Genomic DNA, 56,036 nt, shown 5'->3' with positions numbered 1-56,036 from the left:
ATCTACGAGTACAACCTTGGCGCGAACTACAAGCGTCCGCGTGGCTACACCACGCCGCGCTACTTCCGCTTCGGTGTGACGTACGACTTCTAAGGCAAGCCAGCCCCTGTCGCCTTGCATCGGCCCAGGGGTTTTTGAAAGCGATCGATGGAGCCGCGTCGGGATTTCCCGGCGCGGCTTTTTTCGTATGAAAGGGGGTTCTTCCGCCATTACGTCGTAGTGGCGTTGTCACTAAGCAAAGGAGAGGAATATGCGACCAGGTTTAAGGACGAAGCGCGTTGTTTTCGCGCTGATCGGCGGAATGCTGATCAGTGGGTACGCGTGGGCGGTGAATCCCGGCAAGGTGAACGTCAAGAACAGCTATTACAGCGACGCTTCGCTGACCACCCGGGTGGGGGAGCGGGACTACAACTGCCAGGGCAATCTGTATTCCTGGGGTTACCAGACCATGTACCAGACGTTCACGGCGCAGGATTGTCCGGACACCAGCGGTGGCATCAATACCGGTGGCGACGGCGGTCCCAGCGGCCCGCCGACGTGCACGCTGACGTATACGCCGTATCCCGAGGCGATCTGCACGGGCGGCTGAAAACAATCGCCGGCGAAAGCCGGCGATTTTGCTTGCCGCGCGGAAACGCTCAGCCCGCCGGCACGCGCAGTGCGGGGGCGGCCTCGTCCTCGCTCGGCTCCTGCGGGGCTTGCTGGGGCGCGATCATGTGGTGGAGATCCAACTGGTCCACCGGGATCGGCTCGTAGCCGGGACCGAACGCCACCTCTCCGAGCTTCCACCCCGCAGGCCGCCGCACCGCCCCCCAGAACCGCTTGAACGCCGCCCAGTGCAGCCCGACCAGGCCGTGCTCGTTGTCGGCGTCGACGGTCGGATCGCCCACGCCGGTCGGGCGCGGCGCCATGCCGTACAGCGAGGTGCCGAACAGCACGTCCCATACCGACAGCACCTGCCCGAAGTTGCAGTTGTGCAGGCCGGGCCGTTCCGGATCGACCAGCATGTGGTGCAGGCGGTGGAATTTCGGATCGACGAACACGCGCCCGAACACCGGCCCGAAGCCGATGCGCACGTTCGCGTGCGAGAAGTTCTGCACCAGCTCGCCGACCAGCACCAGCCAGGCGAACTGGTCCGGCTCCACGCCCATCACGATGCCCACCGTGGCCAGCACCATCGATTGCAGGAAGCCGTCGACCAGGCTGCCGCGGTCGTTGGTCCAGCAGCTCATCTGCCGCTGGCTGTGGTGCATGCTGTGCAGCGCCCACCACCAGGGCAGGGCGTGCTGCAGGCGGTGCATCCAGTAATAGACGAGGTCGTAGACCACGTAATAGCAACCGAACAGCAACCACGGATGCTGCTTCAGCCACGGCACCCAGTGCGTGATCGCCAGCGGCGACGCGCTGGCATCGCCGGGGCCGGTATCGGGGCCGCCGAAGTAATTGGCAACCGGCGTCAGCACCAGGAAGCTGAAGACCGGGAAGATGCCGACCAGCATCATCAGCGTGTACTGGAAATCCACGCGGGTGAGCCGGCGATCGGTCCAGCGCTCGGCCGGCAGCAGGCTTTCCAGCGGGCGGAAGACCAGGCCGATGATGCCCAGCTGCAGCGTGGCGATCAGCAGCGACTCGGCGATGTCCCCGGGATCGCCGGCCAGACCCTGCAGATGCAGGAGCTGCAGCACGGGCAGCACGCCGTGGCCGGCGAACCAATCGACCAGATGGGACCAGAACTCGGCCATCGACAGTACCTGGCAAGGAGAGGCGGTCGATCCTGCAGGTGCGTTGCGGGCTTGCTACAGAACCGGGCAGTACAGAATAACGCCGTGCCGCAGCGCTATCCAACCCGCAGGATGTTGCGCGCCCGACCGGATTCAGCCGCCGCGCAGTTGCGCGTCCAGTTCCGCCAGCTGCGCCGGGTTGCCCAGGTTGCGCCAGAAGCCGTCATAGCGTTCGCCGCTCAACTGGCCGGTGCGCATCGCCTGCTGATAGAGCGGCAGCAGCTTGAAGCGCCCTGGCGCATGGTCGCGCACGAACTCCGGCCGATAGACACCGATGTTGCCGAAGGTAAGCCGCTCGCCGGGGCCTTGCTCCGTCAGCTGTCCCGCGTCCAGCGTGAAGTCGCCCGCGGCGTGCCAATCCGGATTGGGCACCATCACCAGATGGGCGAGGCCAGCGGGTTCCAACGGCAAGCGGGCGTAGTCGTAATCGCTGTAGATGTCGGCACTGAGCGCGATGAAGGGCTCCGGCCCCAACAGCGATAGCGCATTGCGCATGCCGCCGCCGGTTTCCAATGGCGTGGGGCCTTCGTAGGCATAGCGGATGCGCAAGCCCCAGCGCGAACCGTCGCCAAGCGTCTCCGGGAACTGATCCGCCAGATGCGAGGTGTTGATCACCACGTAGTGCACGCCAACCGCCGCGAGCTTTTCCAGATGCCATACGATCAGCGGCCTGCCGCCTGCCATGAGCAGCGGCTTGGGCGTGCGGTCGGTAAGCGGCCGCATGCGCTCGCCCAGGCCCGCGGCAAACACCAGCGCATGCCTCATGCGGCCACCTGCGTGAGGTCGCGGCCGGCGGCGTGGCGTTCCAGCAGCGCGGCGAAATCGGCGAGCTCCGGATAGCTGTGCGCCACTGCGCTGACGTAGCGATAGACGGCAGGCACATCGGCCAGATAAGCCGGCTTGCCGTCGCGATACCACAGCCGATAGAACTGGCCGAGCACGCGCACGTGGCGGTGCAGTCCGGTCAGGTCGAACCAGCGCAGGAAGCGTGCGGCATCGACGTTCGCATCGATCAGGCCGGCGCCGAGCAGGCGCTGGCGATACGACTCCACCCAGGCTTCGACGCGCTCGCGCGGCCACACGATGTAGGCGTCGCGCAGCAGCGAGGCGAGGTCGTAGGTGACCGGGCCGGCCAGCGCGCCCTGGAAATCGATCACGCCGGGGTTGTCGCGCTCGACCACCAGCAGGTTGCGGCTGTGATAGTCGCGATGCACGAAGCAGCGCGGCTGCTCCAAGGCGTTGCGGATGATCAGCTCGAAGGCCGCTTCGAGAACCTCGCATTCTTCGCGGCTGGGCGTGTGGCCCAGGTGGCGCGCGAGGAACCACTCCGGCATCACTTCCAGGCCGCGCACCAGCATGTCGCGATCGAACGGCGGCAGTTCGCTGCAGTCCATGCGCGTCTGCATCAGCAGCAGCGCATCCATCGCATCGCCATAGAGCGCGTCGGCGTTGCGCTCGTTCAATTCGGACAGGTACAGCCGGTTGCCAAGGTCTTCGATCAGCAGGAAGCCCCGGTCCAGATCCTTGGCGCGCACCGCCGGCACATGCAGGCCCGCGGCGGCGAGGCGCTCGCCGATCGCCAGCCACGGGCGCGGGTCTTCGCGGTCGGGCGGCGAGTCCATCACGATCCAGCTCGCGCCGTCATGGCGCGTGCGCCAGTAGCTGCGGAAGCTGGCGTCGGCGGAAGCCGCTTCCAGGGTAAGCGTGGCATCGTCGAGAACGGAGCGGGCCCAGGCGAGGCGGGCGGCGGAGCGATCGGTCATGCGATGAAGCTTAGCGGGGCGCTCGCATATGAAGAAAGTCCGCAACGCGCGTCACCGCTGAGCCCCTCTCCCCTCGGGAGAGGGGTTGGGGTGAGGGTACGGGCGGAGCGCAAGAGTGACGTGCATCGCTCCGGCCGAACCCTCATCCACCTGCCGGCACCTTCCTCGCTCCTCAGAGCCGCGCACATCCATGTGCGCTCCCCGCGTGCTCTCCCACGGGGACTACCTTCGGGTCGCCGGAGGGAGAAGGGTTCCAACTTGCGAACCGAGGCCAGTCGATCCATCACGAGAGGTTGTAAGCCTTCTCCTCATGCAGCGCGATATCCAGGCCCACCATCTCCTGCTCGTCGTCCACGCGCAGGCCCAGTGTCTTGTCGATCAGCTTCAGCAGCACGAAGCTCAGCACGGCGCTCCACGCGATGGTGAAACCCACGCCCTTGGCCTGGATCCACAGCTGTCCCCACAGCGAGGTCACCGTGCCGAAGCCGCCCAGCGCCGGCGACGCCAGCGGCCCGGTCAGCAGGCCGCCGAGGATGCCCGCCACCGCGTGCACGCCGAACACGTCGAGCGAGTCGTCATAGCCGAACTTGTGCTTCAGCCGCGTGGCGCTGAAGAAGCACACCACGCCGGCGACAAAACCCAGCACCAGCGAACCGCCCGGCCCGGCCGTGCCGGCCGCCGGCGTCACCGCGACCAGCCCCGCCACCGCGCCCGACACGATACCCAGCACGCTGGGCCGACCATGCACGACCCACTCGGCCACCAGCCAGCCCAGCGCGGCGGCGGCAGTGGCGATCTGGGTCACCAGCATGGCCATGCCGGCGCTGCCGTTGGCGGCCACCGCCGAACCCGCATTGAAGCCGAACCAGCCCAGCCACAGCAGGCTGGCGCCGATCACGGTGTAGCCGAGGTTGTGCGGCGGCATCGGCACGTGCGGATAGCCGCGGCGCTTGCCGATCACCAGGCAGGCGATCAGTCCGGCGATACCGGCATTGATGTGCACCACGGTGCCGCCGGCGAAATCCAGCACGCCCAGGTCGCCGAGCAGCGAACCCGGGCCGCTCCATACCATGTGCGCCACCGGCAGGTAGACGAAGGTCAGCCACAGCCCGCTGAACCACAGCATCGCGCTGAACTTCATGCGCTCGGCATAGGCGCCCACGATCAGTGCCGGCGTGATGATCGCGAAGGTCAGCTGGAACATCACGAACACCGCCTCGGGCACCGTCTGGTAGCGCGAGTCGGGCTTCAGTCCCGCCAGCATCGCGCGATCCAGCCCGCCGATGATCGAATGCCAACCGGTGCTGCCGGCCTGCATGCCCGTCGTGCTGAAGGCCAGCGAATAGCCGTACACGATCCACAGCACCGTCACCACCGCGGTGATGGCGAAGCACTGCATCAGCACCGACAGCAGGTTCTTCGCGCGCACCATGCCGCCGTAGAACAGCGCCAGGCCCGGCAGGGTCATCAGCAGCACCAGTGCGGTGGCGGTGAGCATCCAGGCGGTGTCGCCGCTGTCGATATGGGTGGGCGCCGCGGCCTGGCTCCAGGCGGGCAGGGCGAGCAGGCCGCCGAGCAGGGCGGTGGCGAGGCGGGCGATCCGGCGTTGCTTAGAGCGCATCGGTGTCCACCTCCATGGTGCGGATGCGGATCGCCTGCTCCAGTTCGCTGACGAAGATCTTGCCGTCGCCGATCTTGCCGGTGCGCGCGGCGCCGCTGATCGCCTCGATGGCCTGTTCCAGCTGTTCGTCCGCCACGGCCACCTCGATCTTCAGCTTGGGCAGGAAATCCACCACGTACTCGGCGCCGCGGTACAGCTCGGTATGGCCGTGCTGGCGGCCGAAGCCCTTGACCTCGGTCACCGTCATGCCGGCGATGCCGGCCTCGGACAGGGCCTGCCGGACGTCGTCCAGCGTGAAGGGTTTGATGATCGCGGTAAGCCACTTCATCCGGCGCTTTCCCCATGGGCGGATTGGTATGTGGCGTTGCAGCACGTTGCGTGCCAGTCGGCGAACTCCTGGCGAGGATCATGGATTCAATGAGTTAGCGTGACGATTCGTCTTACAAAGCGCCGCTTTGGCGCGTCACCGGTCGTCCATGCCCGTGTTTGGTGCAACGCCGCGAGATTGACCCAGGGCTGCTTAATCCGTACCATTTTGGTCCCGATTCCCCTGATGCCGAACCCTTACCTGTCCCCATGCTCCGCGTCAGCCGCCTTACCGACTACGCCACGGTGGTGATGACCTGCATCGCCGCGCATCCGCACGACGTGCTCAGCACCGCGCAGATCGCCGACGAGGCGCGCCTGGAGCTGCCCACGGTCAGCAAGCTGCTGAAGTCGCTGAGCCATGCGGGACTGGTCGAATCGTTCCGCGGCGTCAACGGCGGCTACCGGCTGGCGCGTCCGGCCGAAGCCATCTCGCTGGCGCAAATAGTGGAAGCGATGGAAGGACCGATCGGCATGACCGAGTGCGGCGTCGCCACGGGGCAGTGCGAGCGCGAATCGCAATGCAACGTGCGCGGCAGCTGGCGGCTGGTCAGCCACGTGGTGGACAACGCCCTGCGCGCCGTGAGCCTGGCCGACATGCTCAAGCCGCAGCCCGCGCCCCCGGTGGCGACCGTCGCACTCAGCACCCTGAAGAGCAGGACCACCGCATGACTCACGAACCCAGCAATACGGCCGTCGAGGAAGGTAGCGCCACGGTGCTGCGCGACAACGCCCAGGTGGCGGAGGCGCTAGGCCGCCGCTACGAGGCCGGCTTCGTCACCGACATCGAAACCACCAGTCTGCCGCCGGGCCTGAACGAGGACATCATCCGCCAGCTCTCCGCGATCAAGCAGGAGCCGGCGTGGATGACCGAGTGGCGCCTGAAGGCCTACCGCCACTGGCTGACCATGCCGACGCCGGACTGGGCCAAGTTGAAGCTCACGCCGATCGACTACCAGGCGATCAGCTACTACGCCGCGCCCAAGGCCGGTCCGAAGTCGCTGGACGAAGTCGATCCCAAGCTGCTGGAAACCTACGACAAGCTCGGCGTGCCGCTGCACGAGCGCGCCAAGCTCGCCGGCGTCGCGGTCGATGCGGTGTTCGACTCGGTCTCGGTCGGCACGACTTTCCGCAAGGAGCTGGCCGCCGCCGGCGTGATCTTCTGCTCGATGAGCGAGGCGATCCGCGAGCACGGCGAGCTGGTGCAGCAATACCTGGGCAGCGTGGTGCCTACCGGCGACAACTACTTCGCCGCGCTCAACTCGGCGGTGTTCTCCGACGGCTCCTTCGTGTTCGTGCCGAAGGGCGTGCGCTGCCCGATGGAGCTGTCCACCTACTTCCGCATCAATGCGATGAACACCGGCCAGTTCGAGCGCACCCTGATCGTGTGCGAGGACGACGCCTACGTCTCGTATCTGGAAGGCTGCACCGCGCCGATGCGCGACGAGAACCAGCTGCACGCCGCGGTGGTGGAGCTGGTGGCGCTGGAGCGCGCGCAGATCAAATACTCCACGGTGCAGAACTGGTACCCCGGCGACGAGAACGGCGTCGGCGGCATCTACAACTTCGTGACCAAGCGCGGCGACTGCCGCGGCGCGGATTCCAAGATCTCCTGGACCCAGGTCGAAACCGGCTCGGCGATCACCTGGAAATACCCCAGCTGCGTGCTGCGCGGCGACCGTTCGGTCGGCGAGTTCTATTCGGTGGCGCTGACCCACCATCGTCAGCAGGCCGACACCGGCACCAAGATGATCCACATCGGCAAGCACACCAAGTCGAAGATCGTCTCCAAGGGCATCAGTGCCGGCCGCAGCTCCAATGCCTACCGCGGCCTGGTCAAGGTGGAAAAGGGCGCCGAGGGCGCGCGCAACTACACCCAGTGCGATTCGCTACTGATCGGCAAGCGCTGCGGCGCGCACACCTTCCCATACATGGAAGTGAAGAACCCCAGCGCGATCGTCGAGCACGAGGCGACCACCTCGAAGATCTCCGACGACCAGCTGTTCTATTGCCGCAGCCGCGGCATCAGCGAGGAGGATGCCGTGTCGATGATCGTCGACGGCTTCTGCAAGCAGGTGTTCCGCGAGCTGCCGATGGAATTCGCGGTGGAAGCGAAGAAATTGCTGGAGGTGTCGCTGGAAGGAGCGGTCGGATGAAGCGCGCCGCCCTGTTCCTGCTGTGCGCCGCGCTGCCGTTCGCCGCGCCGGCCCAGCAGCCCGATTGCAACGCGCCGGGCACGCAGCTCGATATCAATGCCTGCGCCGGCGCCGACTTCGCCAAGGCGGACGCCGAGCTCAATGGCGTGTGGAAGAACATCCTGGCCAGGTACAAGGACCAGCCGCTGTTCCTGGACAAGCTCAAGGCTTCGCAGCGCCTGTGGCTGCAGTTCCGCGATGCGGAGCTGGAAGCGCTGTATCCGGTGGCCAAGGGCCAGGACGAGCGCCGCGAATACGGCAGCATGTATCCCACCTGCTACTCCGGCGCGAAGGCCAGGCTCACGCGCCAGCGCACCGAACAACTCAAGGCCTGGCTGGACGGCGCCCAGGAAGGCGATACCTGCTCCGGCTCCATCAAGAACTCCGCGGATTTGAAGTGACATGCTGAAGATCGAGAACCTGCACGCCCGCGTCGAGGGCAAGTCCATCCTCAAGGGCCTTACGCTCACTGTGAACCCCGGCGAGGTGCACGCCATCATGGGCCCGAACGGCGCCGGCAAGTCCACCCTGGGCAACGTGCTCTCGGGCCGCGACGGCTACGAGGTGACCGAAGGCTCGGTGACGTTCGAGGGCCGCGACCTGCTGGCGCTGGAGCCGGAGGAGCGCGCCGCCGCTGGCGTGTTCCTCGCGCTGCAGTACCCGGTGGAAATCCCCGGCGTGAACAACACCTATTTCCTGCGCGCCGCGCTCAACGCGCAGCGCAGGCAGCGCGGCGAGGCGGAGCTGGATTCCATGCAGTTCCTCAAGCTGGTGCGCGAGAAGCTGAAGATCATGCAGATCTCCGACGAGCTGCTGCACCGCGCGGTCAACGAGGGTTTCTCCGGCGGCGAGAAGAAGCGCAACGAGATCTTCCAGATGGCCGTGCTGGAGCCGAAGCTGGCGATCCTGGACGAGACCGACTCGGGCCTGGACATCGACGCGCTCAAGCAGGTGGCGCAGGGCGTCAACGCATTGCGCTCGGCGCAGCGTTCGTTCCTGATGATCACCCACTACCAGCGCCTGCTGCATTACATCGAGCCGGATTTCGTGCACGTGCTGGCCGACGGCCGCATCGTCGAGAGCGGCGACAAGTCGCTGGCGCTGAAGCTGGAGGAGCACGGCTACGCCTGGGTGAACGAGCGCAGCCCCGCCGGAGCGCAGGCATGAGCGAGCCGGCGCGCACGCCGTTCGTCGCGTCGCTGCCCGAGGCGGCGGCGCTGGCGCGCCTGCCCGGCAGCGAGATCGCATGGCTGGAGGCGGCGCGGCGCGAGAATCTCGACGCCGTCGCGGCCGCCGGCCTGCCGGATACGCGCGTTGAAGCCTGGAAGTACACCGCGCTGCGCGCCCTGGCGCAGCGCAGCTTCGCGCACGGCGACGCGCAGGCGGCCACGCGTGCAGTCGATGCGGCGGCGCTGGTGCTGCCGGGCGTGGACGGTCCGCGCCTGGTCTTCGTCAACGGTGCGTTCCGTGCCGACCTGTCTGCGCTGGAGCGGCTTCCCGCTGGCCTGAGCCTGCGCCCGCTTTCGCAGGCGCTGCGCGAGGACGCCGAGGGCCTGCGCTTCGCGCTCTCGCATCGTTACCGCGAAGCCGGCGACGCCTTCGCCCGGCTCAACGCCGCGCTGGCCGGCGACGGCGTCGTGCTGCGCGTCGCCGCGAATACGCAAGTCGCCGCACCGGTCCATCTGCTGTTCCTTGGCGCGCCGGCCGAAGGCGACCTGGCCTGGCATCTGCGCAACATCGTCGAGCTGGAGGAGGGCGCCGAACTCGCCCTGGTCGAACACCATGCCGCCGCCGGTGCGCAGAAGCATCTCGCGACCGTGGTCGGCGACGTGGTGCTGCGCGACGGCGCGAAGCTGGACTACGCCATCGTGCAGGATGCCGCCGAAGACGCGACGCTGATCCGCCGCAGCCAGCTGCGCCTCGGTTCGCGCGCGCAGGCCACCTTGCACGTGCAGGAACTGGGCGGTGCCCTGGTGCGCCACGACCTGCGCGCGGAACTGGCCGGCGACGAGGCGCGCTTCGTCTCCAATGGCGTGTTCGCGCTGCATGGCCGCCAGCACGTCGATACCCAGCTGGCGTTGCGCCACGCGGCGCTCAACACCGCCTCCGAATCCACCTGGCGCGGCGTCGCCGACCAGCGCTCGCGCGGCGTGTTCCGCGGCGCCATCGTGGTGGCCGAAGGCGCCGATGGCAGCGATGCCTCGCTCAGCAGCAAGAACCTGCTGCTGTCCGCGCTGGCCGAGGTCGACACCAAGCCCGAGCTGGAGATCTACGCCGACGAGGTGAAGGCCGCGCACGGCGCCACCGTCGGCCAGCTGGACGAGCGCGCGCTGTTCTACCTGCGCTCGCGCGGCATCCCGCACGCCGAGGCGCGCGCCATGCTCACCGCCGCGTTCTGCCGCGCCGTGCTGCAGGCGATGCCGAACGAAGCGCTGCGCGAGCACGTCGCCCAGCTGCTGCTCGCCCACCTGCCGGCGGAATAACGCCCACGCCACGGAATCCGAAGCCGATGAACGCCCAAGCCCAGCTTCCCACCGCCTTCGACGTGCAGCGCATCCGCGCCGATTTCCCGCTGCTGGCGCGCAGCGTGCACGGCAAGCCGCTGGTGTATTTCGACAACGCCAACACCAGCCAGAAGCCGCAGAGCGTGATCGAGGCGGTGGACCAGCACTACCGCCTGCACAACGCCAATGTCTCGCGCGCCGTGCATCTGCTCGGCGAGGAGGCCACCGCCGCCTACGAGGGCGCGCGCGACAGCCTGGCGCGTTTCATCAATGCCGGCTCGCGCAATGAGATCGTGCTGACCTCCGGCACCACTCAGGCGATCAACCTGGTGGCCTACAGCCATGCGCTGCCGCGATTGCAGCCCGGCGACGCCATCGTCACCACGGTGATGGAGCACCACGCCAATATCGTGCCGTGGCAGATCGTGGCCGCGCGCAGCGGCGCCACGGTGAAGCCGGCGCCGATCGACGCGCGCGGCGAATTGATCGTGGAGGAGTTCCTCAAGCTGCTCACGCCGGAAGTGAAGCTGGCCTGCGTGGGCCATGTTTCCAACGTGCTGGGCACGGTCAACCCGGTGCGCGAGCTGGCGCGCGAATGCCGCAGGCGCGGTATCCCGCTGCTGGTCGACGGCTCGCAGGCGGTGCCGCACCGCCCGGTCGACGTGCAGGCGCTGGGCTGCGACTTCTACGCCTTCACCGGCCACAAGATGCTGGCGCCCACCGGCACCGGCGTGCTGTGGGCGCGCAAGGAACTGCTGCAGGCGATGCCGCCGTTCTTCGGCGGCGGCGAGATGATCCGCGAGGTGCGCTTCGACGGCACCAGCTTCGCCGAGCCGCCGCACCGCTTCGAGGCCGGCACGCCGAACATCGCCGGCTTCGCTGGCGTGTCCGCGGCGATCGATTACTACGCCTCGGTCGGTTTCGAGACGATCCACGCCTGGGAGCAGCAGTTGCTGGCCTACGCCACCGAGCGGCTGCGCGATATTCCCGGCCTGCGCATCTTCGGCGAGGCGAAGGACAAGGAGCCGGTGATTTCCTTCCTGATCGACGGCGCCCAGGCCACCGACCTGGCCACCCTGCTGGACCTGCAGGGCGTGGCCGTGCGTTCCGGTCATCACTGCGCGCATCCGCTGATGCAGTTCTTCGGCGTGCCGGCGACGCTGCGCGCCTCGCTGGCGTTCTACAACACTCGCGAAGAGATCGACGCCTTCATTACCGCATTGCTGAAGGTGCGCAAGCTGCTGCTGTAACCACGGCGTAGGTTGGGGTGAGCGCCAGCGAACCCCAACGTGCCCGAACGGTCGATACTGCGGCAGCCTGACAGGTCCGTTGGGGTTCGCTGGCGCTCACCCCAACCTGCGCCGTTGGCGGGCTTACCAGATCTTCACCTGCTGCTCGCCCGAACGCACCATCTGGTCGCCCGGCTTGCACTGGAACGCCTGCGCGAACGCGGCCATGTTCGACGGAGCGCCGATCGCGCGGAATCTCGCCGGCGCATGCGGATCGGTGTTGAGCAGGGTCAGCTGCGCGGCATCGCGGATATTGCCGCGCCATACGCGCGCCCAGTTGAGGAAGAAGCGCTGGTCCTGGGTGTAGCCGTCGATGCTTTGCTTCGCTTCGGCGGGATTCTTTGCGAGCGCCATCTGCAGCGCGTCGTAGGCGGCGTTGAGGCCGCCGAGGTCGCCGATGTTCTCGCCCATGGTCAGCTGGCCCTTGACGAACTTGCCGGGCAGCGCTTCGTAGCTGTTGAACTGGGCGGCCAGCCTGGCGGTGCGCTCCTCGAAGGCCTTGCGGTCGGCGTCGGTCCACCAGTTGACGTTGTTGCCCTGGGCGTCGAACTTGCTGCCCTGGTCGTCGTAGCCGTGGCCCATCTCGTGGCCGATCACCGCGCCGATGCCGCCGTAGTTGAGCGCGTCATCCGCCTTGGCGTCGAAGAACGGCGGCTGCAGGATCGCGGCCGGGAACACGATCTCGTTCTTCTGCGCGTTGTAGTAGGCGTTCACCGTCTGCGGCGTCATGCCCCATTCGCTGCGGTCCACCGGCTTGCCGATCTTGCCGACCATGTAGTCGTAGTTGAACTTAGCCGCCGCCTGCACGTTGCCGAAGTAGTCGCCCGGCTTCAGCGTGAGGCCGCTCCAGTCGCGCCACTTGTCCGGGTAGCCGATCTTCGGCGTGAAGCTGGCCCACTTCTCCAGCGCCTTCTGCTTGGTGGCGGCGCTCATCCATTCCAGGTTCTCGATGCGCGACTTGTAGGCGGTGCGCAGGTTGTCCACCAGGCCCTGCGCGCGCTGCTTGGATTCGGGCGAGAAATAGCGCGCGACGTAGAGCTGGCCCAGCGCCATGCCCATGCCGTCGTTGACCGCATCGAGCGTACGCTTCCAGCGCGCCTTCATTTCCTTCTGGTCGTTGAGCGTCTTGGCGTTGAAGTCGAAGTCTTCCTGCTGGAACGCCTGCGACAGATAGGGCGCCGCGCTGTCCACCGCATGGAAGCGCAGATAGGCCTGCCAGTCGGACACCGGCGTCTGGGCCAGCATCTTGTCGAACTCGGCGAAGAACTTCGGATGCGACAGCGAGAAGCCGTCTTTCACGTCCGCGCCCTGCGCCTGGAAGAACGCCGCCCATTCGAAGTGCGCAGTGGCTTTGTCCGCATCGGCGATGCTGACGAAGTGATAGCGGTTTTCCGGCTTGCGCAGTTCGGTCGGCACCAGCGAAGCGGAGGCCAGGCGCGTCTCGAACGCCATCACCGCCTTGGCCTGCGCCTGCGCGTCGGCGGCGCTGACGCCGACCAGTTGCAGCGTGCGCGCGACGTGGGCGACATAGGCCTCGCGAATCTTGGCGAAGTCCGACTCGCTGTAGTACTCGGCGGTGGGCAGGCCCAGGCCGCCCTGGCCGACGTAGGCGATCTGGCGGCTGGAGTCCTTGAAGTCCGGGCCGCCGGAGAAGCGGAATGCCACGCCGTCGCCGCGCGCGTAGCTGTCGCGGATGTAGGCGGCGACGTCGGCGCCGTTCTTCAGCGCATCGATGCGCGCGAGCTGCGGCTTGATCGGGTCGTAGCCGGCTTTCTCGATCGCCGCTTCGTCCATGCCGGAGGCGTAGAGGTAGCCGATCTTCTGCTCGATCGAGCCGGCCTGGGCTTGCGCGGGGTGTTTCGCCGCGGCTTCAACGATGGTGCGCTGCGCGCCGAGGCTGTCTTCGCGCAGGGCGTCGAAGGAGCCCCAGCGGGTGCGGTCCGGCGGGATGGGGTGGGCGGCGACCCACTTGGCGTTGACGAAACCGTTGAAGTCGGCGCAGGGGGCGATCTTGCTGTCCAGTTCCTTGATGTCGAAGTGGCCGGAGGGGCCGGCGATGGCGGCGGTGGAGAGGGCCATGCCGATGGCCATGGTCAGCGGTTTCGCTAGGTGTTTCATGGGGTTCCCCTTCGATGACGATTGCCGCGGAAAAGCGCGGGCAGCCGCGCAGGCTAGGCAGCGGCGGCGAGTTGTCGACAGTGTCGAAGGTCACGCCTTGGCTCGTCACGGCGCAGGCCGGAATCCTCTTTGCTCGTCATCCCGGCGTAGGCCGGGATCCAGTAACGATCACGCCTGGTTGTCGCGTTGTGCGCAGCTTGTCTCGCCGTAGGCGAGTGTTTCGAGCCGCTGCCGCGGCCCGAGTTACTTTCTCTTGCTTGCCCAAGAGAAAGTAACCAAAGAGAAGGGCACCCTGCACGGCGCCCTCCGGTGGCGTAGCCACCGGAGGGTACGTGAGGGCTGGCCGGGCTTTTTGACGGGACATCCATGTCCCGTCAAAAAGGCGAGGACTCCTGTCCTCGCCCCCTTCGGGGCCTGATCGTCCAGCCCTCACCACCGCGCCAAGGGGGTTGAAGATCAAGAGCAAGATCAAAAGCGCACAAGCGGAACGCCGCGGGCTGCGCCGCGTGCTCTCAGTTCGATTGTCGCGACGCCCTCCATCCCCCTCTCCCCGCCGGGGAGAGGATTGGGGTGAGGGGCCGGGCGGAGCGCGGCGTGGACATTCGCGCCAAGCGCAATGCCGTCACTGCATCCAGCGTCGATGATTCAATCCATCAAGCTGACCGGCGTCTTCACCAGCTTCCTCGGGCTGATGCGATACACGCACCGCCGCGCTCCCGCCAGCAGGTGCTGCTCCCGCTTCACGCTCGCCTCTTCCCCCAGCACTTCCTGGAACAACTCCAGCTCCGCGCGACAGAAACCCTGGCAGGCACGCGCGGCGGCGCAGATCGGGCAGTGGTCTTCGATCAGCAGCCAGTCGCGGCCATCCTTCTCGGCACGCGCCATATAGCCCTCGCGCTCGCGGATCGCGGCGAGGCGGCGCACGCGTTCGGCGAGCGTGCGTGCGCCCGTGGTGGTCTGCAGGTATTGGCGGCGGTTTTCGTCGCGGCGCGCATCGACCAGCTTGTCCACGCCGGCCTCGCCGAACAACGTGCGCACGGAGGCGATCAGGTCGACCGCCAATTGTGCGTGCGCATCGGGAAAGCGTGCATGGCCGGCAGCAGTGAGCGACCACAGCTGGCGCGGCCGGCCGGCGCCGGCGGAGCGCTCCTGCTCGCCGACGATCAGCTGTTCGTCGAGGAGTTTCTGCACCTGCTGGCGAATCGCCTCCGTGCTTACCCCCAGGGCCTCGGCCAGCGCGGTGCTGCCTTGCGGTCCCTGGCTCTTCAGCTGGCGCAGGATGCGTTCGCTGGTGGGGTCGATAGGAGTGGAATCCATATTATCCAAGCTAATACTTGTTTAATTAACGTGCTCGGGTCTAATATCCCAAGCTGTAACTTGGATATTGGCGCACCCGGCGCGCCTTGTCGAGGCGCATGGGCACGCCATGCGGCGCGCGGCGCCGGCTCGCTCCTGCTCTATCTCCCCCAACGAAGCACCACAAGGAACGCTACGCATGGCCATCGAACTGCTGCCTCTGCCTTACGACCTCAACGGCCTGGCGCCGCATATTTCCGCGGAAACGCTGGAATATCACTACGGCAAGCATCACCGCACCTATGTCACCAACCTCAACACGCTGATCGCCGGCAGCGAGTTCGAGCATCTGGAGCTGGAAGACATCGTGCGCCGCTCGACCGGCGCGATCTTCAACAACGCCGCGCAGGCGTGGAACCACAGCTTCTACTGGAACTCGATGAGTCCGCGCGGTGGCGGTGCGCCGCAGGGTCTGCTGGCTGACCTGATCGTGCGCGACTTCGGCTCGCTCGATGCGTTCAAGGAAGCCTTCGCGGCATCCGGCACCAAGCAGTTCGGCTCGGGCTGGACCTGGCTGGTGCAGCAGCCGGACGGCAAGCTGGCCATCGTCAACACCGCCAATGCCGACACGCCGCTCACCGGCGCCGACCGTCCGCTGCTGGTGGCCGACGTGTGGGAACACGCGTACTACATCGACTACCGCAATGCCCGCCCGGCCTATCTGCAGGCGTTCTGGCAGCTGGTGCACTGGGAGTTCGCCGCGGACAACCTGGCCTGATGCGCTAGGAAAACCATAAGGTGCGGTCGCTACGCTGCGGCTTTCGACCGCCACCTTCCAGGGGTATCCGCGCATGAAAACGCCACCCATCCGCCTGTTGCCGCTGCTGCTGGCCGCCGCGGTGCTGCCCGCGCTGGCCGCGGCGCCAGCCGCGCCGTATGCCGTCACCGCCCGCCATCCGCTCGGCGGACCGGGCGGATGGGATTACCTCAGTCTCGATGCGAGCGCGCATCGCCTGTACGTCGCCCGCGACGATCGCGTGATGGTGATGGACACCGCCAGCGGCAAGCTGGCCGGCGAAGTGGCCGGCATGCAGCACGCGCATGGCGTGGCGCTGTCGCCGTCCACGCACGAGGGCTTCGTCAGCAGCGGCCGTGGCGACGAAGTGACGGTGTTCGATACGCAGACGCTCAAGCTCACCCGGCATATCCCGGTGAGCGGCAAGAACCCGGACGCGATCTTGTTCGACAGCGCCTCGGGTCATCTGCTGACCATGAACGGCCGCAGCAACAATCTCAGTGTGATCGACGCGAAGGCCGGCAAGGAGTTGTCGACCGTCGCGCTGCCCGGCCGCCCGGAATTCGCGGTGGCCGATGGGCACGGCACGCTGTATCTCAATCTGGAAGACAAGAACTCGCTGGCCCGCGTGGATCTGGCCGCAGGCAAGGTCACCGCGGTGTGGCCGATGGCGCCGTGCGACGGGCCGACCGGCCTCGTGCTGGATGCGCAGCATGGGCGTCTGTTCTCGGTCTGCGACAACGGCTGGATGATCGTCACCGACGCACATGACGGCCACCAGGTGGCCAAGGTCGCGATGGGCAAGGGCCCCGACGCGGTGATCTACGACGACGCGCGCCATGTCGTGCTCGGCTCGGCCGGCGCGGACGGCGTGCTCAGCGTGATCGCGCAGGATGATGCGGACCATTACCGCCTGCTGGCCAACGTGCCGACGCAGAAGAGCGCCCGCACCATGGCACTGGACCCCGGCACGCACGAGGTCTATCTCGCCGGCGCGAGCGGAGGCGGCAAAGGCAAGCCTGTCGAAGGCTTCGAGGTGCTGGTCGCCGCGCCGCGCTGAGCGTGCCGGCCTCGCCGGCAATGGCCGGCGAGGGCAGGGCGGCATTATCATGCCGCGCATGCCCACGACCTCTCTCCCTACTTTCCGCCCGGCCCTCGCGGCCGACGTCCCCGCCATCGTCGCCCTGGTCGAATCCGCGTATCGCGGTGACTCGGGCCGGCTGGGCTGGACCACCGAATCCGATCTGCTCGACGGCCGCCGCACCAATGTCGACGGCGTGGCCGAGCTGCTGCAGCAGGCCGACAGCATCGTGCTGCTGGCCGAGCGCGACGGCGAACTGCTGGCCTGCTGCCATGTGGAGCGCCAGGGCGAGGCCGGCTACTTCGGCATGTTCGCAGTCAATCCGCTGCTGCAGAACGGCGGCATCGGCAAGGCCCTGCTGGCCGAAGCCGAGCGCCATGCGCGCGAACACTGGCAGTGCCTGGCCATGCGCATGACGGTGATCGAGCAGCGTGCCGAACTGATCGCCTGGTACGAGCGTCGCGGCTACCAGCGCACCGGCGAATTTCGCCCGTTCCCCTACGGCGACGAGCGCTTCGGCATTCCGCGCCGCGACGACCTGCGCTTCGAGTGGCTGGTGAAGACCCTGGCCGGGGGCGCGGCGTGAGCGAGGACATCAGCGGCTGGACCTACGTCGGCACGCGTGCGGAACTGCTGCCCGGCGAGTTCAAGGTCGTCTACGACGAAGTGACGCAGGAGCCGATCGCCATCTACAACATCGATGGCGATCTGTATGCAGTGCAGGACCTTTGCACGCACGACGGCGGCGATCTCGCCGGCGGCGAGGTGCACGGTTTCGAGGTGGAGTGCCCGCGCCATGGCGCGCGCTTCGACCTGCGCACGGGCGAGGCGATGTGCCCGCCGGCCTACGAACCGATCGCGAAGTTCCCGGTGCGCGAAGCGCACGGCGGCATCTGGACGCGCGACGACCGCGAGTGACGTGTACGCTTCGAAGCTGGCGTAGGTTGGGGTGAGCGCAGCGAACCCCAACACCGTGCAGGCACGCGTTGCGCAATGTTGGGGTTCGCTGCGCTCACCCCAACCTACGGCGCGAAGCGGTAGACCAGGGCCATCGAGCCGGTGAACTGGTCGGCGGTGCCAAAGCCGCGCACCAGCGGGCTGTCTTCCGCATTGCCGAGCAGACGCGCGTAGGACAGCGAGAACACCGTGGCGAGATGACGGCCGAGCGGAATCAGGCCGTCGTATTCGAGGCCCACCTGCTGGCCGCCCGCACCGGGTTGCCACGGGGCGACGCCGAGCGCCGCGGCCTCGACCGCGGAGAGGCCGAAGAAGCGGCGCATCGCCGGGCCGTTCATCCACTGCCACTGCAATTGCAGGCCGTGCTGGTAGTGGCCGAGCGGCGGCAGCGCGCTGAAGGCGTAGGCGTTGACGTAGGCACCGGCGCCCAGCGTGTCGTGGGCGGCGTTGATGCCGACGTTCTGCGCTTCGTTGAAGTCGTACTCCACATAGCCGCCGGCATTGAGTCGCGGCGACAGCGAAGTGACCTTGCCGCCGAGCCGGCCGAGATCCTCGTGGCTGCGGCCCCACTGGTAGTTGCCGTAGAGGCCGCCGTGCAGGTGCTGGCCCATGATCAGGTCGAGCGTGGCGCCATCGTCGGTGGACAGGGTGATGCGGTCGCCGAGTTTGGCCTGCACGTACGGCGCGAACTGGTCGCGATGCGCGCGCGAACCCTGCCAGGCGGGCAGGCGGATAAAGCCGGCGCCGAGCAGATTGTCGTCGGCGGATGCGGCGGCCGCGTCGTCCGCATGGCACGGCGCGGCGACACCCAGCAGGGCGGCGCAGGCAGACGCCGTTAACCAGCGCGCGAACGCACTCACGGCTGCTTCGACCCCGCCTCGCCCGCGGCGAAACGCACCAGCACGCGCTGGCCGATGCGCGCGGAAGCCGGCGGCGGCTGGTCGAAGGCGAGCACGCATTCCACCGTGCGCGTGTTGGCGCGCACCAGCGGATCGTCTTCCAGCGCGCTGGCACCGAACACGGTACCGATGCGCAGCACGTGCGCGGTGAGGTTGGGCATGCCGCTGCCGCTGTCGTCGACCACCTCGGCGCGCATGCCCGGACTGACCGCGCGCACGAAGGATTCGTTGAGCTCGGCGCGCACCAGGCGCGGCTGCTCCGGCAGCAGCACGAAGGCCGGTCCACCCTGCGGCGACGCTGTCGCGCCGGGCTGGATCAGGCGCTGCACGATCTCGCCGTCGACCGGTGCCAGCAAGCTGCGCTGGGCCAGCTCGTAGCGCGCACCAGCCAGTTTCTGCGCGGCCAGCGCAGCGTTCGCGCGGGCGTTGGTCAGTTCGCCCTGCAGCTGGCGCGAGGCTTCGCGTGCGTCGTCGGCGCTCTGCGCATCGCCGGCGCCGGCCTTGGCGGCAGCGTCCAGGCGCTCGGCGCGTTGGTCGGCAGCTTTCATGCGCGCTTCGAGCAGGTCGGCCTGGGCCTGCGCCTGCTTCTGTTCCGCCTCGGCGGAAGTCACCGCCAGCTTGGACGGCTCGGTGTCGAGCATGGCCAGCAGCTGGCCTTTCTTCACGCGGTCGCCTTCGTGCACCTTGATCTCGGCGACCACGCCGTCGCGCGGCATGCTGAGCTTGAGCAGGCCGCCTTCGATATCGATCTTGCCGCGCGCCACCGCCGCGTAGGGCGAGGCGGCCGGCGCCTGCCTGGCGTCGTCGGCGGCATCGTCATGCGAGCAGCCCGCCAGCGCGAGCGCGGCGACGAGGGCAAGCGGGGAGAGGAGACGCGAACTCATGAGGCGGATTCCTTGAGGCCCGGAACGGCGTCCGGCAGCGAAGGCTGGCTGCGATCGCTGAGGATACGGCCGTCCTCCATGGCGAGGACGCGGTCGGCGTGGCCGACCAGGCGCGGATCGTGGCTGACGCACAGTACCGTGGTGCCGTGCGCACGCGCGATGCGATGCAGGATGTCGATGATGGTCTGGCCGTTGGCGGCGTCGAGCGCACTGGTGGGCTCGTCGGCGAACAGCAGCTCCGGTTCCTTGGCCAGCGCGCGGGCGATCGCCACGCGCTGCTTCTCGCCGCCGGAGAGTTCGGACGGGCGCAGGCGCATGCGCGGGCCCAGGCCGACTTCTTCCAGCGAAGCGACCGCGCGGCGGCGCGCCTCGCGTGGCGCCAGGCCTAGATAGCTCAGCGGCAGTTCCACCTGTTCCACCGCATTCAATGCCGGAAACAGGTTGAAGCCCTGGAACACGAAGCCGGTATGCAGCAGGCGGAAGCGTTCCAGCGCACGGATGTCGAGCTGGCCCAGGTCCTGGCCCAGCGCCGTGACCTGGCCGCTGTCCGGGCGCTGCAGGCCGCTGAGGATGGCCAGCAAGGTGCTCTTGCCGCAGCCGGACGGGCCGGAGATCAGGGTCAGTTCGCCGGAGCGCATGTCCAGCGTGAGGTCGTGCAGCACGGTGCTGCGCACGCGGCCGGACTCGAACGACTTGGCCACGCCGCGCGCCTGCAGCGAGATGGTGGCGGATGCGGGTGTCGCGCTGGCCATGCTCACCTCAGCAGGCTCGCCGGATCGGCGCGGCGCAGGCTGCGCATCGCGGCCAGGCCCGAGACGATCGCCAGGCCCATGCCCAGCAACAGGCAGGCAGCGGTGGTGAGCGGATCCAGCGCCACCGGCACGCTGCGGCTGCGCGCGAAGGCGAAGAAGATCCCGCCCAGCACCGCGCTGCCGACCAGTCCGATCGCACCCACCCAGAACGCCTGCTCCATCACCACCTTGCGCAGCGCGCCGACACCGACGCCGAGCGCGTTGAGCGTGGCGTATTCGCGCACCGAGCCGATCACCGCCGCGACCAGGGTCTGGCTGGTGATCACCGCGCCGACCAGGAACACGATGCCGGCCAGGAACAGCACGCCGGCGCCGGCGCCGGTATCGAACATCCAGTACAGCTGCGAGCGGCGCGCGAAGTCGCGCGCGGTCCACACGTCGTAGCTGCCGAATGCCGTGGTGCCGCGCAGGCGCGCGGCCACCGCCTCGGCCTGGGCGGGGTTGCGCAGCTTGGCCACGAAATAGGTCATGCGGTTGACGTTGGCCGGATCGGTGTCGAGCTCCGCCGCGGTGGCCAGCGAGGCCACCACGTTGACGCCGCCGAGTGCGCGCAGGCCGCTGCTCACGCCGACCACGCGCACGCGGTGGCCGTTGATCACCGCCTTGTCGCCCACCTTCACGCCGAGACTGCCGAGGTCGGCGCGATCGACGATCACCGCATCGGGCTCGTTGAGGCGCGCGCGCAGCCCGACCGGCAGCGCATGCGCGAACAGCATGCCTTCCGCGCGCGTGTCGATGCCGGAGACGAATACCGAGACGCCGCCGGTGTCGTTCGGGCCGCGCCAGTCGGCATCGACCCAGTGGAAGGGTTCGACCTGGCTGACCGCCGGATCCATGCGCAGGCGCATTTCCACGCCCGCATCGATCGGTCGTCCCAGGTTCACGCTCTGCGTGCCCGGATAGCCGGCCCACAGATCGGCGGAGGAACCGGTGATGTAGACGCTGGCGCTGCCGAAGATGCCCAGCACCAGCGCAGCCTGCAGCAGCTGCAGCAGGCCGGCGAAGCCGACCGCGAGGATGGCCGGCAGGAAACGGCGCCATTCGTAGACCAGGGTCTTGCGGGCCAGCGCCACCATCAGCGGGCGCTCCGCGGCGGCGGGGGCACCGGCATCGGCGCGCCGCCCAGGGCTTTGTAGAGAGAGACGTAGGCGAGGTCGCGCGCGGCGATCGCGCTGGCCAGTTCCAGTTCGGCGCGATGGCCGTCGATGGCGCTGTCCTGCACGTCCAGCCCGCTGCCCAGGCCGAGCTCCGCCCGCTTGCGCGTGGCGGCGAGGCCGCCCTGCGAAGCATCCGAGGCCTGCGTCAGCGCCTGCTCGCGGCCGCGCAGTTGTTCCAGGTCGCCCAGCGCCACTTCGGTCTCGGCCACGCCCTGCAGCACCGCCTGCCGATAGGCCAGCAGGGCGGCGTTGAGTTCGTGGTCCTTGGCGTGGGCGGCGGCGACGCGCTGGCCCCAGTCGAACAGCGGGATGTCGATCACCGGGCCGGCCGAGAAGATGCCTTCGTGATTGCGCGCGCGATGGTTGGTGGCGATGTTGACCGACCACTGGATCGACGAGCCGAAGCCGATGTGCGGATAGATGTCCTTGCGCGCCAGGCCGAGCTCGCCGGCGGCGCGGATCACTTCGGCCTCGGCGCCGGCGATCTCCGGCCGCGCGCGCAGCATGTCGGCCGGCGCGGCGGTGAGCTGCCAGGCGCCCAGGCGCGGCTGCGTGCCAGGCTCCAGCCAGGCCTGGTCGGGTTCGTTCTGGCCCAGCAGCACGGCCAGCTGCTGCGCGCTGGCGTTGATCGCCTGGCGCGGTTCGGCCAGGGCCGCCTCGGCGCGGGCCAGTTCGGCCTGCGCACGGGCCGCTTCGATCGGCGGGGCGAGCTTGAGATCCACCCGGGTCTGCAGCAGGCGCTGCTTTTCCTGCTGGGCGTCGCGGATGGCCAGCAGCAGGGCCTCCTGCCGCTGCGCCGAGCGCAGTTCCACCCAGCGCCGGGTCACTTCCGCGACCAGCGAGACCTGGGCGCCGCGCAGCGCGGCCTGGGCGCCATCGGTCTGGCCGGTGGCGACGCGCTTGGTGCTCTGCCAGGCGCCGAACAGCGGGAATTCCCAGCTCGAATCGAAGCCGACCATGAAATAGGAGGCGCTGGTGTCCGGATTCACCACGTCATTGGTGCGCGCGTGCAGGTTCGGCAGGTAACCATCGCGCGCATGGCCGCCGACCTGGCGCGCGGCCTGCAGGCGCTCGGCCGCCTGGGCCACGTCGAGGTTGTTGCGCAGCGCGCGGTCGATCAGCCCGTCCAGCGCCGGGTCGCCCAGCGCCTGCCACCAGCCGCGCAGGTCGGCCGCGGGCGGCGCCGCGTTGGCGGGAGCGTTGCGCCAGGCCTCGGGCACGGGTGCCTTCAGGTCCGGCAGGGGCGCCACCGCGCAACCGGCGAGCAGGGTGCCGAGCAGCGCGCACAGCAGCACGGGCGCGAGGCGTCCGATGCGCGCGTTCGACGGTGAAGTTGCGGTTGAGAACACGTCTTTCCCGGTCATCGGCGGAGGATGGCTGCCTGGTCGCGGCCGCCTTGAGACCCGCGCCCGGTCGCGCCGGGCGAGGCCGGCGAGCCAAGCCGTGCAGGGTATCGGCCTATGGTGACAGACAGCAATGGCATGGGCGGCGAGCATAACGTCAGGCGTCTTATCTTGAGCTTCAGAGGCATGACTTGCGGCGGGACAGATCCGGAAAGGAGGCCGAAAGGGGTGCACACCTATCGTTCAGGCATTCTGCGACCCGGAGTGCCCGCGTGACGGCTTGGAACATCCTCTGCGATTTCGACGGCACCATTTCCGTCGAGGACGTGATCGACTCGCTGCTGGACCGTTTCGGCCGTCCCGGCTGGGAAGCGCTGGAGCAGGACTGGCGCGCTGGCCGCATCGGTTCGCGCGAGTGCATGAGCGGCCAGGTCGACCTGCTCGACATGAGCCGCAGCCAGCTGGACAAGCACCTGGAAGGCCTGTGGATCGACCACGCCTTTCCGGCCTTCGTGGCCAGGACCCGCGAGCTGGGCGCGCCGATCCGCGTGGTCAGCGACGGCCTCGACTATGCCATCCATAAGATCCTCGGCCGCTACGGCCTGGACGATCTGCCGCTGGCCGCCAACCACCTGGCACCGGCCGAGCCGCCGCGCCAGTGGCAGCTGACCTCGCCGTTCCAGGCCGAGGGCTGCCGCAGCGGCACCTGCAAGTGCGCCTGCGTGGCGCAGGCCCGCAGCGGCGGCGCCAAGACCCTGCTGATCGGCGACGGCGCCTCGGACTTCTGCGCGGCCGACCGCGTCGACTTCGTGTTCGCCAAGCATCGCCTGATCGAGCATTGCCGCGCCGCCGGCATCCCCTACGTGCCGATCACCGGTTTCGAAGACGCGCTGGAGTTGCTGCCGCGCCTGCTCGACGGCAGCCTGCTGGCCGAGCATGCCCGTCCGGTGCCGGCCGCCGCCGCGGGCTGATCCCCGCGGCTTCGCCTTTCATCCGTAACACCCCGCCTTTCCCCATCCGGATTTCTCGATGAACGCTTACGACCCCAACGCCGCCACCGGTGTGATTCCCGACGCGCAGCTGCTGGCCGACGAGGCGCAGTACAGCTCCTTCGGCGACACCGTGCATTACGTCGATCCGCCGAAGATCTTCCGCCACGGCCAGGGCAGCTGGATGTACGACACCGCCGGCGTGCCGTTCCTGGACCTGCAGATGTGGTACTCCGCGGTCAACTTCGGCTACGGCAACAAGCGCCTCAACGACACCTTGAAGGCGCAGATCGACACGCTGCCGCAGGTGGCCAGCCAGTACCTGCACCAGACCCGCATCGAGCTGGCCAAGACGATCGCCGTCGACGCGCAGCAGAAGTTCGGCCTGAAAGGCCGCGTGCACTTCAATGTGGGCGGCGCGCAGGCGGTCGAGGATTCGCTCAAGCTGGTGCGCAACTACAAGAACGGCAAGAGCCTGATGTTCGCCTTCGAGGGCGGCTACCACGGCCGTACGCTGGGCGCCTCGTCGATCACCTCGAGCTACCGCTACCGCCGCCGCTTCGGCCATTTCGGCGAGCGTGCGATGTTCATCCCGTTCCCGTATCCGTTCCGCCGTCCGAAGGGCATGACGCCGGAGGAATACTCCGACGCCTGCGTGCGCCAGTTCGAGCGCCTGTTCGAGACCGAGTACAACGGCGTGTGGGACCCCAAGGTCAACCAGGCCGAATACGCCGCTTTCTACGTGGAGCCGATCCAGGGCACCGGCGGCTATGTCATTCCGCCGAAGAACTTCTTCAAGGACCTGAAGAAGGTGCTGGACAAGTACGGCATCCTGATGGTGGTCGACGAAATCCAGATGGGTTTCTGGCGCACCGGCAAGCTGTGGTCGATCGAGCACTTCGGCGTGACGCCGGACATCATCGTGTTCGGCAAGGCGCTGACCAACGGCCTGAACCCGCTGTCCGGCCTGTGGGCGCGCGAGGAGATGATCAATCCGGAAATCTTCCCGCCGGGCTCCACGCACTCCACCTTCAACTCCAACCCGCTCGGCACCTCGCTCGGCCTCGAAGTGATCAAGATGGGCTACGAGCTCGACTACGAGACCAACGTGGCGAAGAAGGGCGCGCACTTCCTGGATGCGCTGAAGGACCTGCAGAAGCGCCACAAGGAAATCGGCGACGTCGACGGCCTGGGCCTGGCGCTGCGCGCCGAGATCTGCACCGACGACGGCTTCACCCCGAACAAGGCGCTGCTGGACAGGATGGTCGACATCGGCCTGGCCGGCGACCTGGAGCACAACGGCAAGAAGATCGGCCTCGTGCTGGACGTGGGCGGCTGGTACAAGAACGTGATCACCTTCGCGCCGTCGCTGGACATCACGCACGAAGAGATCGACCTGGCCATCGCGCTGCTCGACCAGCTGCTGACCAAGGCCAAGAAGGCGATGTAAGCCGGCCGCCGCGGACGCACGCTGGTGCGTCCGCGGCGGCTATGGAAAGTTTTTGTCGATATTTCCCATGCAGGGGAAGCTGGCAAGCAAGGCGACGCTTCGGTGTCGCCTTTTTTTGTGCGTGTGTTTTGGGGTGTGTGGATAGCCGTGAGGATTTATCCGTTTAAATGCATGGTGCGGGTAATGTATTCAAATTATTCGATCGGCATTTAAAATATTTTGCAATAACGCTTTTGGAATGCATATCGGATTTGGCATTTCTATTAGCGCCCATCTTATATGGATGGATTTGCGCTGCATTCGGCATTATTGAATAAAACATATCCACTTCTGCTTGGTAGGGGTATGTCATTGCCTGGTGCTGCGTTATTTTTGTTTCGGCATCCATCCTTTCTCGTGCGCCGGGTCCGGCGTAGCCTGTTGAATTCCGCAAGTGCTGCTGTGCCCGCCTCCGAAAGGCTGGATGCGATTTTATGCGCGCTCAATGACGGGAGTTTTCAGATGAGTAAGATTAATCGCATATCCCCCGCGGCCATGAATAGTCGGCGGGTGGTCATATCCGGAGCGGCCGGGCTTCGGCGCAAAAGGCGCGACGTCCGTCGGCGGCGTTTGTCCACGGCGGGAGCTGGCATATTCGCTATTGGCACGGCGCTGTTGTTTCAGGCGCCCATGGCCGGTGCGCAAGTGAGGCTGTACCTCAATGACAGCAGCGATGACGGCTGCGGCTTCTTGAACGAGACCATCACCGGTACCGTGAACAGCCCCATCTGCAATGTCCGCAGCGTTGCCGAGCTGCGCACGCAAGGCGTCCAGGCCGGGACCATGGTCATCAACGGCAACGGCAGCTTCATCAACGGCGGGCTCTCGATCGGCGGTGCGTTCGACCTGGGCGCGAACCAGATCCATGCCCTGAAGGCGGGCACGGCGAGCACCGATGCCGTCAACGTCGGCCAGCTTTCGTCCATCCTGCGCGCGCTTGGCGGCGATGTGCGGCTCGATGCCGTCACCGGCGCAGTGAGCGATCCCCGCTTCGATCTGGCCAACGGCGGTGCGCAGATCACGGTCGGCGGCGCGCTGGGCAGCCTGGACGGTGCCATCACCAACAACCGCAGCAGCATCGCGTCGCTGGAAAGCCTGATCAGCCAGGATCCGCTGAGCCGCACGATCAGCATAGGAGGGATGGTCGACGGAGACACCGTCGACCTGGCCAGCAAGGACAACGGCCGCACGTATACGCGCCGGCTGACCGGCCTATCAGAGGGCGCGCTGTCGAGCACCAGCACGGATGCCGTGAACGGCGCGCAGCTGCATGCCACCAACCAGCAAGTGGCCATCAACACCGGCAGCATCAGCCTGCTGCAGAGCCAGATCGGCAACGGCACGGTGGGGTTGGTTCTGCAGGACGCGCTCACGCAGGACATCAGCGTGGGCAGCGTCAGCGGCGGTGGCCGGGTCAGCTTTACCGGCGCCGATGGCGACCGTGTGCTGAGCGGGCTGCGCAGCGGCACGGCCGACAGCGATGCGGTGACCGTCGCACAGCTGAAGGCGTCGGGCCTGGTCGATCCGAACGGCGTGCCCCTGGCGGCGCTGGTCTATGACGATCTCACGCTCGGCAGCGCCACCCTCGGAGGTGCCGGCGGCACCGTGATCCGCAACCTCGCCGACGGTGCGGTGGCGGCAGGCAGCATGGAAGCGGTCAATGGCGGCCAGCTGTACCAGCTGCGGTTCGACCTGGTCAGCCAGATCGATGCGCTCAACGGCCGGATCGATGCGCTCCAGCCGCAGACGATCGATCGCCCGGTGGCCGCCAAGGATCCTGCGGGCCATGGCGGCGACACGCTCGGCACGGGTGCGATCGCGAGCGGCACCGACAGCACGGCGCTGGGTTCCCACAGCGTGGCGAGCGGTAACGATGCGGTCGCCGTGGGCGCGAACTCCATCGCCGCGCGCGATCACACGGTGTCGGTCGGTTCGGCGGGCAACGAGCGGCAGATCACTCATGTGGCGGCCGGCATCGAGCGCACCGACGCGGCCAACTGGGGCCAGGTGCAGGATGCTGTGCAGGAGGTGCGGCACTGGGTGCGCGACCGCTTCCGGCAGGCCGGCCGCCTGGCGAACGCCGGCACCGCGGCCGCGATGGCGATGACCAACGTGCCGCAGGCCTATGCCGCCGACCAGAGCGCGCTTGGCGCCGGCATCGGCAGCTTCAAGGGACAGTCGGCGCTGGCGCTGGGCCTGTCCACGATCACGCCGGGCGGCCGCTGGGTGGTCAAGGGCAGCCTCACCGGCAATACGCAGGGCGACGTGGGCGTGGGGATGGGCGCGGCGCTGATCTGGTAAGGCCGATCGGGTAAGGCCGGAGCTGCGCATGGCAGGGACGGCGGCGCTTCAGGCGTCGCTGTCTTTCCGCGCGGTGCGCGCATGCGGGAAACGCACTTCCACGCGCAGGCCGCCTTCGCTGCCGGCGATGTAGCGTACCTGCGCGCGATGCCGTTCGGCGATGCGCTGCACGATCGCCAGCCCCAGGCCGGTGCCTTCCTCGTTGCTGCCGGGCACGCGGAAGAAACGCTCGCCCAGTCGTGCGAGAAAGGCGGGCGGCACGCCGGGGCCGTTGTCTTCCACGCTCAGGCAGGCGCTGTCCTCGTCGTCGGTCACGCCCACCGTCACCATGCTGTTGCGGCCGGCGTAGCGCAGGGCGTTGTCGAGCAGGTTGTCGAGCAGCTCCTGCAGGGTGATGCGGTCGCCGTCGACCCACGCCGGTGTCGGCGGACCTTCGTAGCCGAGGTCCACGCCGACGGCGAGCGCCTCGTGCACGCGCAGCGCCAGCAGGTCCGGCACCATCCGGGCAAGGTCGAGCAGGCCGTGTGGATCGCCGGCGTGGTCGGGCGACTGCGCACGGGTCAGCGCCAGCAACTGGCCCGAGGTGCGCGTGGCGCGCTGGGTCAGGCGCAGGATGTGGTCCAGCGCGTCGTTGACCGTTTCCCGCGAAGGATCGGCCTGCGCACGCTCCACATGCACGCGCAGGCCCGCCAGCGGCGTGCGCAGCTGGTGCGCCGCATCGGCGATGAATCTCTCCTGCAGCGCCAGCATCGCGCGCAGGCGCGCGAACAGCCCGTCGATGGTGCGGGTCAGCGGCAGGATCTCCACCGGCACGTCGGCATCGCCGATCGGCGCCAGGTCGTGCTCGCGCGCGGCCAGTCGCGCGGTGAGCGGGTCGAGCTGGCGCAGGCCGATGCGCACGCCGAACCACACCAGCACGAAGACCGAGGCGATCAGCAGCGCCTGCGCCGGAATGCTCAGCAGCAGGATTTCCCGCGCGTTCTGGCGGCGGTCGCGCAGCGTCTCGGCCAGGGTGACGGTAAGCGTGTCGCCGGCCTCGTGCGTGCTGTCGATCACCACGCTGGCGGCGCGCAGCTTGCGCCGCTCCACCATGGCGTCGAACAGCTTCGGTTCGCCGTTGACCGCCAGCGACAACCGCGACGGCGGCACCAGCGTCGGCGTGCCGGCGATCAGCCCGTGGTGCTCGCTGACGATGCTGAAGTAATTGATGTTGTTGTGGCCTTCGGGGTCGTACTGCAGCAGGAACTTGGCCTGTTCCGAGATCGGGCCGTCCATGCCCAGCTGCAGCATGCGCGCCACGGTTTCCGCGCCGCCGGCCAGGTCGCGATCGTGCACGTGATTGGAATAGACCAGGGCGCCGGTGTAGGTGATCAGGCTTTCCAGCAGCAGCATCAGCATCAGCGGCACCAGCAGGAAGGCGAGCAGGCGCCGGCGCAGGCTCTGCCGGCCGTCCGGTTCGAGCAGGCGGTACAGCCAGGGCTGCGCGTCGCCGGTGTCGCTCACTCGACGCCTTCCTTCGATTCCTCCAGCAGATAGCCCAGGCCGCGGATGGTGCGCACCTGGGTGCCGGAGCCGGACAGCTTGCGGCGCAGGCGGTAGATGGCGATGTCCAGACCGTTGTCGGTCAGCTCCTCGTCCCAGTTGCACAGCGCCTCGACCAATTGCGCGCGGCTGGTGACGCGGTCCGGGCGCGCGGCCAGCGCTTCGAGCAGGCCGAATTCGCGCGCGGTCAACTCCAACGGTGCGTCGTCGACCCAGGCGCGGTGGCCGGGCAGGTCCAGGCGCAGCCGGCCGATGCTCATCTCCGGCGCGCCCTGCGCGGTATAGCGGCGCAGCAGCGCGCGCACGCGCGCTTCGAACTCGGCCAGCGCGAACGGCTTCACCAGGTAATCGTCGGCACCCAGGTCGAGCACGCGCACGCGTTCGCGCAGGCCTTCGCGCGCGGTGATCACCAGCACCGGCAGGCCGGCGCCGCGCTTGCGCAGGCGCTGCAGCACTTCGCTGCCGTCCAGGTTGGGCAGCCCCAGGTCCAGGATCAGCAGGTCGTAGGGCGTATCGCGCAGGGCGCTGTCGGCGCGCGCGCCGTCGTTGACATGGTCGACCGCGTGGCCGCTCTGGCGCAGCGAGGCGCATACGCCGGCCGCGATGGCGGGGTCGTCTTCGGCGATCAGGATGCGCATGCGGGGTTCCTGGCGGAGGGCGCCGGCAGGCGGCGCGGGTCCCTGGGTGAATTGCGAGTCATTCTCATCTGTGACAGTATCCGTGCCCGGCCGCGCCAGGCGGCCCGATCGGCCGGCAGCTTAGCGCCACGGCCGATCGCTGGGACAGATCGCACGCGGCGCCGTTCATCGCCGGCCAGCGATACCCGCACTTCATCACGGGCACACGCATGGGCAGGCAGGCGGCAACGATGGGACAGGACGGACGAGCGCGGGACGGCCGGGACCGGGCCGGGCGCGCGTTCTGGCTGAAGCAGCTGCATCGCTGGCACTGGATCAGCTCCGCCATGTGCCTGGTCGGCATGCTGCTGTTCGCTGCCACCGGCATCACGCTCAACCATGCTGCCCGCATCGAGGCCAAACCCCGGACCGAACATCGCGAGGCGTCGCTGCCCGCGCCGCTGCTGCGCGCGCTGGCCGGCGAGGACGAACGCAAGGGCGTCGCGCTGCCTGCCGTCGTCGCCGACTGGATCCGCGGCAGCATCGATGTCGACGTCGCCGGGCGCCCCGCCGACTGGTCGGCGGACGAGATCTATCTCTCGATGCCGCGCCCCGGCGGCGACGCCTGGCTGAGCATCGACCGCACCAATGGCAAGCTCGAAGCCGAACGCATCTCGCGCGGCTGGATCTCCTATCTCAACGACCTGCACAAGGGCCGCAACGCGGGGCCGGTGTGGGGCTGGTTCATCGATCTGTTCGCGCTGGCCTGCGTGGTGTTCTCCGCCACCGGCCTGCTGCTGCTGAAAATGCATGCCGCCCAGCGCGGTGCCACCTGGCCGCTGGTCGCGTTCGGGCTGGTGCTGCCGCTGGTGCTGGCGCTGATCTTCATCCACTGACATCTCCAAGGAGCGCCCCGATGCGTCGCCTGCTGTTCACCATGCCCGTCCTGCTGCTCGCCGCCCCCGTCGCGGCGGCCGATCTCGATGTCACCGTGCAGATCCCGCAGCTGGATGTCGCCGAGTACCACCGTCCCTACACCGCGGTGTGGATCGAGCGCGAGGACCACAGCGTCGCCGCCCAGCTGGCCGTGTGGTACGCGCAGAAGGACAGCAAGGAAGGCGCCGGCACCAAGTGGCTGCCGGAGCTTCGCCAGTGGTGGCGACGCGGCGGCCGCGAACTGCAGATGCCGGTGGATGGCGTTTCCGGCGCCACCCGTCCGGCCGGCATGCAGCAGCTGAAGTTCCAGCAGGGCAAGGCGCCGCTGGGCCAGCTCGCCGCGGGCAAGTACGAGCTCGTCGTCGAAGCCGCGCGCGAAGTCGGCGGCCGCGAAGTGGTGCGCGTGCCGTTCACCTGGCCGGCCGCCGCGCCGCAGCACCTCGATGCCAAGGGCAGTGCCGAACTGGGCGCCGTCAAGCTCGACCTCGCGCCCTGAGCGCGGCGCTTCCTTTTCATTGCAAGGAGTCACTCATGTCGCTTCGCTCGCTCTCGCTGTCCGCGCTCGCTTGCGCGCTCTGCCTCCCGTTCGCCGCGCAGGCGCACAAGATGTGGATGGTCCCCTCGGCCACCAATGTCTCCGGCGCCGATCCGTGGGTGACGGTGGATGCCGCCGTCTCCAATGACCTGTTCTTCCCCGACCACGTGCCGGGCGACCTGTCGCGCCTGGCGATCACCGCGCCGGACGGCCAACCCGCGAAGGCCGAGAACAGCGTCACCGGCAAGTACCGCAGCGTGTTCGATCTCCATCTCACCCAGCAGGGCACCTACAAGCTGGCGCTGGTCAATGCCGGCGTGTTCGCCAGCTACGAGCTGGGCGGCGAGAAGAAGCGCTGGCGCGGCGACGCGGCGAACTTCGCCAAGGATCTTCCCGCCGGCGCGAAGAACGTCGAAGTGAACGAGTCGGTCAACCGCGTGGAAACCTTCGTCACCAACGGCAAGCCCAGCGACGCCGCACTCAAGCCCGTCGGCAAGGGCCTGGAGCTGGTGCCGGTCACCCATGTCACCGACTTGGTCGCGGGCGAGGGCGCCACCTTCCAGCTGCTGCTGGACGGCAAGCCCGCCGGCGACGTGAAGGTCACCGCCATCGCCGGCGCCACGCGCTATCGCAATGCGCAGGATGAGTTCGACGCCACCACCGGCAAGGACGGCAAGTTCACCCTGACCTGGCCCAAGGCCGGCATGTACTGGATCAACGCCAGCACGCAGGACGACAAGACCAGCGTGAAGCAGGCGAAGCAGCGCCGCCTCTCGTACACGGCGACGCTGGAAGTGCTGCCGCAGTAAACCGATGGCGATCGCGACGGAAGCCGTGCACCAGCTGCACGGCGTAACCATGGGCACCACCTGGTCGGCGCGCATCGTCGCGCCGCCCGGGATGCCCGTGCGCGCGTGGCAGGACGGCGTGCAGCGCTGCCTCGACGAGGTCGATGCGCAGATGAGCACCTACAAGCCCGATTCCGCGCTGTCGCGTTTCAACACTGCGCCGGCCGGCACCTGGCAGAGCGTGCCGGACGAATGCTTCGCGGTGATCGCCCAGGCGCTGCGTCTTGCGCAGGAAACCGGCGGCGCCTACGACCCCACGGTGGGACCGCTGGTGAACCTGTGGGGCTTCGGCCCCGACGCAGCACCGGCGCGCACGCCGTCGGATGAAGCGCTCGCCGCGGCGCGCGAACGCGTCGGCTGGTGGAAGCCGCGGTTGAACGAAGCGGCGCGGCAGCTGTTCCAGCCGGGCGGCGTGTATATCGACCTGTCGTCGATCGCCAAGGGTCATGGCGTGGATCGCGCCGGCGAGTGGCTGGACCGGGCCGGCGCGCAGGCCTGGCTGGTCGAAGTCGGCGGCGAAATGAAAGCGCACGGGGCGAAGCCCGACGGTTCGCCCTGGCGCGTCGGCATCGAACGGCCGGACGGCTCCGGTGCCTACGATCAGGTGATCGCGCTCGGCGGCCGCGCCATCGCCACCTCGGGCGATTATCGGCGGCGTTACGCGCAGGACGGCGTGGTGCGTTCGCATCACATCGATCCGCGCAGCGGCGTTCCCGTCGCGCATGCGGTGGCATCGGTAAGCATCCTGGCGGCGCGGGCCATCGATGCCGATCCGCTGGGCACGGCGATGACCCTGCTCGGTCCCGACGAAGGCCTGGCGTTCGCGCGCGAACGCGACCTGGCCGTGCTGTTCTCGCTGCGCGGCGAACACGGCTGGGAGACGCGCATGTCGCCCGCCTTCGCCGCAGCATTGCGCGCATGAATCCGGCGGTCACCGGCGGCGGGCGCGAAGCGCTCGGCCATGCACTGGCGCTGCTGCCGCTGGCCGCGCTGGCGGCGTGGCTGTTCTCGCTGCAGGCCGGCGCGATGCACTGGCGCGATCCCGGCGCGGAGCGCTGGCTCGAAGCCTCGGCCAGCGTGGCCGCCTGGCTGGCGCTGCTCGGCTGGCTGCGCTGGCGCCGCCGCGCGCCGGCGGACGCCGCGCCGTTGGCCGATGCGCTGCTGGTCGCTTATGCCAGCCAGACCGGCTTCGCCGCACAACTCGCGCAGCAGACGGTCGACAGCCTGTGCGCCGCGGGCACGCCCGCGCGCCTGGCCGGGTTGGACACGCTGGAGGAAGCCGTGCTGCGCAAGGCGGGGCGCGTGCTGTTCGTGGTCAGCACCACCGGCGAAGGCGATGCGCCGGACGAAGCGGCGGGCTTCGAGCGGCGCTGCCTCGCGCGCGTCGGCGACCTGGCCGGTCTGCGTTATGGCCTGCTCGCACTCGGCGACAGCGACTACGCCGACTACTGCGGCTTCGGCCGCCGCCTGCGCCACTGGCTGGCACAATCCGGTGCGCAGCCGTTGTTCGATCCGGTAGAGGTGGACAATGGCGACGCCGGCGCGCTGCGCCACTGGCAGCATCACCTGGGCATGCTCAGCGGCGCCACCGGGATGCCCGACTGGCAGCGTGCGCCCTATGCGAGCTGGCGGCTGGCGGAACGCCGGCTGCTCAATCCCGGCAGCCTCGGCGGGCCATGCTTCCATCTCGCGCTGCGGCCGGAGGACGGCGTGCTGGCGTGGGAGGCGGGCGACATCGCGGAGATCGAGCCGCGCCACGCGGCGGAGACAGTGACGCGCTGGCTGGCGGCGACCGGCTTCGACGGCGCGGCAAGGGTCGGCGGCGACACGCTGTTCGAGCGGCTCGCCCGCAGCCATCTTCCCGCGCCGGCGGATGTCGCCGGCCTCGATGCGGCAAGGCTCGCCGCGCGGCTGCAAGCCTTGCCGCATCGCGAATACTCGATCGCCTCCGTTCCCGCCGATGGCGAGCTGCACCTGCTGGTACGGCGGATGCATCACGAGGACGGCCGCCCGGGCCTCGGTTCCGGCTGGCTTACGCAAGACGCGGAAGAGGGGGCGCCGATCGCGCTGCGCATCCGCGCCAATCCTTCGTTCCGTCCGCCCGCCGCGGACCTGCCGTTGATCCTGATCGGCAACGGCACCGGCCTGGCCGGTCTGCGCGCACTGCTCAAGGCGCGTATCGCCGCCGGCGCGCGGCGGCACTGGTTGCTGTTCGGCGAGCGCCAGCCGGATCGCGATTTCTTTCATCGCGACGAACTCGAATGCTGGCTGCGCGAAGGCTGGCTCGAACGGTTGGACCTGGCCTGGTCGCGCGAACCGGCGGCGCCCGCTTATGTGCAGCAGCGGCTGCGCGAAGCTGCTGCGTTGTTGTGGGCGTGGGTGGACGCGGGCGCGGCGATCCGTGTCTGCGGGAGCTTGGCCGGGATGGCGCCAGGAGTGGAAGAAGCCTTGCGCGACGCGCTCGGTGCCGACCGGCTCGAACAAATGCGCGTGGATGGGCGTTATCGGCGCGATGTCTATTGAATAGCCCCTCTCCCGTTGGGAGAGGGGGTGGGGCGAAGGTGCAGGTGGAGCGCAAGAGTGATGCGTACCGCTCCGCCCGCACCCTCATCCGGCTGCCGCCACCTTCTCCCGGAGGGAGAAGGGTCCACTTTGAAGGTTGAGGAACAACCGTAGCGTCCGTGCGTAGCGCGGCGTAAAGCCCCTCTCCCGTTGGGAGAGGGGTTGGGGCGAAGGTGCAGGTGGAGCGCAAGAGTGATGCGTACCGCTCCGCCCGCACCCTCATCCGGCTGCCGCCACCTTCTCCCGGAGGGAGAAGGGTCCACTTTGAAGGTTGAGGAACAACCGTAGCGTCCGTGCGTAGCGCGGCGTAAAGCCCCTCTCCCTCCGGGAGAGGGGTTGGGGTGAGGGTGCGGGCGGAGCGCAAGAGTGATGTGCACCGCTCCGCCCGCACCCTCATCCGGCTGCCGCCACCTTCCTCGCTCCTCCACGCGAAGAGGGCACAGGGATGTGCTCGGCTTTGATGAGCGAGGAAAGCCGGGCACATCCCTGTGCCCTCCCCGTGGGAGAGAGGGGTTGGGGTGAGGGTACGGGCAGAGCGCAAGGGTGATGTGCATCGCTCCGGCCGTACCCTCATCCGGCTGCCGCCACCTTCTCCCGGAGGGAGAAGGGTTCTCATTTGGAACGGTGAGGTGATCCCCTCTCCCCTCCGGGAAAGGGGTAGGGGCGAAGGTACGGGCGGAGCGCAAGCGTGATGTGCACCGCTCCACTACCCATCGACGCTCCTGGAATGCAGCGGGAAATTGCGACTCGATTCCCGTGACCTTTGGCCTTGCCTCACCCCACCCCCATAGCGCACGCTGCCGTATCACCTGGGGGAGAGACAAAGATGGTGGGACGAGGGGGCAGGACGATAGGTCTGGTGCTGGCGCTTGGCTTCGCGTGGGCGGTGCTCGCGCAGGACGCACCGGCGCCGGCGGGCAGCGCGGCGGCGAAGCAGGCGATGCCTGCGGCGGACCAGGCAGCGGCGCCGGCCGCGACTGAAGTGGCGGAGATCCCGCTCGCTGGCGCGGCTGCCGCGGGCGTGCACGAAGCCAGCGCGCCCAATGCCTGGGGCGGCGAACGCCAGGGCAACGAAGCGACGCTGTCCGACCGCGTGGTCGGCTACCGCATCGATGCGGAACTGGACGCGGCCAAGCACGCCGTCACCGGCAGCGAACAGATGACCTGGCGCAACCGCAGCGACCGTCCGGTGCGCAGCGTCTACCTGCATCTGTACCTCAACGCCTTCAAGAACGAAGGCAGCACCTTCTTCACCGAGCGCCACGTGCTCACCGCGCATGGCCATTCGCGCGGCGCGGCGACGCTGAAGAAAGGGCAGTGGGGCTATATCGACCTCAAGCGCGTGCAGCAGGGCGGCGCAGCGCTGAAGTGGAGCTTCGTGCAGCCCGACGGCGGCCCGAAGACCGACCAGACCGTGGTGCGCGTGGACCTGGCGCAGCCGGTGGGCGCGGGCGAGACGCTCACACTCGACATCGACTTCCTGAGCCAGCTGCCGCGCGTGGTCGAACGCACCGGCTGGTGGGGCGATTTCAACCTGGTCGCGCAGTGGTTCCCGAAGATCGCGGTGCTGGAGCTGCCGGGCGAGCGCGGCGCCACGCAGGTGCGCTGGAACGCCCACGAGTTCCATTTCAACAGCGAGTTCTATGCCGACTTCGGCAGCTATGACGTGCGCCTGACCGTGCCGTCCGACTACACCGTGGGTGCGGTCGGCGAGCAGCAGGCTGCGCCGACGCAGGCCAACGGCAAGAGCACCTATCACTTCGTGCAGGGCGACGTGCACGACTTCGCCTGGGTCGCGGCCAAGGGCTACCAGACGCTGGACGGAAGCTTCACCGGTCCGGGCGTGCCGAAGGTCGCGGTGCGCGTGATCTATCCGCCGGAATACAAAGCCAGCGCGCAGCCGGTGCTGAAGGCGACCACCGATTCGCTGGAGTATTTCTCGCGCACGCTGGGCGCGTACCCGTACCGCACCGTCACCGCGGTGGTGCCGCCGTACAACGGGGCCGAAGCCGGCGGCATGGAATACCCGACCTTCTTCACGGCGGAGGGTTATTCGAAGATCGATCCGAACACCTCCGACCAGTGGGAAATCGACTTCGTCACCATCCACGAATTCGGCCACGGTTATTTCTATGGCCTGCTCGCCTCGAACGAGTTCGAGGAACCGATGCTGGACGAAGGCCTCAACGAGTACTGGGACCAGCGCATGCTGCGCGAGCGCAACCAGCGCATCCTGGTGCCGAGCTCGTTCGCCGCGCGGCTGGGCGTGCGTCCGTCGATGGATGTGTTCGTGCAGGAGCGCCTCGGTGCCGGCCTGAAGTCGCCGTACGATCCGCTCTCGGAGAACGCGTGGAACCGCTTCTCCAGCAGCAGCTACGGCACGGTCTATTCGCGCACCGCCACGGCCATGCACGACCTGGAAGAGCGCCTGGGCAAGCCGGTGATGGAGAAGGCCTTCCGCGAGTACTACAAGCGCTGGCATTTCCGCCATCCCTCGGCGGCGGACCTGCGCGCCGCGCTGGTCGATGTCTCCGGCGACGCCAAGACCGTCAATGAGATCTTCGATCAGTACGTTTACGGCACCGCCTTCATCGACGACCGCATCGCCTCGATCGACAACGACGAAGTGGTGCCGCAGGCCGGCGTGTTCGACAAGGACGGCAAGCGCAGCGAAGTCGAGGCGGAGGTGCTGGAGAAGCAGCTCGACAAGCAGCGCGAGGATTGGCAGAAGGCGCACAAGGATGCGAAGTCCTGGGAGGGCCCGTTCCCCTGGCGCGGCACGGTGACGGTGGTGCGCGATGGCGCGCCGGCACCGCAGCTGCTGCGCGTGACCTTCGCCGACGGCAGCCATGAGGACGTGCACTGGAACGACAACCGGCGCTGGGCGCGCTTCGTGTTCGACAAGCCGTCGAAGGTGGTTTCGGCCGAACTCGATCCCGAGCAGAAGATCCTGCTCGACGCCGACAAGTTGAACGACAGCCGCACCACCAAGACCAACGCCATGGCATCGCGCCGCTGGACCGCCGACATGGCCGCGCTGCTGCAGGCTTTCTATTCCTTGCTGGGGACGCTGTGATGGCCTTCAAGAATTCCCGTCGGGTTTCCCTGGGCGCCCTGTTCGGCGCTCCCGTGGCCGCGCTGCAGTGGCGGCTGCTCCTGCTGTGGACGCTGCTGCTGCTGTTGCCCACCTTCGTCGCCGCGATGCCGCTGCTGCACACGCTGGGCCAGCTGCTGGACCACTCGGTGCACGCCGAGGCGTGGGCGCGCCAGTTCGACGCGCTGATGTTCGGCGACACCGTACGCGGCGTCATGAACAGCGGCGGTGCCGTGCGCGGCGGTTTCATCGCCGGCCTGCTGCTGACCGCGCTGCTCACGCCGCTGCTCAACGGCATGGTGGTGGGCGCCGGTCGCGCTGGCCGGCCGCTGGGCTTTGGCCATCTGCTGCAGAGCGGGGTGGTCGAGTACGGCCGGATGTTCCGCGTGATGCTGTGGACGTCCGTGCCCTATGCCGCGGCGATCTGGGCGGTGAAGACCAGCATGGATGTGCTGGACGACAAGACCGAGCTGGCGGTGCTGGAATCGCAGGCGCAGTCGACGACGCATTGGCTGCTGGCGCTGGCGGTGCTGTGCGTGGTGCTGGCGCAGGTGATCGCGGAGTCGGGACGCGCGGCGTTCATTGCCGACGTGGGCCTGCGTTCGGCGGCCAAGGCGATCTGGCGCGGCTTCGTGCAGCTGGTGCGCCGGCCGTTCAGCAGCCTGTTCGCCTACGTGTTCGTCTCGGCGATCGGCTTCGGCGTGGCGTTTGCGCTGGGTGTGGCGCGGGCGCATGTCACGGCCGTGGGGCTGGGCCTGGTGCTGGGTTTCCTGCTGACGCAGGTTGCGGTGGCGGCGATCGCCTGGACGCGCGTGGCGCGCCTGTTCGCGCTGGCCGAGGTGGCGCGTTCGCTGGGTGGCAGTGGACGGCGCGCCGCGTTCTGAGCGTGCCGGATCGAAGGGTGGGGTTCGCCTCACTCTTCGATCCCGGGCGATGAAATCTCAGCGGACGCTGTTCGAGTCCAGCGTTCGGACGATCAGCAAGGCCAGCAGCGGTATCGCGATCGCATAGATGTACTGCGTCAGCGTGACGCCGATGCCGAACGGGAACCAGATTTCCGCTACGCCGATCGCGCGCAGCTCGCCGGTGAAGTGCGCGATCAGGATCAAGGCCATCGTGGCGGTCGCCAGGATGCGCAGCGGGCCTTCGCGGACCACCCGCAGCAAGATCAGCACAAGCAGCGCGAGCAGGCCGAGCCGATAGGGGCGGGTCAGCGCCACCAGATGCGTCGCACCGGCTGCCATGCCCACCGCGGCCAGCACCAGCGCGGCGCCGTCGACGGTGCGCCAGGGGCGCTGGCACCAGCGGTTCCAGGCCAGCGTCCAGGCCGCGAGGCTGAGCGGCGTCCACAGCACTTTCGACAACCAGGCGTAGGTGGGCAGGCTCTGCAGGTCGGTCCACGAGACGATCGCGTTGTCGAGCCGGTTCATCGCCGAGAACACCAGCGCGATACAGGCCAGGCCGATAAAGCGCGGATGGCTGCTGCGCGAGCGCAGCACCAGCGCCATGCCGATCAGCGCGAACATGGCGAGCGGCTCGACCAGCTCGACGATATAGCCGGCGATCGTGCGCCACCACTGCACGTGATAAAGCTCGCGGCTCTGCGGCCGTGGCGCCAGCGCCGGCGCCACGTGGATGCCGCCGCCGTTGGCGGCGAAGTCGGGGCTCGGCTGCATGAAGACGCGGATGGCGAGCACGCCGGTGGTGCCGCCCGAATCGGCCGGCAGCGCGAAAATCAGCGGCCGCGTGCCGACCATGCGTGGGGATGCGCCAAGCCGGCCCGAGCCGCCCAGCAGCTGCCCGTTCCAATACAGCTCGTAGCCGTCGTCGACGGCGGTCGGCCCGAGGATGTCCCATCCTTGGGTGCCAGGCGGCACCATGACCGTGCGCCGATACCACGCGTAGCCTTGATAGCCGGGATGGCCGTGCGCCATCCATCCCCCAAGGTAGTTCGGCAGGCCCACATCGCCATCGATGCTGCTTGCCGGTGCGCTCAGGTCCATGGTTTCCCAGTGGCTGTCGTTCACGCTGGCATCGGCCCAGCTCGGGTCGTCGCCGGTGTGGAAGCGCCATGGGCCATCGAGCTGCGGAGCGGCCGCACGCAACGCGGCGGGATCGGGGCGGCCGCCGATCGCCAGGGTCACGATGACGGCGCCGAGGCCGATCAGGCTGAGCAGCACGATCCAGGTCGCGAGCGTTCGCGGCGATGCATGGCGCGCCGGTCCCGCGGGGGCGGCGGCAGGTCTTGTTGAGCTGGTCATTGGCGCCCTCTGGAGCGGTCCCGAAGACTGCTACTATCTAAGTGGGTTTAGACGGTAGCGCAAGTGCTCGAAGCCAGGCCCGCCGATCTGCAGAAACCAGTGACCCGCTTGTTATCCATGAACCGACATCGCCCCGCTCGACCGATCGCCGCGATCCGCCTGGATGGCGGGCGCCTGTGCCTGGATTTCGTCAACTCGATCCACGATCGCTACGCGGAGGATGCGGAGGACTACATCGGCGAGCCGGAGCGTTTTATCGAATGGTGTCTGCGCGCCGGTGCGCTAGGCCCGCGCGAACGCATCGCCGTGCCTGAAGGAGCGGGCCAGCGCGCTGCATGGATGCGGCAGGTGCGCACTCTGCGCGATCACCTGCATGCCTTGCTCGCATCGCGCATCGATGGCATGCAGGCACCGGCGGATGCCGTGCAGGGCGTGGATCAATGGCTGCATCGCGCCTGGTCCAGCCAGGCGCTGGGTGCCGACGGGCGCATGCATTGGCGCGACGATGCACGCAACGTGCTGCTGCCGCTCAAGCGCATCGCACTCGATGCGCTGGACTTGCTCGGCGCATCGTCCGCGCCGCCGTTGCGCCGCTGCTGCAATACCAGTTCGTGCGGCTGGCTGTTCCTGGATACCAGCAAGAACCAGCGCCGCCGCTGGTGCGCGATGGAAACCTGCGGCACGGCGGACAAGATGAAGCGGTATCGGCGCGGCCAATGATGAGCCTGGAGTGGGCGAGGCTTCGGTAATACCGGTTGTCCGCGGCGCTCATTGCGCGTATGCGCCGCCCGTATCCGCGCAGAGCTCAGTCTTCGATGCGCGCCAGCACCACTTCGCCGCCGCCTTCGATGCGCAGCGTGCCGGCCGCTTCGATCCACACCGGGTCGTCCTGCACCACTTGCAGGCTTTCGCCGCCGCTGCGCAGCTCGGCCTGGCCGGCCAGCATGTACAGGAACCAGTGCGCGCCGGCCGACGGCGGCAATACCATCGCGCCGTTCAAGGGGCGCGCGATCAGCTCGCCTTCCGCGCCGTCGCGCAGCATCAGGTTGAACGCGCGGGTCGGTCCGTCGGTCAGGCGTGCCTGCGGCGCGTCGGCGCCGTCGAAGCGGATGACGGCAAGGCGCAGCGCCTGTCGTTCGTTTCCGGCGAAAGCCAGCACGATCGACGCATCGAGCGCGGCGAACTGGCGCTGCACGCCGGGCAGGGCGGAGAACGCGGCATCCTGTTCGATGCGGGCGATGCTCAGGCGCCAGCGCCAGGCCTTGGGGTCCGGGCCGCTGGCCAGCACCATCGTGGTGCCGGCGCCATTGGCCCAGGGCTCCGCGTGCAGGGTTTCAGCCGGTACGCGGTGGAAGGCGCTCATGCCGCGATCAGGCGTAGGCGGCGCGGCGGGCTTCGCGGTACGGCGGGTAGTACGCGAAGACGTGGTTGTAGCTGCCGCAGAAATCCATGTCTTCGATGTGCTCGCCGCCGAGGCGCTCGGCCAGGCGGTCGGAGGCTTCGTTGCCGACGCGGACCAGGCTGATCACGCGCGGCACGCGCAGCTGGCTCCAGGCGTGCTCGAGGATGGCCAGGCTCGCTTCGGTGGCGTAGCCGTGGTGGCGGTATTCGGACTTGAGCATCCAGCCCAGTTCGATATCGGGCCAGCCTTCCGGATTCATCAGGCCGGCGCGGCCGACGAAGGCGCCGCTGTCCTTCAGTTCCAGCGCCCACATGCCGTAGCCGCGCAATTGCCAATGGCCGAGCAGCATCGCCAGCGAACGCCAGGCGTGGCCGCGATCGAGCGGCTCGCCGTCGCCGACCCAGCGCGTGCTGGTGGGGTCGGCGAGCATCGCGGCGTAGTCGTCGAAATGGCGGGCGGTGAGGGAGGTCAGGCGCAGGCGCGCGGTTTCGATGGTGGGTATGTCGAACATCGCGATATCAGATGGCAGGCGTGCCGGCCAGCAGGCTGGCGAGGGCGCGGGTACTCGTGGCGAGACTCTCGGCCCAGCTCAGGCCGACGATTTTCTCGCCGGTGGCCGTGTCGATGAAGTCCTCTTCCTGTCCCGGCGGGAGCAGGTGGCGGTAGTCCACCGTGATTTCGCTGCCGGCGGGCAGGGCCCGCGCGGCGAACACGAAACCGAGATGCCACAGCCCGGTGGGCTCGAAGCTGTGGTTGATGTAGCACTCGTCGGGCCAGTCGGGGGACAGCGTGTAGCGGTCCTCGAACCAGCGCGCAGCCGCGTACAACTGCGTGCGCAGCTCCGGCGTGGCCATGATGTCGGTAAGGCTCCAGGTGCGGTCGATCGCGTCCGGCGCGGTGACGATGCTGCCGGCGGCGACGTCTTCATCCAGGAACAGCCCCTTGCCGGCGCCTCCGATACCCGAGGCGGCGATGCGGTAACGCGGCAGGATCATGGCGTGGGAAGCAAATGGTTGTGCTGCTGAATCAGGTACATGGCCCCTGTGACAGCTCCGGCCCGGGTGGTGAAGGCGTTGGTCCGGAGGTCGTGAACGCGGAGTGTAGGCGCAACCGGCGCGGCTCGCCAGAGCCGCGCCGGGCCATCCGGCACCCAGGGCGCCCAGGCGGACTGGAGCTTATGTCTCGGTTTTCGCGGGCTTTTTCGTCGTGGCCGGCGCCGCGCCGCCGTTGCCGCCTTCCTCGGTGATCAGGATCGCGGCGCGGTTGCGTTCCAGCGTGCTGGCGCCGACGCCCTTGACCTGGCCCACCTCGTCCACGCTCTTGAACGGGCCGTGTTCCTGGCGCCAGGCCACGATGGCCGCGGCCTTGGCCGGACCGATGCCGTCCAGCGCCTTGGCGATGGTGGCGGCGTCGGCGGTGTTGACGTTGACCGGCGTGGCGGCGTGCAGGGGCAGCAACAGCAGCAGGCCGAGCAGGCCGATGGCGAACTTGCGAAGCATGGGGATTCTCCTCGTCAGTGGGAAAGCGCGGCGCCTGTGCGCCGCCCAGCCACGATGCCGCCGTTGCCGCTGCGCCACAGCCGGCGCGCGGAGCGCCGTGCGGTGCGCGTGTATCGCCGCGCGGCGTGGGCATGCGCCTACCGCGTGTCGGCGGGCGTCTGCTGGGCGCTGATACAATCGGAGCTTTCCCCATCGCAGGAGCTTCCCCATGGATACCGCCCGTCTCTCGCACTTCGTCAGCGGCCTGTGGGATGAAGAGATCGTGCCCCAGCTGATGGAGTACATCCGCATTCCGAACAAGTCGCCGATGTTCGACCCGAAGTGGGCGGAGCACGGCTACATGGACGCCGCGGTGAAGCTGATGGAGACCTGGGCGCGCAGCAAGCTGCCGGCGCTGCCGGGCGCGACGCTCGAGGTGGTGCGCCTGGAAGGCCGCACGCCGCTGATCTACATCGAGGTGCCCGGCCAGAGCGACGACACCGTGATGCTCTACGGCCATCTCGACAAGCAGCCGGAGATGACCGGCTGGGCCGAGGGCCTGGGCCCGTGGACGCCGGTGATCAAGGGCGACAAGCTCTACGGCCGCGGCGGCGCGGACGATGGCTACGCCATCTTCGGTTCGCTCGCCGCGCTGCTGGCGCTGCGCGAGCAAGGTATTGCGCATGCGCGCTGCGTGGTGCTGATCGAAGCCTGCGAGGAATCGGGCAGCTACGACCTGCCGTACTACGTGGACCATCTGGCCGCGCGCATCGGCAATCCGTCGCTGGTGGTGTGCCTGGACTCCGGCTGCGGCAACTACGACCAGCTGTGGCTGACCACCTCGCTACGCGGCATGACCGGCGGCGAGCTGAGCGTGCAGGTGCTCGAGGAAGGCGTGCATTCCGGCGACGCCTCCGGCGTGGTGCCGTCGAGCTTCCGCATCCTGCGCGAGCTGCTGTCGCGCCTGGAAGATCCGCAAACCGGCACGGTCAAGCCGAAGGAGCTGTACGCCGAGATTCCGGCGCAGCGCGTGGAGCAGGCGAAGCAGGCGTCCACGGTGCTGGGCACCGCTATCTACGAGAAGTTTCCCTTCGTGGAAGGCATGCATCCGGTCACCGAGGATCTCACCGAGCTGGTGCTCAACCGCACCTGGCGCCCGCAGCTGGCGGTGACCGGCGCGGAGGGCCTGCCGCCGCTGGAGAGCGCCGGCAACGTGCTGCGCCCCAAGACCGCGGTGAAGCTCAGCCTGCGCCTGCCGCCGACGCTCAACGGCAGCCAGGCCGGCCAGTTCGTCAAGCAGCTGCTGGAAAAGGATCCGCCGTACGGCGCCAAGGTCAGCTTCAAGCTGGAGAAGGACGGTGGCGGCTGGCACGCGCCGCAGCTGTCGCCGTGGCTGGAGCAGACGGTGGCGCAGGCGTCGCAGAACTATTTCGGCGCGCCGGCGGCCTACATGGGCGAGGGCGGCAGCATTCCCTTCATGGGCATGCTCGGCGAGAAATTCCCCAAGGCGCAGTTCCTGATCACCGGCGTGCTCGGTCCGCATTCCAATGCGCACGGCCCCAACGAATTCCTGCACATCCCCACCGGCAAGAAGGTGAGCATGGTGGTGGCCGAGGTGGTGGCGCGCCATTTCGAGCAGGGCGGCAAGGCTTGAACCACGACTACGGCTACCTCGCGGCCAACTGGGCCGCGGTACGCCAGCGGGTCGATGCGGCCTGCCGCGAGGCGGGCCGCGATCCCGCGGAAGTCGATGTGCTGCCGGTGAGCAAGACCTTCGGGGCGGACGCCATCCGCGCCGCGACGGCGCTGGGGCTGCACCGCTTCGGCGAGAACAAGGTGCAGGAAATCCGCGAGAAGGCCGGCCCGCTCGCCGACTGCGGCATCGCCTGGGTGGTGATCGGCCACCTGCAGACCAACAAGGCCAAGGACGTGGCCAGGCTCGCCAGCGAGGTGCAATCGCTGGACCGCTGGGAGCTGGCCGAGGCGCTGGACCGCCGCCTGCAGGCGGAAGGCCGCGCGATCGACGTGCTGGTGCAGGTGAAGACCTCGCCGGAACAGAGCAAGCAAGGCCTCGACCCGGCGCAGCTGCCCGATTTCCTGGCCCGCCTGCGCGGCCTCGACACGCTGCGCGTGCGCGGCCTGATGACCATGGCGGTGGTGGCGGACGAGTCCGCCCCGGTGCGCGCCTGCTTCCGCCTGCTGCGCGAGCTGCGCGACCGCATGGCCGGCGAGGGCCACCAGCTGCCGCGGCTGTCGATGGGCATGAGCGGGGATTTCCCGCTGGCCGTGGCCGAGGGCGCCACCGAATTGCGCATCGGCACGGCGATCTTCGGACGCCGGGCGTAACACTGGGGCCAGGGTCTTTGCAGACCTGTTACGGACCTCCGTCACAACTTCGCGACGATGATTAATCTAGGAAAATTTCCTAGACGGGGCCTCGACTTGCAGTGATTCCGTTCGGCTTTCAGAGGGATACCGCACGTTGCTGAGCCCTTCAGCTTTTCGAAACTGCGGGGTTTAGTTAACCCGGATCGAACATAAGGCCTATATCGCTTTGCTAAGTTCACGACTTCGTCACGGTCGTCGACACATCCGACGGCCAATCTCATGAACAGCAAAGGGATTTGTCCCGCATGCCAATCAAGCGATTGACCGTCTTCTCCGTGCTGGCCGCCGCCGCGCTCGTTTCCGGTCCCGTCTTCGCCAGCCCCAGCGGACAATCGCAGGCCAGCCCTGCTGTCGCCACCATCACCCCGCCGTTGATGAGCCAGTTCGCCGCGCTCGCCCCGGCCCAGATGCTGTCCCAGTCCGCGCTGCCCGCCGCGCCGGCGATCGAGGAACAGGCCAGCAACGCCGACGACCTGCGCAAGACCCTGATCGACCTGGCCATGCAGCTGCGCGATATCCGTTATGTGCGCGGCGGCCACGATCCTTCCACCGGTTTCGACTGCAGCGGTTTCGTCCGCTATGTGTTCTCGCATGCCGTCGGGCTGGAGTTGCCGACCAACTCGGCCGGGCAGTTCCTGGCGGGGCTGAAGGTCAATCGCACCGAGATGCAGCCGGGCGACCTGGTGTTTTTCCGCACGGCGGGTGGTCGTCGTGGCGGCGGTCGCATTTCGCATGTGGGTATCTATATCGCCAATGGGCAGTTCATTCATTCGCCGTCGCGCGGCAAGACGGTGCGCGTGGACAGTCTGGACGAGTCCTATTGGGCGAAGCGTTTTGCCGGCGCCAAGCGCCCTGAGGGCATGGCGCAGAACGGCTGATCGTTCCGCTTTTTCCGCAGTCCGAGGCCGCCCTCCGGGGCGGCCTTTTTTATGGGGCTCCGCCGTCATTCCGGCGCAGGCCGGAATCCAGTTTCCGTGTCGCCTGATTGTCGCGATCCCGCAACCGGGCCGCTTACGCAGCGGGCGTTCCGTGCGCCTGCCGGCGCCCGGGTCACTTTTTCTTTGCTGGCCCAAAGCAAAAGTAACCAAAAAGAAATGGCCTAAGAGCTAGGACTGAGGCGAGCTTTGGCGCTGCGCTGTTCTTGCCACACCCCATCACCCCTCTCCCCTGCGGGGAGAGGGCAGGGTGAGGGGCCGGGCGGAGCGGAACATTGATCGCTTGCCGAATCTACCTGGCACCCAGCCGCCTCAACTCATCCGATTCAACAACCCGCACACCTTCGCCCTTTTCCCGCGCCAACCGCCACAACGCCCTGGCGACCGTCTCCACGTGGATGCCGCGCCAGCGCCCGGGCAGCAGGCGGGACAGTGGGGCGGCGATCGTTTCGCCGAGACGGAATTCGGCGCGGGGGCCGAGCAGCAGCGAAGGGCGCACGATGGTCAGTTGCGGCCAGTCCTGTGCGATCAGCGCCTGCTCCAGCTCACCCTTCACCCGCGTGTAGAACGTGCGCGACGAAGCGTCCGCACCCAGCGAACTCATCACCAGGCAATGCCGTGCGCCGAGTTTGCGGGCGCGTCGCGCCACCGCCAGGGGCAGGTCGAAGTCGGCCATGCGGAAGGCTTCGCGGGAGCCGGCGCGGGCGATGGTGGTGCCCAGGCAGCAGATCGCGATATCGACCGGAGGCTGCAGCTGCGGCAGCACGCGTTGCAGGACGCCGACGGGGTTCTCCAGGCGCGGCGCGGGCGGCAGCGGGTGGCGGGTCGGCGCCAGCACGCGCGCGACATCGGGAGCGGCCAGCAGCTCGCGCAGCACGCCGCCGCCGGTGAGGCCGGTGGCGCCGGCGAGGAGGACATGGAGGGGTGAAGCGGTCATGGCGCGCGGCGAGTGATCCGACGCGTCCAGCTTGCCACGGCCTGTCTTTGTTGCGCGTAATGACTTGCGCCGGAAACGCTAGCGCGCGACCACCGTCACAGGCCGATGGAAACTGGCCATCGGCTTCCACTGCGGATAGGCCGTCTCCATCGACAGCTTGCCGCCGACCATGAAGAGCGCGCGCAGGTCGTCGACCAGTCCGCGCAGGTCCCAGGTCGGGGCGGCGTCGGCCGGCGGCACCACGTCGCTGGCGGCAAGGTAGTCGTCGTAGCGTTTGCGCCCGGCGGCGTCGCCGCCGTCGCGCAGGTCCAGTCCGGAGCGGGCGTACAGCACCGGCACGCCGCGCGTGGCGAAGCTCAGCGCGTCGGAGCGGAACAGCTGCATGCCGGCCAGTTCGTCGCCGGAGCCCATGTTGCGGTGCTGGCTGTGCAGTGCCTCGGCCAGATAGTCGTCCAGCTGCGACTGGCCGTAGCCGAGCACGTCGAGGTCGCGGCTGGGTCCGATCCAGGGCAGCGCATCGAGCTGGATTTCCGCCACCGTGTGCTCCATCGACACCGCCGGATGATCGACGTACCAGCGCGAACCGAGCTGTCCTGATTCTTCCATGGTCAGCGCGACGAACAGCAGCGAGCGGTGCGGCTTGGGCGCGCGATGCGCGAAGGCCTCGGCCAGTTCGAGCAGGCCGGCCAGGCCGGCGGCGCTTTCGGCCACGCCGTGCAGCGACTGGCTGTCGCGCGCGTCCGGATGATTCCAGTGCGCGGCATACACCACCGCTTCGTCCGCATGCTTGCTGCCGGGCAGGCGGGCGATCACGTTGGGGGAGACGCCGCGGCTCACCGTGCTGTCGAAGGCGAGGCTGGCGTTCGCCGCGAGCGGCACCGCATGGAAACCACGGCGATGCGCGGCGGCGCGCAGCGCCTGGAAATCCTGGCCGACGCTGGCGAACAGTTTTCTCGCCGCGCCGTCGCTCAGCCAGCCGGCGATCGGCGTCGCCGTGGCCGCGTCGCCCGGCAAGCCGTACCAGGGGCCGCCCCAGCGCTGGCGCACGGTGTTCCACGCAAAGCCGGAGGCGGCCTCGTCGTGCACCACGAACAGCGCCGCCGCACCGTGGCGCGCGGCCTGCTCCAGCTTGTAGCGCCAGGAGCCGAACAAGGTGGGCGTGCGGCCCTGGAACAGCGAAGCATCCTGGCTGCCCCAGCCCGGATCGTTGGCCAGCACCACCACGGTCTTGCCCTTGACGTCGATGCCGGCGTAGTCGTCCCAGTCCTGCGCCGGATCGTCGATGCCGTAGCCGGCGAACACCATCGCCGCATGCTCGATCGCCGCGTGCGCCTGGTTGGCGGGCGAGTTGGCGACCATGTCGATGCCGTAGGCCAGCGACAGCGGCTGCGCGCCGCCGTCGATCTGCAGGGTCATGCGTTCCGGATGCACCACCGCGCTGCGCACATAGGGCACGTCCTGCGTCCACTGGTCGTCGAGGCCTGGCTGCAGACCCATGCGCTGGAACTGCGCGATCAGATAGTCGACGGTATGCCGCTCGCCGGCGCTGCCGGGGGAGCGGTCGCGCAGCTCGGGCGCGGACAGCGCATGGAAATGGACGGCCAGATCCTCCGGCATGATGCCGGGTGAAAAGTGCGCCGAGACTTCGTTGTCGCGCGACGACGAATGATGCTGGCACGCAGCCAGCATCACACTCATCACCACGGCAGACACAAGACGGCGCATTCCCCTCGGCTCCTGCGCGAGACAGGCGGGAATGTAACCGCAGCGGAGCCTGCTGAAAACGCGCAAGTTTTCGCGTTCAGCGGCGGGCGCGGCAGCTTTCTGCGATTGGCTTGCGCCGATCGACTTGGGTCGCTTCGATGCGTCCGCTTTTGTCCTCATTGAGCGGGCGTGGCACCGATGTCGCGATAGGTTCCGCTTGGGCTCGCAGCGGATGCTTCCGGAAAGAAAATGCGATGCCCGCCCATGGGCGTTGGCGTGGTCTTCCGGTCCAGGTCGCGCAGCGAGATGCCGGTGGGCGAGCTGCCAGTGCCCGTTCGCCGATGTCTCTGGCGGAGATCGGTCACGCTGCATCGTTGATCGGACGTATAGACGTCTATTTGTGCGGCGCGGCATGGTGGTGCCGGCCGGCGACCAGTGCGCGCATTGACGTCAGTGTCGCAGAAGGCCGCCACGACGATGCCGGGCAGCGCCCGCAAAGGCTCCCGGCCCGGGCATGGCTGGTCGTCGCAGCCCTTGATGGCGATACCGCCCGGCAGCCGCTACCCTTGGCCGCTGGCCTCGGAATCGACCATGTTCCCCAATCTCGCCCCGGTTACCCGCAACCTGCTGATCGCCAACGTGGCGGTCTTCCTGCTGCAGATGCTGATGCCTGCCGCGATGGTGCCCCTGGCGCTGTGGCCGCTGGGCAGCGGCTATTTCCAGCCCTGGCAGATCGTCACCAATGCCTTCATGCATGGCGGCTGGCCGCACCTGCTGTTCAACATGTACGCCTTGTTCATGTTCGGCAGCCAGGTCGAGCGGGCGCTGGAGGCGCGCAACTACACCATCTATTACTTCGTCTGCCTGATCACCGCCTCGATCCTGCAGCTGCTGTGGCTGCGCTATGTCGAGGGGGATTTCCAGAGCCCGACGGTCGGCGCGTCCGGCGCCATCTTCGGCCTGCTGCTGGCGTTCGGTCTGCTGTGGCCGCGCGAGCGGATGATCGTCTTCCCGATCCCGGCCGCGATCCCGGCCTTGCCGCTTGTTCTCGGCTACGCCGCGCTGGAGCTGGTCGCCGGGGTGCTCGGCTGGATGCCCGGCATCGCGCACTTCGCCCACCTGGGCGGCATGCTGGGCGGCTACGTGATGCTGCAGTACCTGCGCGGCCGGCTGCCGATCAAACCCAAGCGGCGCCTGTTGCGCTGACCCTTTCCACTTCGCGGTTGTTTTCTCGATGACTCAGCACCTGCAGCGCCGGCTCACCCCGCGCCATATCACCTTCATGGCCCTGGGGATGGCGATCGGCGCCGGCCTGTTCCTGGGCTCCGCCAACGCGATCAACCTGGCCGGCCCCTCGGTGCTGTTCGCCTATCTGTTCGGCGGCGCGATGATCTTCATCATCATGCGCGCGCTGGGCGAGATGGCCGTGCACGATCCGGTGGCAGGCTCGTTCAGCACCTACGCGCATCGCTACCTGGGGCCGTTCGCCGGTTATCTCACCGGGTGGAACTACTGGATCCTGATGGTCGGCGTGGGCATGGCCGAGAGCACCGCGGTGGGCATCTACATGCGCCAGTGGTTCCCCGAGCTGCCGCAATGGATCTGGGTGTTCGGCAGCGTGGCGATGATCGGCGGCCTGAACCTGATGGCGGTGAAGGTCTACGGCGAGATGGAATTCTGGTTCACCCTGATCAAGGTGGTCACGGTGGTGCTGATGATCCTCGGCGGCGCCGGCATGATCTGGCTGGGCTGGGGCAACGGCGGCCAGCCGGTGGGCCTGGCCAACCTGTGGTCGCACGGCGGCTGGTTCCCGCATGGCTTCACCGGCATGGTGCTGGCCTTGCCGGTGGTGGTGTTCGCCTTCGGCGGCATCGAGACCATCGGCATGGCGGCGGGCGAGGCCGCGCAGCCGGAGCGCACCATTCCGCGCGCGGTGAACTCGGTGCTGTGGCGCATCCTGATTTTCTACGTGGGCGCGCTGTTCGTGATCATGGCGATCTACCCGTGGGACCAGCTCGGCACACAGGGCAGCCCGTTTGTCACCACCTTCGGCAAGCTGGGCATTCCGCAGGCCGCCGGCCTGATTAATTTCGTGGTGATCACCGCCGCGCTGTCGGGCTTCAACAGCACCACCTTCAGCGGCAGCCGCATGCTGTACAGCCTGTCGACCAAGGCGCAGGCGCCGGCCTTCCTGGGCCAGGTGAGCGAACATGGCGTGCCGGTGCGCGCGGTGCTGGTGACGCTGGCCTGCCTGGTGTTCGGCGTGGTGCTGAACTACCTGCTGCCGGAACGCATCTTCGCGATGATGATGTCGATCCTGGCCTTCAATACGGTGTGGACCTGGATGATGGTGCTGATCGCCCACTACAGCTTCCGCCGCCGTCACGGCGCCACCGCGTTCCCGCTGCGCGCGTGGCCGCTGACCAGCGTGGTGTGCCTGCTGTTCCTGGCCTTCGTGCTGTTCATGCTCGGCTACAGCGCCGATACGCGCGTGGCGCTGTACGTGGGCGCGGGCTGGGTGGTGCTGCTGTCGCTGGCGTATCGCCTGCTGGGCATCGGCGCGCGGATGCGCGCGCTCGAGCCGCGGGCGATCTGACCATGATGGAGCCCCGCATGCGCACGGTTGGCCTGATCGGCGGCATGAGTTGGGAATCGACGGTTGCCTACTACCAGATGATCAACCGCGGCGTGCGCCAGCGGCTGGGGCCGCTGCGCTCCGCGCGCCTGTTGCTGGACAGCCTGGATTTCGGCGAGATCGAGGCCCTGCAGCGGCAGGGCGACTGGCATCACGCCGGCAAGCTGCTGGCCGCGTCGGCGCGGCGCCTGGAGGCGGGCGGGGCGCAGGCGATCGTGCTGGCGACCAATACGATGCACAAGGTGGCGGATGCGGTGGTGGCGGCGACGCCGCTGCCGTTTCTGCATATCGTCGATCCGACGGGCTTGGCCTTGCGCGAGGCCGGGTTTCATCAGGTGGCCTTGCTTGGCACGGCGTTTACGATGGAGCAGGAGTTCTACCGCGAACGCCTGCGCAGTCGCTACGGCATTCGCTGCCTGGTACCGGATGACGGGCAACGGCGCGAGGTGCATCGCGTCATCTACGAGGAATTGTGCGCCGGCATCGCGATCGAGTCGTCGCGGCAGCGCTATCGCGAGATCATGGTGGACTGCGCGGCGCGCGGGGCGCAGGCGATTATCCTCGGGTGTACCGAGATTGGCTTGCTGGTCGGGCGTGAGGATAGCCCGGTGCCGTTGTTTGACACGGCGGCGTTGCATGCGGCGGCGGCGGTGGATTTTATGCTGGGCTAAATGTGCGTCATGCCGGCGTAGGTCGAAATCTCCATGACGTCAAACACGCCTGTTACGATCCATCCAGGACTCTAAACCCGCCTGCTCCTGATGGCGGGGCGGCAGACATGGAGATGGTCGTGAAGCTAGCCAAGTTCTACTTTTCCCTGAGTTACGTCGTTGTCCCCAGCGTGTTTGCCGGTGGCTACGTCTACTACGTGAACTCAAAAAGCATCGAGCAGGACGCGGCTCCTGCGACTTCGGCAAAAGCACCGACGACGCTCAACAGTAGCGATATCAATGAAGCAACTCGGAGCAGTCGCTCGGCGCGCGCCCTGACTGCTGAGGAAGTTGAGCTCATTTACGGAACAAATAGCGGCACCGAGCCACCCACCGGAGGTGGCTGCGATGCGTCCGGGTGCCATACCACGGCTTGGGTGCCACCACCGGCGCCGCCGCCGCCTCCCTTGACCGGCGGAGGCGGAAGCTCCGGGAACGGAGGGAGTGGAGGGTCGAGTGGGGGAAGTGGCAGCAGCGGTGATGCCGGCGACTCCGCGATCTCGCAGGAGTACAAAGACGCCGCGGAGAAGTGCGCGACGTATTACGGACACCTTACGCCGGTCTATACGACCAACTTCACCGATAAGGTGGGCTGGACGGCGGTGGATTCGGCAGGTGCGCCGATAAAACATATTGTGACGGACAGCATCGAGGATCCGACTGAGCCGCTCCCATCCGGTGCGGTGAAGTGGCTAATGACCGATGCCAGTACATTTTTCGATGATAACCCGCCCCATACGGATATTTATGGGACGGCTTATTGGGCATTCGGCAACGTCATAAAGGTGCTCACCCACGAGTGGTACCATCAGCAGCACGATGTGCCCGGTGAAAGTCTTGCGCAACGGAATCAGAATGAGCTGGACGCAAGGGCAGCGGGGCAGGCTGCCGAGGACGCATTCAATAAGACGCCTATTCCAAGGCCGGATTGCTCAAAGTAAGTGCGCATTACTTATTGAACCAATGAAAAGCAAGGGCATTTTATGATTATTCTGCATAAATTCGTCGCGGGCGCGGTACTGGCGTGTACTGTCGTGGCGGGCGCGTCTTTCGCTCCGAGCCTGGCCTTGGCTGTTGAGTCGACGGCTCAAGCCGATTCCGGAATGGCGAAACAGCTTAAATTTGATGATTTCAGAAACGCCAAGCATTGCCTGGAGGCGATTACGAGTCTCGGGCGGGTGCAGCAAGAGATGTACATCTGCAATTCCAGGGTGAATGGAGCGGGTCTGGCGTCCAAGAATAATTGCCAGGCCAAAGTTGCTGAGCTCTCCGGAAAGGCGAAGTCAATCAATGAGGACTCCACTGTCTCGGCCTGCAGTCGGGATCCCGACGTTCTATCCGATAAGTTCAACATGGCGGTAAAGGCAGCAGCTGAGGCCGGTAGCACCGATGCCCAGATGTGCTACATCCAGGGGGCCGGCGGTCAAGGGGGATCGCCTGTCGATGTGCCTGGATATAAGGCCCTGGCCCACGAGTATTTGGGCAAAGCTCTCGATCGCGGTGATTGGCGTGCGGTTGAGTTGCTGTCGACTGCGCCGACCAACCTTGCGCACGGCGGGGGCGGGCTGCTCGTCAATTTGCCTGAGGTGGGAAACTGGGAGACCGTATATGGTGCGACGAAACTGCTGAGTCTCGGTGCGACTGGTGACTATGCCAAGTCTCTAAACAACCGCTTGGCCGAGGCGGCGCATTGGCTCAGCAATGAGCGGATACATGCCGCCGAGCGATGGGCTCAGGACATGTACCGGAAGAGTTTTCACAGTAGCCCCAAGCTGACCGCGGATCCCGTGCCCTGCCTGGGTTCTTATCGGTAACTTTTCGAGATCATGGATTGCGAATCAGGGCTTGGCGTGCATGAGTAAGCTAATGCCGCATGTCATGGAGAGACTCTACAGCGCCGAAATGGATTTCGGCTGCTACGACGGCGAGCAGCGTTTGACTTACATGCTGGCCACCATCCCGAGGTCGGGTAGTACCTACTGCGCTATCCGACTCTGGCAGACGGGCCTGCTTGGGGCTCCGATGGAGTATCTGAATTTCAGGTTTGTCGGAGATATTCTCCGGCGGCTTGACTATGTTCCCCATCTGGCCGGCGAGATATCGGAGGCCGGAATCGCCAAATATTGGGGGGACATCAAGCGATTGCGGACTTCGCCAAACGGAGTCTTCGGGTACAAGATGTTCGGCGTCAATTATCTGGAGATATCGCGGCGCGTGCCCGGATTTCTGAGGCAGATTGTCCCGGACTACGTGATATACCTGACCCGGCGGGATCTGATCGGCCAAGCCATGTCATATTCGCGCGCTCAGCGCAGCAGGCGATGGTTCGCGGGCATGTCGGACACGCCTGAGGTTCGCTATGACTTCGAGCATATTAAGCAATGCATTTCCAGTATCGAAGACCAGAAGTCTTCGTGGGAAAGAATGTTTGCCATCACCGGGGTAAGGCCGATCCACATCTGTTATGAAGATCTTCTGGCCGATTCCGCCGGCGTTATCCGTGCATTGCTTCTTGATATGGGCATACCTCCAGAGCCTGCCGATGAATTGGCCATCCCTCTGATCGAGCGCCAGACCGACGGCGTCAGCCGGGAGTGGCGTGATCGTTTCGCGGAAGACAGTGCGCGAGAATTGGCTATTTCCGCTGTCACGGACGAGTGAATGCCGCCATGCGCCAGATGAAGCTCATGGAGCTTCCGTCAAGCGGCGGTGAGGTGGATAGCTATCGGACAGTGGGGGAGAGCATCCGTCGCAGCTTTTCCCATGCGTCACCCGAAGCCATGCAAAAGGTCATGGCGTGGCTGCATGGCCAGCCGATCCGTCTTCAGTATCTAGGCTGCTTCGAACAGTCCGAGTTGGAGCACGATCTTTCGGACTACATGTCTCCACATGCGACCGAGGTTTTCGAAGACGGCCGTACTGTTTTCGAATATGACACGCTTCTTGGCCTGCCTGATGTTCAGTCGATGACGAGGCTGAGCTTTGCGGACTTCTGCAAATTTTTGCTCGATCTGCAGGCCATGATGGTCGGTGGGGAAGGCGGATTTCGAAGCGGCGACATCGCGACGGCCGCCGACCGAACGGGCGCCAGCGTCCGCTATCCGGAACCCCGCGCCATCGGTGCCGGTCTCCGGTCCATTCATGAGTTCTGGAATAGTCATGTCCATTCGGAGCCCGCTTTGGCCGGCGTGATGGCGATGGCTGCCTTGTTGAATCTTCATCCTTTCATGGACGGCAATGGCAGGGTCGCCAGGGTCATTTTCAATTGGACGCTCAATGGCGGACGGCAGGACCGGGTGTACTTGCCGCTGCACGAAATTGCCGCGCTTTCGCGTTGCGGTTATCTGATTCGGTTGCGCCAGGCGCAGTATCACGCGAACTGGGCGCCGCTTCTGAATTTCATATCGATGTGCGGGCGAAGGTTGTTCGAGGAGTAAGACTTACTCCTTGAGCCGATTTCCCTGCATCGTCTTCGTTCCTCAAAACCGCGCACTTCCCTGTGCGCGCGCTGTTTGTTCCTCGGCAAGGAGTGGGGCGGTTGCGGAGAATCGAGAGATTTAGGTCGCGTCATCTCCCATGAGTTCAGTGACTTCATCGAGGCGATAGCTGAGCGATTCCGCGTAGCGGCTCAAGTAATGCACAGCGGTGAACACACCTTCCACGCAGGTGGGTGGCAGCGGCCATTCACCCGCTTGTGCAGCCACGTTGCATGCCTGCAGGTCGCGGAAGGTGTCGCTGTTGGCAAGGATGCCGGTAAGGACGTTGATGGCCATGCTGATGCTGGCCAGGTCGTTGTGGGTGCGGAGCTGGA

At 67.4% G+C, this 56,036-nt stretch carries 55 protein-coding genes (1 of these 55 running past the window's edge); 33 read left to right on the top strand and 22 right to left on the bottom strand.

Going from position 1 to position 56,036, the window contains the following annotated elements; translation table 11 throughout:
* Together BM172_RS16695 and BM172_RS16690 are read left to right on the top strand one after the other, a co-directional pair.
* On the top strand, positions 1–93 hold the end of the coding sequence (locus tag BM172_RS16695) for a TonB-dependent receptor (RefSeq protein WP_026635133.1). 2,916 nt of this gene lie to the left of the window's left edge; 93 of the gene's 3,009 nt are visible here — the last part of the coding sequence; its start codon lies beyond the left edge, outside the window; its stop codon occupies positions 91–93.
* 208 nt (positions 94–301) lie between these two features.
* The gene (locus tag BM172_RS16690) at positions 302–589 is read left to right on the top strand and encodes a DUF6289 family protein (protein ID WP_051548631.1); all 288 of its coding nucleotides are present in this window, start codon (positions 302–304) and stop codon (positions 587–589) included.
* Between the two features lie 49 nt (positions 590–638).
* Here the strand turns inward: BM172_RS16690 and BM172_RS16685 are convergent, their stop codons facing one another.
* The 5 genes from BM172_RS16685 to BM172_RS16665 all read right to left on the bottom strand — a co-directional run bounded on the left by BM172_RS16685 (position 639) and on the right by BM172_RS16665 (position 5,493).
* On the bottom strand, positions 639–1,742 hold the full coding sequence (locus BM172_RS16685; RefSeq protein ID WP_035323302.1) for a sterol desaturase family protein: 1,104 nt from the start codon (positions 1,740–1,742) through the stop codon (positions 639–641).
* 132 nt (positions 1,743–1,874) lie between these two features.
* Positions 1,875–2,546 (bottom strand): N-acetylmuramate alpha-1-phosphate uridylyltransferase MurU, encoded by a 672-nt coding sequence (gene murU, locus BM172_RS16680; protein ID WP_026635135.1) that lies wholly within the window; start codon positions 2,544–2,546, stop codon positions 1,875–1,877.
* Positions 2,543–3,544 carry an aminoglycoside phosphotransferase family protein gene (locus BM172_RS16675; protein WP_026635136.1) on the bottom strand — a complete coding sequence of 334 codons (1,002 nt, stop codon included), beginning with the start codon at positions 3,542–3,544 and terminating at the stop codon, positions 2,543–2,545. The genes murU and BM172_RS16675 overlap by 4 nt, the downstream gene beginning before the upstream one ends.
* Positions 3,545–3,827: 283 nt before the next feature.
* The gene (locus tag BM172_RS16670) at positions 3,828–5,165 is read right to left on the bottom strand and encodes an ammonium transporter (protein ID WP_035323303.1); all 1,338 of its coding nucleotides are present in this window, start codon (positions 5,163–5,165) and stop codon (positions 3,828–3,830) included.
* On the bottom strand, positions 5,155–5,493 hold the full coding sequence (locus tag BM172_RS16665) for a P-II family nitrogen regulator (RefSeq protein ID WP_026635138.1): 339 nt from the start codon (positions 5,491–5,493) through the stop codon (positions 5,155–5,157). The genes BM172_RS16670 and BM172_RS16665 overlap by 11 nt, the downstream gene beginning before the upstream one ends.
* A 248-nt stretch (positions 5,494–5,741) precedes the next feature.
* Between BM172_RS16665 and BM172_RS16660 the strand changes: the two genes are divergently transcribed.
* The 6 genes from BM172_RS16660 to BM172_RS16635 are packed head-to-tail and all read left to right on the top strand — an operon-like array spanning position 5,742 to position 11,480.
* Complete coding sequence (locus tag BM172_RS16660) at positions 5,742–6,203, top strand: SUF system Fe-S cluster assembly regulator (RefSeq protein ID WP_026635139.1); 462 nt, start codon at positions 5,742–5,744, stop codon at positions 6,201–6,203.
* Positions 6,200–7,687, top strand: coding sequence for a Fe-S cluster assembly protein SufB (gene sufB, locus BM172_RS16655; protein ID WP_051548634.1), 1,488 nt, complete (start codon positions 6,200–6,202; stop codon positions 7,685–7,687). The genes BM172_RS16660 and sufB overlap by 4 nt, the downstream gene beginning before the upstream one ends.
* Positions 7,684–8,127, top strand: coding sequence for a lysozyme inhibitor LprI family protein (locus BM172_RS16650; RefSeq protein WP_035323304.1), 444 nt, complete (start codon positions 7,684–7,686; stop codon positions 8,125–8,127). The genes sufB and BM172_RS16650 overlap by 4 nt, the downstream gene beginning before the upstream one ends.
* Before the next feature lies 1 nt (position 8,128).
* Complete coding sequence (gene sufC, locus BM172_RS16645; protein WP_026635142.1) at positions 8,129–8,893, top strand: Fe-S cluster assembly ATPase SufC; 765 nt, start codon at positions 8,129–8,131, stop codon at positions 8,891–8,893.
* Positions 8,890–10,209, top strand: a complete 1,320-nt coding sequence (gene sufD, locus BM172_RS16640) for a Fe-S cluster assembly protein SufD (protein WP_026635143.1) — start codon at positions 8,890–8,892, stop codon at positions 10,207–10,209. The genes sufC and sufD overlap by 4 nt, the downstream gene beginning before the upstream one ends.
* Positions 10,210–10,235: 26 nt before the next feature.
* Complete coding sequence (locus BM172_RS16635; protein ID WP_026635144.1) at positions 10,236–11,480, top strand: aminotransferase class V-fold PLP-dependent enzyme; 1,245 nt, start codon at positions 10,236–10,238, stop codon at positions 11,478–11,480.
* A gap of 123 nt (positions 11,481–11,603) precedes the next feature.
* On the opposite strand, the gene BM172_RS16630 is transcribed toward BM172_RS16635, so the two are convergent.
* Both BM172_RS16630 and BM172_RS16625 read right to left on the bottom strand, forming a co-directional pair.
* Positions 11,604–13,637 carry a M13 family metallopeptidase gene (locus BM172_RS16630; protein ID WP_026635145.1) on the bottom strand — a complete coding sequence of 678 codons (2,034 nt, stop codon included), beginning with the start codon at positions 13,635–13,637 and terminating at the stop codon, positions 11,604–11,606.
* Between the two features lie 645 nt (positions 13,638–14,282).
* Positions 14,283–14,954: a helix-turn-helix transcriptional regulator gene (locus BM172_RS16625; protein ID WP_026635146.1), complete on the bottom strand. Its 672-nt coding sequence runs from the start codon at positions 14,952–14,954 to the stop codon at positions 14,283–14,285.
* 178 nt (positions 14,955–15,132) lie between these two features.
* Here BM172_RS16625 and BM172_RS16620 point away from each other — a divergent pair, with 178 nt between their 5' ends.
* The 4 genes from BM172_RS16620 (at position 15,133) to BM172_RS16605 (ending at position 17,728) form a co-directional block, all read left to right on the top strand.
* Positions 15,133–15,711: a superoxide dismutase gene (locus tag BM172_RS16620; protein ID WP_026635147.1), complete on the top strand. Its 579-nt coding sequence runs from the start codon at positions 15,133–15,135 to the stop codon at positions 15,709–15,711.
* A 73-nt stretch (positions 15,712–15,784) separates the two neighbouring features.
* Complete coding sequence (locus BM172_RS16615; protein ID WP_026635148.1) at positions 15,785–16,789, top strand: YncE family protein; 1,005 nt, start codon at positions 15,785–15,787, stop codon at positions 16,787–16,789.
* Positions 16,790–16,847: 58 nt separating this feature from the next.
* Complete coding sequence (locus BM172_RS16610; RefSeq protein WP_026635149.1) at positions 16,848–17,396, top strand: GNAT family N-acetyltransferase; 549 nt, start codon at positions 16,848–16,850, stop codon at positions 17,394–17,396.
* 8 nt (positions 17,397–17,404) lie between these two features.
* Entirely contained in the window at positions 17,405–17,728 is a 324-nt protein-coding gene (locus tag BM172_RS16605) for a non-heme iron oxygenase ferredoxin subunit (RefSeq protein ID WP_026635150.1), read from the top strand.
* A gap of 104 nt (positions 17,729–17,832) precedes the next feature.
* Here BM172_RS16605 and BM172_RS16600 read toward each other — a convergent pair whose 3' ends face one another.
* The 5 genes from BM172_RS16600 to BM172_RS16580 are packed head-to-tail and all read right to left on the bottom strand — an operon-like array spanning position 17,833 to position 22,868.
* Entirely contained in the window at positions 17,833–18,627 is a 795-nt protein-coding gene (locus BM172_RS16600; RefSeq protein WP_051548635.1) for a MipA/OmpV family protein, read from the bottom strand.
* On the bottom strand, positions 18,624–19,550 hold the full coding sequence (locus tag BM172_RS16595; protein WP_026635151.1) for an efflux RND transporter periplasmic adaptor subunit: 927 nt from the start codon (positions 19,548–19,550) through the stop codon (positions 18,624–18,626). The genes BM172_RS16600 and BM172_RS16595 overlap by 4 nt, the downstream gene beginning before the upstream one ends.
* A complete protein-coding gene (locus BM172_RS16590) occupies positions 19,547–20,302 on the bottom strand; it encodes an ABC transporter ATP-binding protein (RefSeq protein WP_026635152.1) in 756 nt (251 codons plus the stop codon). The genes BM172_RS16595 and BM172_RS16590 overlap by 4 nt, the downstream gene beginning before the upstream one ends.
* Before the next feature lie 2 nt (positions 20,303–20,304).
* Entirely contained in the window at positions 20,305–21,438 is a 1,134-nt protein-coding gene (locus tag BM172_RS16585) for an ABC transporter permease (RefSeq protein WP_026635153.1), read from the bottom strand.
* The gene (locus BM172_RS16580) at positions 21,438–22,868 is read right to left on the bottom strand and encodes a TolC family protein (RefSeq protein ID WP_231504191.1); all 1,431 of its coding nucleotides are present in this window, start codon (positions 22,866–22,868) and stop codon (positions 21,438–21,440) included. Before BM172_RS16580 ends, BM172_RS16585 begins: the two co-directional genes overlap by 1 nt.
* Before the next feature lie 266 nt (positions 22,869–23,134).
* Here BM172_RS16580 and BM172_RS16575 point away from each other — a divergent pair, with 266 nt between their 5' ends.
* The 3 genes from BM172_RS16575 (at position 23,135) to BM172_RS16565 (ending at position 27,641) form a co-directional block, all read left to right on the top strand.
* A complete protein-coding gene (locus BM172_RS16575) occupies positions 23,135–23,833 on the top strand; it encodes an MtnX-like HAD-IB family phosphatase (protein WP_026635155.1) in 699 nt (232 codons plus the stop codon).
* A gap of 58 nt (positions 23,834–23,891) precedes the next feature.
* On the top strand, positions 23,892–25,301 hold the full coding sequence (locus BM172_RS16570) for an aspartate aminotransferase family protein (protein WP_026635156.1): 1,410 nt from the start codon (positions 23,892–23,894) through the stop codon (positions 25,299–25,301).
* Between the two features lie 669 nt (positions 25,302–25,970).
* Positions 25,971–27,641 carry a YadA family autotransporter adhesin gene (locus BM172_RS16565; RefSeq protein ID WP_051548637.1) on the top strand — a complete coding sequence of 557 codons (1,671 nt, stop codon included), beginning with the start codon at positions 25,971–25,973 and terminating at the stop codon, positions 27,639–27,641.
* 48 nt (positions 27,642–27,689) lie between these two features.
* On the opposite strand, the gene BM172_RS16560 is transcribed toward BM172_RS16565, so the two are convergent.
* Both BM172_RS16560 and BM172_RS16555 read right to left on the bottom strand, forming a co-directional pair.
* Complete coding sequence (locus BM172_RS16560; RefSeq protein WP_231504192.1) at positions 27,690–29,144, bottom strand: sensor histidine kinase; 1,455 nt, start codon at positions 29,142–29,144, stop codon at positions 27,690–27,692.
* The gene (locus BM172_RS16555) at positions 29,141–29,821 is read right to left on the bottom strand and encodes a response regulator (protein ID WP_026635158.1); all 681 of its coding nucleotides are present in this window, start codon (positions 29,819–29,821) and stop codon (positions 29,141–29,143) included. Before BM172_RS16555 ends, BM172_RS16560 begins: the two co-directional genes overlap by 4 nt.
* A gap of 230 nt (positions 29,822–30,051) precedes the next feature.
* On the opposite strand from BM172_RS16555, the gene BM172_RS16550 reads away from it, so the two are divergent.
* From BM172_RS16550 to BM172_RS16520, 7 genes are all read left to right on the top strand, one after another.
* On the top strand, positions 30,052–30,696 hold the full coding sequence (locus BM172_RS16550; RefSeq protein ID WP_026635159.1) for a PepSY-associated TM helix domain-containing protein: 645 nt from the start codon (positions 30,052–30,054) through the stop codon (positions 30,694–30,696).
* A gap of 20 nt (positions 30,697–30,716) precedes the next feature.
* Positions 30,717–31,232: a DUF2271 domain-containing protein gene (locus BM172_RS16545; protein WP_026635160.1), complete on the top strand. Its 516-nt coding sequence runs from the start codon at positions 30,717–30,719 to the stop codon at positions 31,230–31,232.
* Between the two features lie 35 nt (positions 31,233–31,267).
* Positions 31,268–32,080, top strand: a complete 813-nt coding sequence (locus tag BM172_RS16540; protein ID WP_026635161.1) for a DUF4198 domain-containing protein — start codon at positions 31,268–31,270, stop codon at positions 32,078–32,080.
* A 4-nt stretch (positions 32,081–32,084) separates the two neighbouring features.
* Positions 32,085–33,041, top strand: a complete 957-nt coding sequence (locus tag BM172_RS16535; RefSeq protein ID WP_035323305.1) for an FAD:protein FMN transferase — start codon at positions 32,085–32,087, stop codon at positions 33,039–33,041.
* Positions 33,038–34,642, top strand: coding sequence for a sulfite reductase subunit alpha (locus tag BM172_RS16530; protein ID WP_026635162.1), 1,605 nt, complete (start codon positions 33,038–33,040; stop codon positions 34,640–34,642). Before BM172_RS16535 ends, BM172_RS16530 begins: the two co-directional genes overlap by 4 nt.
* 865 nt (positions 34,643–35,507) lie before the next feature.
* On the top strand, positions 35,508–37,757 hold the full coding sequence (locus tag BM172_RS16525; RefSeq protein ID WP_090423606.1) for a M1 family metallopeptidase: 2,250 nt from the start codon (positions 35,508–35,510) through the stop codon (positions 37,755–37,757).
* Positions 37,757–38,659, top strand: coding sequence for a hypothetical protein (locus BM172_RS16520; protein ID WP_035323307.1), 903 nt, complete (start codon positions 37,757–37,759; stop codon positions 38,657–38,659). Before BM172_RS16525 ends, BM172_RS16520 begins: the two co-directional genes overlap by 1 nt.
* Positions 38,660–38,716: 57 nt before the next feature.
* On the opposite strand, the gene BM172_RS16515 is transcribed toward BM172_RS16520, so the two are convergent.
* Positions 38,717–40,036, bottom strand: coding sequence for a glycoside hydrolase family 2 (locus tag BM172_RS16515; protein ID WP_026635164.1), 1,320 nt, complete (start codon positions 40,034–40,036; stop codon positions 38,717–38,719).
* Between the two features lie 117 nt (positions 40,037–40,153).
* On the opposite strand from BM172_RS16515, the gene BM172_RS16510 reads away from it, so the two are divergent.
* Positions 40,154–40,756, top strand: a complete 603-nt coding sequence (locus tag BM172_RS16510; protein WP_231504193.1) for a CGNR zinc finger domain-containing protein — start codon at positions 40,154–40,156, stop codon at positions 40,754–40,756.
* Between the two features lie 85 nt (positions 40,757–40,841).
* Here the strand turns inward: BM172_RS16510 and BM172_RS16505 are convergent, their stop codons facing one another.
* The 4 genes from BM172_RS16505 to BM172_RS16490 all read right to left on the bottom strand — a co-directional run bounded on the left by BM172_RS16505 (position 40,842) and on the right by BM172_RS16490 (position 42,937).
* Positions 40,842–41,399 carry a HutD/Ves family protein gene (locus BM172_RS16505; RefSeq protein WP_051548639.1) on the bottom strand — a complete coding sequence of 186 codons (558 nt, stop codon included), beginning with the start codon at positions 41,397–41,399 and terminating at the stop codon, positions 40,842–40,844.
* Between the two features lie 7 nt (positions 41,400–41,406).
* On the bottom strand, positions 41,407–41,949 hold the full coding sequence (locus BM172_RS16500; protein WP_026635166.1) for a GNAT family N-acetyltransferase: 543 nt from the start codon (positions 41,947–41,949) through the stop codon (positions 41,407–41,409).
* Positions 41,950–41,956: 7 nt separating this feature from the next.
* Positions 41,957–42,433, bottom strand: a complete 477-nt coding sequence (locus BM172_RS16495; protein WP_026635167.1) for an SET domain-containing protein-lysine N-methyltransferase — start codon at positions 42,431–42,433, stop codon at positions 41,957–41,959.
* Between the two features lie 180 nt (positions 42,434–42,613).
* Positions 42,614–42,937, bottom strand: coding sequence for a ComEA family DNA-binding protein (locus BM172_RS16490; RefSeq protein WP_026635168.1), 324 nt, complete (start codon positions 42,935–42,937; stop codon positions 42,614–42,616).
* A 208-nt stretch (positions 42,938–43,145) separates the two neighbouring features.
* Between BM172_RS16490 and BM172_RS16485 the strand changes: the two genes are divergently transcribed.
* From BM172_RS16485 to BM172_RS16475, 3 genes are all read left to right on the top strand, one after another.
* A complete protein-coding gene (locus tag BM172_RS16485) occupies positions 43,146–44,570 on the top strand; it encodes a M20 family metallopeptidase (RefSeq protein ID WP_026635169.1) in 1,425 nt (474 codons plus the stop codon).
* Complete coding sequence (locus BM172_RS16480) at positions 44,567–45,262, top strand: YggS family pyridoxal phosphate-dependent enzyme (protein ID WP_026635170.1); 696 nt, start codon at positions 44,567–44,569, stop codon at positions 45,260–45,262. Before BM172_RS16485 ends, BM172_RS16480 begins: the two co-directional genes overlap by 4 nt.
* 287 nt (positions 45,263–45,549) lie before the next feature.
* On the top strand, positions 45,550–46,182 hold the full coding sequence (locus tag BM172_RS16475) for a C40 family peptidase (protein WP_026635171.1): 633 nt from the start codon (positions 45,550–45,552) through the stop codon (positions 46,180–46,182).
* Positions 46,183–46,531: 349 nt separating this feature from the next.
* Here BM172_RS16475 and BM172_RS16470 read toward each other — a convergent pair whose 3' ends face one another.
* Both BM172_RS16470 and BM172_RS16465 read right to left on the bottom strand, forming a co-directional pair.
* Positions 46,532–47,176, bottom strand: coding sequence for a Rossmann-fold NAD(P)-binding domain-containing protein (locus tag BM172_RS16470; protein WP_026635172.1), 645 nt, complete (start codon positions 47,174–47,176; stop codon positions 46,532–46,534).
* A gap of 78 nt (positions 47,177–47,254) precedes the next feature.
* The gene (locus BM172_RS16465; protein ID WP_051548641.1) at positions 47,255–48,901 is read right to left on the bottom strand and encodes a M28 family peptidase; all 1,647 of its coding nucleotides are present in this window, start codon (positions 48,899–48,901) and stop codon (positions 47,255–47,257) included.
* Positions 48,902–49,471: 570 nt separating this feature from the next.
* Here BM172_RS16465 and BM172_RS16460 point away from each other — a divergent pair.
* The 7 genes from BM172_RS16460 (at position 49,472) to BM172_RS16435 (ending at position 55,662) form a co-directional block, all read left to right on the top strand.
* Positions 49,472–50,086 (top strand): rhomboid family intramembrane serine protease, encoded by a 615-nt coding sequence (locus BM172_RS16460; RefSeq protein ID WP_026635173.1) that lies wholly within the window; start codon positions 49,472–49,474, stop codon positions 50,084–50,086.
* Positions 50,087–50,114: 28 nt separating this feature from the next.
* On the top strand, positions 50,115–51,476 hold the full coding sequence (locus BM172_RS16455; protein ID WP_026635174.1) for an amino acid permease: 1,362 nt from the start codon (positions 50,115–50,117) through the stop codon (positions 51,474–51,476).
* A gap of 17 nt (positions 51,477–51,493) precedes the next feature.
* Positions 51,494–52,186, top strand: a complete 693-nt coding sequence (locus tag BM172_RS16450) for an aspartate/glutamate racemase family protein (RefSeq protein ID WP_026635175.1) — start codon at positions 51,494–51,496, stop codon at positions 52,184–52,186.
* Positions 52,187–52,305: 119 nt separating this feature from the next.
* Entirely contained in the window at positions 52,306–53,166 is an 861-nt protein-coding gene (locus BM172_RS22265; RefSeq protein WP_143096543.1) for a hypothetical protein, read from the top strand.
* 42 nt (positions 53,167–53,208) lie between these two features.
* Positions 53,209–54,039, top strand: a complete 831-nt coding sequence (locus BM172_RS16445) for a hypothetical protein (protein WP_026635176.1) — start codon at positions 53,209–53,211, stop codon at positions 54,037–54,039.
* Positions 54,040–54,079: 40 nt separating this feature from the next.
* Positions 54,080–54,886, top strand: coding sequence for a Stf0 family sulfotransferase (locus BM172_RS16440; RefSeq protein WP_081805158.1), 807 nt, complete (start codon positions 54,080–54,082; stop codon positions 54,884–54,886).
* A gap of 8 nt (positions 54,887–54,894) precedes the next feature.
* Complete coding sequence (locus BM172_RS16435) at positions 54,895–55,662, top strand: Fic family protein (RefSeq protein WP_026635178.1); 768 nt, start codon at positions 54,895–54,897, stop codon at positions 55,660–55,662.
* 120 nt (positions 55,663–55,782) lie between these two features.
* On the opposite strand, the gene BM172_RS16430 is transcribed toward BM172_RS16435, so the two are convergent.
* Positions 55,783–56,036, bottom strand: a 254-nt coding sequence (locus tag BM172_RS16430) for a hypothetical protein (protein ID WP_218154629.1), incomplete at its 5' end; no start/stop codon positions are given.

The organism is Dyella marensis (genome assembly GCF_900112865.1).
Classification (GTDB): Bacteria; Pseudomonadota; Gammaproteobacteria; order Xanthomonadales; family Rhodanobacteraceae; genus Dyella_D; species Dyella_D marensis_A.
This window is presented reverse-complemented; position numbering and strand designations above follow the sequence as displayed.

Coding starts and splice junctions, on each gene's coding strand:
- BM172_RS16690 (WP_051548631.1), top strand. CDS start 302: ATGCTGATCAGTGGGTACGCGTGGGCGGTGAATCCCGGCAAGGTGAAC.
- BM172_RS16685 (WP_035323302.1), bottom strand. CDS start 1,742: ATGGCCGAGTTCTGGTCCCATCTGGTCGATTGGTTCGCCGGCCACGGC.
- murU (WP_026635135.1), bottom strand. CDS start 2,546: ATGAGGCATGCGCTGGTGTTTGCCGCGGGCCTGGGCGAGCGCATGCGG.
- BM172_RS16675 (WP_026635136.1), bottom strand. CDS start 3,544: ATGACCGATCGCTCCGCCGCCCGCCTCGCCTGGGCCCGCTCCGTTCTC.
- BM172_RS16670 (WP_035323303.1), bottom strand. CDS start 5,165: ATGCGCTCTAAGCAACGCCGGATCGCCCGCCTCGCCACCGCCCTGCTC.
- BM172_RS16665 (WP_026635138.1), bottom strand. CDS start 5,493: ATGAAGTGGCTTACCGCGATCATCAAACCCTTCACGCTGGACGACGTC.
- BM172_RS16660 (WP_026635139.1), top strand. CDS start 5,742: ATGCTCCGCGTCAGCCGCCTTACCGACTACGCCACGGTGGTGATGACC.
- sufB (WP_051548634.1), top strand. CDS start 6,200: ATGACTCACGAACCCAGCAATACGGCCGTCGAGGAAGGTAGCGCCACG.
- BM172_RS16650 (WP_035323304.1), top strand. CDS start 7,684: ATGAAGCGCGCCGCCCTGTTCCTGCTGTGCGCCGCGCTGCCGTTCGCC.
- sufC (WP_026635142.1), top strand. CDS start 8,129: ATGCTGAAGATCGAGAACCTGCACGCCCGCGTCGAGGGCAAGTCCATC.
- sufD (WP_026635143.1), top strand. CDS start 8,890: ATGAGCGAGCCGGCGCGCACGCCGTTCGTCGCGTCGCTGCCCGAGGCG.
- BM172_RS16635 (WP_026635144.1), top strand. CDS start 10,236: ATGAACGCCCAAGCCCAGCTTCCCACCGCCTTCGACGTGCAGCGCATC.
- BM172_RS16630 (WP_026635145.1), bottom strand. CDS start 13,637: ATGAAACACCTAGCGAAACCGCTGACCATGGCCATCGGCATGGCCCTC.
- BM172_RS16625 (WP_026635146.1), bottom strand. CDS start 14,954: ATGGATTCCACTCCTATCGACCCCACCAGCGAACGCATCCTGCGCCAG.
- BM172_RS16620 (WP_026635147.1), top strand. CDS start 15,133: ATGGCCATCGAACTGCTGCCTCTGCCTTACGACCTCAACGGCCTGGCG.
- BM172_RS16615 (WP_026635148.1), top strand. CDS start 15,785: ATGAAAACGCCACCCATCCGCCTGTTGCCGCTGCTGCTGGCCGCCGCG.
- BM172_RS16610 (WP_026635149.1), top strand. CDS start 16,848: ATGCCCACGACCTCTCTCCCTACTTTCCGCCCGGCCCTCGCGGCCGAC.
- BM172_RS16595 (WP_026635151.1), bottom strand. CDS start 19,550: ATGAGTTCGCGTCTCCTCTCCCCGCTTGCCCTCGTCGCCGCGCTCGCG.
- BM172_RS16590 (WP_026635152.1), bottom strand. CDS start 20,302: ATGGCCAGCGCGACACCCGCATCCGCCACCATCTCGCTGCAGGCGCGC.
- BM172_RS16585 (WP_026635153.1), bottom strand. CDS start 21,438: ATGGTGGCGCTGGCCCGCAAGACCCTGGTCTACGAATGGCGCCGTTTC.
- BM172_RS16570 (WP_026635156.1), top strand. CDS start 23,892: ATGAACGCTTACGACCCCAACGCCGCCACCGGTGTGATTCCCGACGCG.
- BM172_RS16565 (WP_051548637.1), top strand. CDS start 25,971: ATGGCCGGTGCGCAAGTGAGGCTGTACCTCAATGACAGCAGCGATGAC.
- BM172_RS16555 (WP_026635158.1), bottom strand. CDS start 29,821: ATGCGCATCCTGATCGCCGAAGACGACCCCGCCATCGCGGCCGGCGTA.
- BM172_RS16550 (WP_026635159.1), top strand. CDS start 30,052: ATGGGACAGGACGGACGAGCGCGGGACGGCCGGGACCGGGCCGGGCGC.
- BM172_RS16545 (WP_026635160.1), top strand. CDS start 30,717: ATGCGTCGCCTGCTGTTCACCATGCCCGTCCTGCTGCTCGCCGCCCCC.
- BM172_RS16540 (WP_026635161.1), top strand. CDS start 31,268: ATGTCGCTTCGCTCGCTCTCGCTGTCCGCGCTCGCTTGCGCGCTCTGC.
- BM172_RS16535 (WP_035323305.1), top strand. CDS start 32,085: ATGGCGATCGCGACGGAAGCCGTGCACCAGCTGCACGGCGTAACCATG.
- BM172_RS16530 (WP_026635162.1), top strand. CDS start 33,038: ATGAATCCGGCGGTCACCGGCGGCGGGCGCGAAGCGCTCGGCCATGCA.
- BM172_RS16525 (WP_090423606.1), top strand. CDS start 35,508: ATGGTGGGACGAGGGGGCAGGACGATAGGTCTGGTGCTGGCGCTTGGC.
- BM172_RS16520 (WP_035323307.1), top strand. CDS start 37,757: ATGGCCTTCAAGAATTCCCGTCGGGTTTCCCTGGGCGCCCTGTTCGGC.
- BM172_RS16515 (WP_026635164.1), bottom strand. CDS start 40,036: ATGACCAGCTCAACAAGACCTGCCGCCGCCCCCGCGGGACCGGCGCGC.
- BM172_RS16510 (WP_231504193.1), top strand. CDS start 40,154: ATGAACCGACATCGCCCCGCTCGACCGATCGCCGCGATCCGCCTGGAT.
- BM172_RS16505 (WP_051548639.1), bottom strand. CDS start 41,399: ATGAGCGCCTTCCACCGCGTACCGGCTGAAACCCTGCACGCGGAGCCC.
- BM172_RS16500 (WP_026635166.1), bottom strand. CDS start 41,949: ATGTTCGACATACCCACCATCGAAACCGCGCGCCTGCGCCTGACCTCC.
- BM172_RS16495 (WP_026635167.1), bottom strand. CDS start 42,433: ATGATCCTGCCGCGTTACCGCATCGCCGCCTCGGGTATCGGAGGCGCC.
- BM172_RS16490 (WP_026635168.1), bottom strand. CDS start 42,937: ATGCTTCGCAAGTTCGCCATCGGCCTGCTCGGCCTGCTGCTGTTGCTG.
- BM172_RS16485 (WP_026635169.1), top strand. CDS start 43,146: ATGGATACCGCCCGTCTCTCGCACTTCGTCAGCGGCCTGTGGGATGAA.
- BM172_RS16475 (WP_026635171.1), top strand. CDS start 45,550: ATGCCAATCAAGCGATTGACCGTCTTCTCCGTGCTGGCCGCCGCCGCG.
- BM172_RS16470 (WP_026635172.1), bottom strand. CDS start 47,176: ATGACCGCTTCACCCCTCCATGTCCTCCTCGCCGGCGCCACCGGCCTC.
- BM172_RS16465 (WP_051548641.1), bottom strand. CDS start 48,901: ATGCGCCGTCTTGTGTCTGCCGTGGTGATGAGTGTGATGCTGGCTGCG.
- BM172_RS16460 (WP_026635173.1), top strand. CDS start 49,472: ATGTTCCCCAATCTCGCCCCGGTTACCCGCAACCTGCTGATCGCCAAC.
- BM172_RS16455 (WP_026635174.1), top strand. CDS start 50,115: ATGACTCAGCACCTGCAGCGCCGGCTCACCCCGCGCCATATCACCTTC.
- BM172_RS16450 (WP_026635175.1), top strand. CDS start 51,494: ATGCGCACGGTTGGCCTGATCGGCGGCATGAGTTGGGAATCGACGGTT.
- BM172_RS16445 (WP_026635176.1), top strand. CDS start 53,209: ATGATTATTCTGCATAAATTCGTCGCGGGCGCGGTACTGGCGTGTACT.
- BM172_RS16440 (WP_081805158.1), top strand. CDS start 54,080: ATGAGTAAGCTAATGCCGCATGTCATGGAGAGACTCTACAGCGCCGAA.
- BM172_RS16435 (WP_026635178.1), top strand. CDS start 54,895: ATGCGCCAGATGAAGCTCATGGAGCTTCCGTCAAGCGGCGGTGAGGTG.